53 protein-coding genes (1 of these 53 running past the window's edge) are annotated in these 57,671 nt (G+C 61.3%); 5 read left to right on the plus strand and 48 right to left on the minus strand.

From position 1 onward, the window contains the following. The 8 genes from CH262_RS26330 to CH262_RS26360 all read right to left on the minus strand — a co-directional run. Nucleotides 1-4,708: non-ribosomal peptide synthetase (locus CH262_RS26330; RefSeq protein ID WP_141215485.1), on the minus strand; the 4,708-nt coding region annotated here is incomplete at its 3' end. Between the two features lie 99 nt (nt 4,709-4,807). Then, nucleotides 4,808-5,992, minus strand: a complete 1,185-nt coding sequence (locus CH262_RS26335) for an NAD(P)/FAD-dependent oxidoreductase (RefSeq protein ID WP_015586168.1) — start codon at nt 5,990-5,992, stop codon at nt 4,808-4,810. Between the two features lie 346 nt (nt 5,993-6,338). Beyond that, nucleotides 6,339-7,001: an FMN-binding negative transcriptional regulator gene (locus CH262_RS26340; RefSeq protein WP_202902192.1), complete on the minus strand. Its 663-nt coding sequence runs from the start codon at nt 6,999-7,001 to the stop codon at nt 6,339-6,341. Continuing rightward, the gene (locus CH262_RS27405; protein ID WP_143547182.1) at nt 6,998-7,195 is read right to left on the minus strand and encodes a hypothetical protein; all 198 of its coding nucleotides are present in this window, start codon (nt 7,193-7,195) and stop codon (nt 6,998-7,000) included. Before CH262_RS27405 ends, CH262_RS26340 begins: the two co-directional genes overlap by 4 nt. A 72-nt stretch (nt 7,196-7,267) precedes the next feature. Beyond that, a complete protein-coding gene (istB, locus tag CH262_RS26345; protein ID WP_032385531.1) occupies nt 7,268-8,041 on the minus strand; it encodes an IS21-like element helper ATPase IstB in 774 nt (257 codons plus the stop codon). Nucleotides 8,042-8,087: 46 nt separating this feature from the next. Then, on the minus strand, nt 8,088-9,422 hold the full coding sequence (gene istA, locus CH262_RS26350; protein ID WP_008720775.1) for an IS21 family transposase: 1,335 nt from the start codon (nt 9,420-9,422) through the stop codon (nt 8,088-8,090). Between the two features lie 146 nt (nt 9,423-9,568). Next, nucleotides 9,569-10,663: a SidA/IucD/PvdA family monooxygenase gene (locus CH262_RS26355; RefSeq protein WP_094683353.1), complete on the minus strand. Its 1,095-nt coding sequence runs from the start codon at nt 10,661-10,663 to the stop codon at nt 9,569-9,571. Between the two features lie 4 nt (nt 10,664-10,667). Beyond that, entirely contained in the window at nt 10,668-10,979 is a 312-nt protein-coding gene (locus tag CH262_RS26360; RefSeq protein WP_015586165.1) for an MbtH family protein, read from the minus strand. 308 nt (nt 10,980-11,287) lie between these two features. On the opposite strand from CH262_RS26360, the gene CH262_RS26365 reads away from it, so the two are divergent. Then, the gene (locus CH262_RS26365; protein WP_015586164.1) at nt 11,288-12,136 is read left to right on the plus strand and encodes a UbiA family prenyltransferase; all 849 of its coding nucleotides are present in this window, start codon (nt 11,288-11,290) and stop codon (nt 12,134-12,136) included. A gap of 12 nt (nt 12,137-12,148) precedes the next feature. Here CH262_RS26365 and CH262_RS28370 read toward each other — a convergent pair whose 3' ends face one another. The 20 genes from CH262_RS28370 to CH262_RS26465 form a co-directional block, all read right to left on the minus strand. Next, nucleotides 12,149-12,829: a helix-turn-helix transcriptional regulator gene (locus tag CH262_RS28370; protein WP_015586163.1), complete on the minus strand. Its 681-nt coding sequence runs from the start codon at nt 12,827-12,829 to the stop codon at nt 12,149-12,151. Between the two features lie 191 nt (nt 12,830-13,020). Beyond that, entirely contained in the window at nt 13,021-13,587 is a 567-nt protein-coding gene (gene def / locus CH262_RS26375) for a peptide deformylase (protein WP_015586162.1), read from the minus strand. Between the two features lie 145 nt (nt 13,588-13,732). Then, complete coding sequence (locus tag CH262_RS27900) at nt 13,733-13,900, minus strand: hypothetical protein (RefSeq protein WP_155289036.1); 168 nt, start codon at nt 13,898-13,900, stop codon at nt 13,733-13,735. A gap of 25 nt (nt 13,901-13,925) precedes the next feature. After that, on the minus strand, nt 13,926-14,816 hold the full coding sequence (locus tag CH262_RS26380; RefSeq protein ID WP_015586160.1) for a hypothetical protein: 891 nt from the start codon (nt 14,814-14,816) through the stop codon (nt 13,926-13,928). 168 nt (nt 14,817-14,984) lie between these two features. Next, complete coding sequence (locus CH262_RS26385; RefSeq protein ID WP_015586159.1) at nt 14,985-15,293, minus strand: hypothetical protein; 309 nt, start codon at nt 15,291-15,293, stop codon at nt 14,985-14,987. A gap of 36 nt (nt 15,294-15,329) precedes the next feature. After that, nucleotides 15,330-15,761: a hypothetical protein gene (locus tag CH262_RS26390; protein WP_015586158.1), complete on the minus strand. Its 432-nt coding sequence runs from the start codon at nt 15,759-15,761 to the stop codon at nt 15,330-15,332. A 78-nt stretch (nt 15,762-15,839) separates the two neighbouring features. Continuing rightward, complete coding sequence (locus CH262_RS26395; protein WP_015586157.1) at nt 15,840-16,589, minus strand: hypothetical protein; 750 nt, start codon at nt 16,587-16,589, stop codon at nt 15,840-15,842. Between the two features lie 76 nt (nt 16,590-16,665). Then, entirely contained in the window at nt 16,666-17,445 is a 780-nt protein-coding gene (locus CH262_RS26400; protein ID WP_015586156.1) for a hypothetical protein, read from the minus strand. After that, the gene (locus CH262_RS26405) at nt 17,435-18,127 is read right to left on the minus strand and encodes a hypothetical protein (protein WP_052047787.1); all 693 of its coding nucleotides are present in this window, start codon (nt 18,125-18,127) and stop codon (nt 17,435-17,437) included. The genes CH262_RS26400 and CH262_RS26405 overlap by 11 nt, the downstream gene beginning before the upstream one ends. Before the next feature lie 715 nt (nt 18,128-18,842). Then, nucleotides 18,843-19,175, minus strand: coding sequence for a hypothetical protein (locus tag CH262_RS26415; RefSeq protein WP_015586153.1), 333 nt, complete (start codon nt 19,173-19,175; stop codon nt 18,843-18,845). A gap of 40 nt (nt 19,176-19,215) precedes the next feature. Beyond that, nucleotides 19,216-21,465, minus strand: a complete 2,250-nt coding sequence (locus CH262_RS26420) for an FtsK/SpoIIIE domain-containing protein (protein WP_052049378.1) — start codon at nt 21,463-21,465, stop codon at nt 19,216-19,218. Continuing rightward, nucleotides 21,465-21,893: a hypothetical protein gene (locus tag CH262_RS26425; RefSeq protein WP_015586151.1), complete on the minus strand. Its 429-nt coding sequence runs from the start codon at nt 21,891-21,893 to the stop codon at nt 21,465-21,467. Before CH262_RS26425 ends, CH262_RS26420 begins: the two co-directional genes overlap by 1 nt. A gap of 666 nt (nt 21,894-22,559) precedes the next feature. Further along, nucleotides 22,560-23,159: a hypothetical protein gene (locus CH262_RS28295; protein WP_015586149.1), complete on the minus strand. Its 600-nt coding sequence runs from the start codon at nt 23,157-23,159 to the stop codon at nt 22,560-22,562. Beyond that, complete coding sequence (locus tag CH262_RS26435; protein WP_072692242.1) at nt 23,159-24,625, minus strand: peptidoglycan DD-metalloendopeptidase family protein; 1,467 nt, start codon at nt 24,623-24,625, stop codon at nt 23,159-23,161. The genes CH262_RS28295 and CH262_RS26435 overlap by 1 nt, the downstream gene beginning before the upstream one ends. Before the next feature lie 119 nt (nt 24,626-24,744). Then, on the minus strand, nt 24,745-26,919 hold the full coding sequence (locus CH262_RS26440) for a hypothetical protein (RefSeq protein ID WP_052049377.1): 2,175 nt from the start codon (nt 26,917-26,919) through the stop codon (nt 24,745-24,747). Then, entirely contained in the window at nt 26,913-29,438 is a 2,526-nt protein-coding gene (locus tag CH262_RS26445) for an ATP-binding protein (RefSeq protein WP_015586146.1), read from the minus strand. Before CH262_RS26445 ends, CH262_RS26440 begins: the two co-directional genes overlap by 7 nt. Further along, nucleotides 29,438-30,169, minus strand: a complete 732-nt coding sequence (locus CH262_RS26450; protein WP_015586145.1) for a hypothetical protein — start codon at nt 30,167-30,169, stop codon at nt 29,438-29,440. Before CH262_RS26450 ends, CH262_RS26445 begins: the two co-directional genes overlap by 1 nt. Before the next feature lie 61 nt (nt 30,170-30,230). After that, nucleotides 30,231-30,563, minus strand: coding sequence for a hypothetical protein (locus tag CH262_RS26455; RefSeq protein ID WP_015586144.1), 333 nt, complete (start codon nt 30,561-30,563; stop codon nt 30,231-30,233). 33 nt (nt 30,564-30,596) lie between these two features. Next, complete coding sequence (locus CH262_RS26460) at nt 30,597-31,706, minus strand: conjugal transfer protein (protein WP_015586143.1); 1,110 nt, start codon at nt 31,704-31,706, stop codon at nt 30,597-30,599. After that, nucleotides 31,703-31,984 (minus strand): hypothetical protein, encoded by a 282-nt coding sequence (locus CH262_RS26465; RefSeq protein ID WP_015586142.1) that lies wholly within the window; start codon nt 31,982-31,984, stop codon nt 31,703-31,705. Before CH262_RS26465 ends, CH262_RS26460 begins: the two co-directional genes overlap by 4 nt. Before the next feature lie 334 nt (nt 31,985-32,318). Between CH262_RS26465 and CH262_RS26470 the strand changes: the two genes are divergently transcribed. Genes CH262_RS26470 through CH262_RS26480 form a run of 3 tightly spaced genes read left to right on the plus strand, consistent with a single transcriptional unit; the run spans nt 32,319 to nt 35,241 of the window. Further along, nucleotides 32,319-33,164, plus strand: a complete 846-nt coding sequence (locus CH262_RS26470) for a hypothetical protein (RefSeq protein ID WP_015586141.1) — start codon at nt 32,319-32,321, stop codon at nt 33,162-33,164. Nucleotides 33,165-33,210: 46 nt separating this feature from the next. Further along, complete coding sequence (locus CH262_RS26475; protein ID WP_015586140.1) at nt 33,211-34,641, plus strand: cutinase family protein; 1,431 nt, start codon at nt 33,211-33,213, stop codon at nt 34,639-34,641. Between the two features lie 39 nt (nt 34,642-34,680). Beyond that, complete coding sequence (locus CH262_RS26480; protein ID WP_015586139.1) at nt 34,681-35,241, plus strand: hypothetical protein; 561 nt, start codon at nt 34,681-34,683, stop codon at nt 35,239-35,241. Between the two features lie 48 nt (nt 35,242-35,289). On the opposite strand, the gene CH262_RS26485 is transcribed toward CH262_RS26480, so the two are convergent. The 20 genes from CH262_RS26485 to CH262_RS26580 all read right to left on the minus strand — a co-directional run bounded on the left by CH262_RS26485 (nt 35,290) and on the right by CH262_RS26580 (nt 56,916). Beyond that, on the minus strand, nt 35,290-36,492 hold the full coding sequence (locus CH262_RS26485) for a phthiocerol/phthiodiolone dimycocerosyl transferase family protein (RefSeq protein ID WP_032365006.1): 1,203 nt from the start codon (nt 36,490-36,492) through the stop codon (nt 35,290-35,292). A 129-nt stretch (nt 36,493-36,621) separates the two neighbouring features. Continuing rightward, on the minus strand, nt 36,622-37,926 hold the full coding sequence (locus CH262_RS26490; RefSeq protein ID WP_015586137.1) for an NtaA/DmoA family FMN-dependent monooxygenase: 1,305 nt from the start codon (nt 37,924-37,926) through the stop codon (nt 36,622-36,624). A gap of 106 nt (nt 37,927-38,032) precedes the next feature. After that, nucleotides 38,033-38,629 (minus strand): TIGR00730 family Rossman fold protein, encoded by a 597-nt coding sequence (locus CH262_RS26495; protein WP_015586136.1) that lies wholly within the window; start codon nt 38,627-38,629, stop codon nt 38,033-38,035. After that, a complete protein-coding gene (locus CH262_RS26500) occupies nt 38,629-39,945 on the minus strand; it encodes an FAD-binding protein (protein WP_032365005.1) in 1,317 nt (438 codons plus the stop codon). The genes CH262_RS26495 and CH262_RS26500 overlap by 1 nt, the downstream gene beginning before the upstream one ends. After that, a complete protein-coding gene (gene fas4, locus CH262_RS26505; RefSeq protein WP_015586134.1) occupies nt 39,942-40,709 on the minus strand; it encodes an adenylate dimethylallyltransferase Fas4 in 768 nt (255 codons plus the stop codon). Before fas4 ends, CH262_RS26500 begins: the two co-directional genes overlap by 4 nt. 28 nt (nt 40,710-40,737) lie before the next feature. Then, on the minus strand, nt 40,738-41,676 hold the full coding sequence (locus tag CH262_RS26510; RefSeq protein ID WP_015586133.1) for a transketolase family protein: 939 nt from the start codon (nt 41,674-41,676) through the stop codon (nt 40,738-40,740). Between the two features lie 6 nt (nt 41,677-41,682). Continuing rightward, a complete protein-coding gene (locus CH262_RS26515) occupies nt 41,683-42,597 on the minus strand; it encodes a 4Fe-4S domain-containing protein (RefSeq protein ID WP_080730063.1) in 915 nt (304 codons plus the stop codon). Nucleotides 42,598-42,610: 13 nt separating this feature from the next. Continuing rightward, nucleotides 42,611-43,810: a cytochrome P450 gene (locus tag CH262_RS26520; protein WP_015586131.1), complete on the minus strand. Its 1,200-nt coding sequence runs from the start codon at nt 43,808-43,810 to the stop codon at nt 42,611-42,613. Nucleotides 43,811-43,905: 95 nt separating this feature from the next. After that, on the minus strand, nt 43,906-44,757 hold the full coding sequence (locus CH262_RS26525; protein ID WP_032365004.1) for an SAM-dependent methyltransferase: 852 nt from the start codon (nt 44,755-44,757) through the stop codon (nt 43,906-43,908). Between the two features lie 39 nt (nt 44,758-44,796). Next, nucleotides 44,797-45,648 carry an SAM-dependent methyltransferase gene (locus CH262_RS26530; RefSeq protein WP_015586129.1) on the minus strand — a complete coding sequence of 284 codons (852 nt, stop codon included), beginning with the start codon at nt 45,646-45,648 and terminating at the stop codon, nt 44,797-44,799. Between the two features lie 610 nt (nt 45,649-46,258). Beyond that, nucleotides 46,259-47,305 (minus strand): helix-turn-helix domain-containing protein, encoded by a 1,047-nt coding sequence (locus CH262_RS28490; RefSeq protein ID WP_080730062.1) that lies wholly within the window; start codon nt 47,303-47,305, stop codon nt 46,259-46,261. Between the two features lie 136 nt (nt 47,306-47,441). Next, nucleotides 47,442-48,653, minus strand: coding sequence for a bifunctional glutamate N-acetyltransferase/amino-acid acetyltransferase ArgJ (argJ, locus tag CH262_RS26540; protein ID WP_306430905.1), 1,212 nt, complete (start codon nt 48,651-48,653; stop codon nt 47,442-47,444). After that, nucleotides 48,635-50,101: a class I adenylate-forming enzyme family protein gene (locus CH262_RS26545; RefSeq protein WP_032365002.1), complete on the minus strand. Its 1,467-nt coding sequence runs from the start codon at nt 50,099-50,101 to the stop codon at nt 48,635-48,637. The genes argJ and CH262_RS26545 overlap by 19 nt, the downstream gene beginning before the upstream one ends. Further along, nucleotides 50,094-50,837, minus strand: a complete 744-nt coding sequence (locus CH262_RS26550) for a TauD/TfdA family dioxygenase (RefSeq protein ID WP_015586125.1) — start codon at nt 50,835-50,837, stop codon at nt 50,094-50,096. The genes CH262_RS26545 and CH262_RS26550 overlap by 8 nt, the downstream gene beginning before the upstream one ends. After that, the gene (locus CH262_RS26555; RefSeq protein ID WP_033188359.1) at nt 50,834-51,889 is read right to left on the minus strand and encodes an asparagine synthase C-terminal domain-containing protein; all 1,056 of its coding nucleotides are present in this window, start codon (nt 51,887-51,889) and stop codon (nt 50,834-50,836) included. Before CH262_RS26555 ends, CH262_RS26550 begins: the two co-directional genes overlap by 4 nt. A 101-nt stretch (nt 51,890-51,990) precedes the next feature. Then, nucleotides 51,991-52,815 (minus strand): enoyl-CoA hydratase/isomerase family protein, encoded by an 825-nt coding sequence (locus tag CH262_RS26560; RefSeq protein WP_052047791.1) that lies wholly within the window; start codon nt 52,813-52,815, stop codon nt 51,991-51,993. Then, complete coding sequence (locus CH262_RS26565; RefSeq protein ID WP_032364999.1) at nt 52,812-53,390, minus strand: formyltransferase family protein; 579 nt, start codon at nt 53,388-53,390, stop codon at nt 52,812-52,814. Before CH262_RS26565 ends, CH262_RS26560 begins: the two co-directional genes overlap by 4 nt. Further along, entirely contained in the window at nt 53,387-54,574 is a 1,188-nt protein-coding gene (locus tag CH262_RS26570) for an argininosuccinate synthase (protein WP_015586121.1), read from the minus strand. The genes CH262_RS26565 and CH262_RS26570 overlap by 4 nt, the downstream gene beginning before the upstream one ends. Further along, nucleotides 54,571-56,088, minus strand: a complete 1,518-nt coding sequence (gene argH / locus CH262_RS26575) for an argininosuccinate lyase (protein ID WP_052047792.1) — start codon at nt 56,086-56,088, stop codon at nt 54,571-54,573. Before argH ends, CH262_RS26570 begins: the two co-directional genes overlap by 4 nt. A gap of 204 nt (nt 56,089-56,292) precedes the next feature. Beyond that, the gene (locus tag CH262_RS26580) at nt 56,293-56,916 is read right to left on the minus strand and encodes a LysE family translocator (protein WP_032364998.1); all 624 of its coding nucleotides are present in this window, start codon (nt 56,914-56,916) and stop codon (nt 56,293-56,295) included. Between the two features lie 75 nt (nt 56,917-56,991). Here CH262_RS26580 and CH262_RS26585 point away from each other — a divergent pair, with 75 nt between their 5' ends. Continuing rightward, nucleotides 56,992-57,671, plus strand: partial view of a LysR family transcriptional regulator ArgP gene (locus tag CH262_RS26585; protein WP_015586118.1) — the 5' portion only. 283 nt of this gene lie beyond the right edge of the window; the window shows 680 of its 963 coding nt (coding positions 1-680); its start codon is at nt 56,992-56,994; its stop codon lies off the right edge, out of view.

Consider the following 57,671-nt stretch of genomic DNA (forward strand, 5'->3'; position numbering starts at 1 on the left):
TGTCGTCCAACTCCTGATACGTCCACGACCGACCCTCGAACACCACCGCTATGACGTCCGGCCGCACCCTCACCTGCTCGGCGAACAACTCCGGAATCGACACGCCAGCAACGGACTCCGTCACAGCCGACCTGTTACCCAGTACGTCCAGCTGCGTCAGCTCATCCTCACCCAGGATGTCGAACGAAGCCAAAGGACGATCCGGGCCCGCCGCCATCGCAATCAATAGCTGCTGCCACCGAGCCGCCATGCGCTTTACGGTCTCGGCGTTGAAGATGTCGGTGCGGTACTCGACGATTCCGCTGATCCCATCGGGCTGACCGTCCGCAGTGAACCGCTCGCGCAGGCTGAATGCCAGGTCCATTCGAGCGGCTCCGATGTCGACTGACGCCGTCTCCACGTCGAGACCCGGCACCGAGATGTCGGGGACCGGGTCGTTCTGCCAGGCGAACAGGATTTGGATCAACGGATGGTGAGCCTGCGTACGGACCGGATTGAGGCGCTCGACAAGCGCATCGAACGGCACATCTTGGTTCGCGAACGCGTCCAGGCTCCGCTCCCGTACCTCCTCCAACAAATCACCGAAGTTCATCTCGGCTGAAACCCGCGTACGCAACACCAGCGTGTTGACGAAAAACCCGACCATGCCGTCAAACTCGGTTCGCCCCCGCCCCGCCGTCGGCACCCCGAACGCCACATCCGCGCTCCCGCTCAAACGCGCCAACAGCACCGAAAGCGCCGCCGACATCACCATGAACGTCGTCGCATTGCGTTCCCGCGCGATCCGCTGCGCCAATTCATGGAAATCCGCGGGCAGGTCGACGACGACTCGACCCCCATTCGTGTCGGTCTCCGCCGGGTACGACCGGTCCGTGGGAAGCTCCAACCTGCTGGGTAGATCTTTCAGGGCGTGTTCCCAGAATTTCAACTGCCCGGCGAGCACGCTTTGCGAATCCGCTTCGTCACCCAGCAGAGCGTGTTGCCAAAGCGTGTAGTCGGCGTACTGGACGGGAAGTGGCGACCAGGAAGGCGACTCGCCCGCAGCGCGGACTCCGTAGGCGCTCCATAGGTCACGCAGGAGCGGAGGAAGTGACCCCCCGTCGACTGCAATGTGGTGCATGACCACGACCAGACGATGGTCAGTGGCAGACACGACAAACAGCGCCGCGCGGAAAGGAAGGTCTTCGGCTAGGTCGAAAGCATGCTGACCCCGAACACGCGCTGCGTCGGATATTTGAAGTTCCGTCCAGGTGGTGGCGTCAATGATGTCCCAGTCGAAGTCAGTCTCAGCTGCAAGGACACGCTGCTCCGGCACACCAGCCACCGCTGGAAACACTGTCCGCAGACTCTCGTGCCGCTCCACAACATCAGCGATCGCCGCGCGCAGCGCACAGACATCCAAAGAACCGGTAATCTGAATCAGTAGCGGTATGTTGTACGTCGCCGACTGCCCTTCCATCTGGTGGATGAACCACAGCCGACGCTGAGCGAACGACAACGGCAATCGCTTGGGACGAGCTACTGGGACCCATGCCACGCCGCCACCCGGCGATCCACCCACCAACCGTGCGAACCCCGATACCGTTGAGGCTTCCCAGAGCGCCTTCACGCCGATCGATGAATCAAACGACTCCTGCACGGCCGCGATCACTCGCATCGCCGATAGCGAATTTCCGCCGAGGTCGAAGAACGAGTCGTCCACCCCTACCCGCGGTAGGTCCAGCACACGCGCAAAGATTTCAGCCAAAATTCCCTCAACCAAGGTCGACGGATTTCGGTAGGATCCGCCTGCGAACTCTGGATTCGGCAATGCCTGCTTGTCTAACTTGCCGTTGACCGTAAGCGGTAGGTCATCGACGATCATCACCACTGTGGGGACCATGTACTCCGGTAGGTGCGCGGCCACATCACCACGCACCACAGCACCATTTACTTTTGGACCGGTCTCCGCAGGTACGACGTAGCCGATCAGCTGCTTGCCCGAACTCGAAGACCTCACCACGACCGCGGCGCGCTCCACCCCCGCGACACGGGAAAGAGCAGCCTCGACCTCACCCGGTTCAACACGAAAACCACGGATCTTCACCTGGTCGTCCGAGCGGCCCACATACTCCAGCTCGCCCTCGCGGTTCCACCGCACTACGTCACCCGTCCGGTACATCCGCGAGCCCGGCGGGCCGAGCGGAGAAGCAACAAACCGCGACGCCGTCAGCCCCATGCGTTTCAAGTAGCCCAGGCCGACACCATGACCTGCCACATACAACTCTCCGACTACTCCTACCGGCACGCGGCGGAGACCGGTATTCAATACGAAGAAGGCAAGGTCAGCAAGCGGACCGCCCACGGGACTGACATGGCTGTCGAGGTCAGAAGAAACGATCCTCCGGAACGATGCGTGGACGGTGGTCTCTGTGGTGCCGTACATGTTGATCAGGTGCGGCCAGGAATCCAGCTGATCTAGCCAAGGTCGCAACTTCGACGGTTCGAGAGCTTCGCCTGCGAAGACAATCGCTTCTAGACCGCTCAGCCGAGACTCGCCCGGCCGGCGCATGTCGACTGCCTGCAGAGCATAAAATGCTGACGGTGTCTGACTCAGAACGGATACGTTCTGGTCTCGCAGTAGTTGATGAAAGTCGTTGGCGGACTGGGCAATTTCTCCAGGTACGACAACCAGTCGGCCACCGTGTAGCAGCGCGCCCCACATCTCCCATACCGACACATCGAACGCGTAGGAGTGGAAGAGTGACCACACCTGGTTTGAGGACGGCACGAACCCCGGAGCCGTCGAGCTGAACAATCGCGTGACGCTCGCCTGGGTAACGGCAACCCCTTTGGGGACACCGGTGGTACCGGAGGTGTAGATGATGTACGCGACTTGGCCGGCCTCTGGCGCAGGCAGAGCCGTAACCGGCTGCACGGCAATCGCGTCGTCGTCGACATCCACAACTTCGATACCAAAACAGTCTACCCGGCAAGTCAGTTCGGCAGTGGTCACGAGGGCAGCTGGAGCGGCATCGCCCAAGATGAACGCCACCCGCTCATCGGGGTGCTTGATGTCAATGGGTACATAGGTTGCGCCCAGTTTCAACACTGCCAGGATCGCGATTACTGTCTTGTTGGAACGCGGGAGCATGAGAGCAACAACTTCTCCTCCGCGTACCCCACGAACGGCTAGTAGATGTGCCAGTTGCGTGGAGGCCTCGTCAACTTCCCTGTAAGTCCATACCTGATCCTCGAAAACCATGGCGTGCGCTTCCGGCGCTCGATTCGCCTGTGCTGCAAACAGTTCGGCTATGGATATACTGGCGGCAGTCTGAGAGTGCGCAGAACGATTGCCCAGGCGGTCAAGATGAGTGTGTTCGTTTCTGTCTAGTACGTCGATCGAGATGACTGGCTGGTCGATCACGGCGATCATCTCGGCGATGATTCGCCCAAGCCTGACGATCATGGTCTCGACCGATGCAGCGTCGTAGACATCAGAGCGGTACTCGACCACTCCGTCGATTCCCTGCGGCTCGCCGAACTCGGAGTACCGCTCCCGGAGACTGAAGGTCAAGTCCATCCGGGCCTGTCGAGAAATGGTGGGTACCGCCTCTGCCAGCACCCCCGGCAAGTCCAACTCCGTGGAGATCTGGTTCTGCCATCCGAGCATGACCTGGACCAGTGGGTGATGCGATTGTGACCGAGCAGGTTTGACGAGATCCACCAGCGCGTCGAACGGGACATCCTGGTGGGCCAATGCGTCCAAAACCGCGTCCCGTACTTTTTGCAAGAGGCGACGGAACGTCGAACTGGCAGACACATCAACGCGGAGCACTACTGTGTTGGCGAAGAAACCGACCATCTCCGCAAGATCAGCGTCACGTCGGCCCGTAGTTGGAACACCGAAAGCGACATCGGAGGTGCCGCTTAGTTCGGACAACAGCACCGCCAGCGCCGTCGAAATCACCATGAAGCCGGTAGAACGATGCTCCCGGGCCAACTGTCGCACCTGCTCTTGCATCGACACGGGCCATTCGATGGGGATTCGATTGCCTCGATAGTCGGCCACGACCGGATAAGGGCGGTCGGTTGGGAGCTCAAGCCGCCCCTCGTATCCGGCTAGCGTGTTCTTCCAGTAAAGGAGGTGCCGGCTCAGCGCACTGTCGGGGTCGGACTCGTCGCCGAGCGACTCACGCTGACGGAGCGTGTAATCCCGATATCGCAATGGCAACGGCACCCAGGCAGGCACCTCTACGCCCACATGGGCCCTGTACGCCAGCCCGACGTCGCGTACGAGGGGCGTGAGGGACTGGCCGTCTGACGCGATGTGATGCATCAGGAGCACCAATACATGCTGATCGGCCGATAGTCTGAAGAGCTGCGCTCGGAACGGAATCTCAAAGCTGAGGTCGAATTTGTATCCCACTGCCTGTGCGACTGCATCGTTCAACGCGTCTGTCGACCACCCTGACGCTTCGACTACGTCCCAGCCGAAGTCTGCGTCGGCCGAGCCAAGAACACGCTGCTCCGGCACACCCTCATGGGAGGGGAAAACAGTCCGCAAACTTTCGTGTCGACTCACGACATCGCCGATTGCCCTGCCCAGCGAATGAACACTGAGCTCACCAGTCAGGCGTAAGACCAGAGGAATATTGTAAGTTGACGACAATCCCTCCAACTGGTGGATAAACCACAGCCTACGCTGCGCAAAAGACAACGGGATCAATGCTCAACCCTTTCAGCGCCCAGCAAAACACTTCCTTGCGAACCACTCGGGTGACCACCCTCAGCGTTAGATTCAGACCCGAAATATTTCATCAGCAAGCTACAACAAGTCGACGAGCTCGGCCGACATAAATTCGCGCATCCCGATGGCCCCCGAAACCAAACCGAAGTACCGAGATGTAAGTTCGGGCGAATTGGCAATGGCATGCAGCATGCGCAACCGGGACTTCGTCGGTTGAAGCTTCGCCAGGGCGAGAGTACTCATGTACGGCTCCTCTAGAACAGCTCCTGTCGACAGTGCAAAGTGCACCATCGCCTCATCTACTGCGACCGAGTTCCCGACATCCACCCCGGAAATAGAATCGGTGAGCAGGTCGGCTTGAATCAGCGCATTGGTGATGCCGCGGGCGCTGATCGAGTCAAGGTGGTGAGCCGCATCCCCCGTCAATGCCCAGCCCGGACCGTGCGATTTACGGAAATAGTTGCGTTGGTCCCCCGTACCCCACCACCGATCCACTCGGTCGAGTGCCATAATTTGTTCGTATAAATCCGGCGCTGTCGATTCGATCGCGGACAAGTACGCCCTCTGCGGGTCCCGCCGAACGACCGAGAATTCGCTCTGCGGCAGGTAAGCTGCCACAATTGTCAGGTCGTCATGTGTTGGAATACGGGCTATCCAGCGGCCGACTCGCTCATGGAATCCGAATCCTGTTCGCAAGCCTTGCCAGAAGGTGTAGTACACGCAGCTTGCTATGGGTGCCGATCGGAGGATCGGTGCCTGAACAAGTTCCGCGACCTTTGATCGCATACCGTCGGCCCCAATAACCAATCGAGCAGACACCGATGTGGTCGAATTTCCACTCCGGAGGCGAACTCCGGCGACGCGTTCGTCGTGCCAAATCAATTCTAGGACCGACGTCCGATCCGAGAACTCCGCGCCCGCTGACACGGCAGCTCGAATGAGTAGATCGTCGAGTATGTACCGCCGTGGTGCGTAAGCGGCATTAACACCGTCCTTCGCCGGGGTAGCAGCGATCAGACTCAGTCCATCCACATCGTGACTAATAGTGCCCAAAGGCGGACAACCGGAGGCCACAACATCATCGAGCATCCCCCACTGTGCGAGTCTCACGACCCCAGGGTGCTGGATATACAACGTGGACATGGTGTCCGCCGGAAAGGAGGCCCTATCGACCAGCAGAACACTTCGCCCCTGTCTGGCTAACAGCAGTGCCACCGAAGCGCCGGCACATCGCGCCCCAACAACAACAACGTCGTAATCCATTACCAACCTTCTGGCTTTCTCTGGCGATGACACCGACTTGGTCACGTTCGCCGGTCGGCTCTTTTGCCGGATTTTGGTCCGGAAGCAATCCCCCGGAATCCCAACTTCATTCCGAAGGTAGAACGATTGACCTGCTCGACGAGTCGGAATGGCGGCGGACAAGGTGCGTGAGAGCAGTAGCACAATTTATAAACTCCGCTTGCATCCGTAAACCGATGAACAGACCAGGCCGAAATGGCTGAGCCGGTGCGAAATTGAAGGTTTACAAATGGCGGGCACGGAATGCTCTTTTGGCGCAAAAGGCTCCCGGGCCGTGGGTTCCGTCGGTGCGTCCGACATGTCCCCATCAGAAGTTGTTGTAGTCACCATGGCTGTACTCCCGCATGAACGAAGCTAGTTCTTTGCCTCGCCCGGCGTGGTTCGCGCTGAAGTGGTCCGCCACCCGTCGCCTGGTCTCGAGGTTCTGCTCCTGGCTGAGCTTGAACATGCCATCCGCCGATTCCACCTCAAAACTGAATGCACCCACAGCCGGACCGATCCTTCGGTAGTGGTCCAGCGAACTGTCCATCTCCCACCCGCTGCCGAATTTCTGCTCGTACGTACTGACTGTCAATTGAACGACCTTGAGCGTCTCCTCGAAATCGGCAACAGGTTGCAGCTTTCCTCGGAGATGTACCGAGACGTAGTTCCAGGTCGGTGCTACAGAATCGCGTTGGTAGACACTTGGGGTGACATACCCATGAGGCCCGGTGAAAATAAGTTGGGCATCCGCACCGTCGACGAGCGAGTCCCAGTGGGGATTGGCCCGGTTCATGTGCCCAAACAGTGTCGATCCTTCTAAGTCCTCGCTCTCTGAAGGGGCGCAGGGAGCACAGATGACTGGCAAATGGGTGGCGTACGGGGCCTTGGGGCCGTTTGAGATCAGAGCCGCAAAAGGGTACTGCGCAACCACGCGGCGCAGCCATGTCCGATCACTTGCCTTGTAGATCCGGGGGACGTACATGGTCATCTCCTGAGAATGGATTGGGCGATTTCACCGGATCTGACTGCAGTGTTGGACAGGAGACCAGCAGAAAGTCCATGGCTGTGTTCGGTACTGGCACCGTGCACATAGATACCGGCGCGCACCGCATCCGACGTCGTCACTCGGTAGTCGCGTCCCACGCTGAGCCGTCCCTGCTCGTCGTGCTTACATTCGCGCATCAGGCCCTGGTATCGGTGGACGACCTCACGTGTCGGTCTGTGTACGACCTGACGTGTCGGTGTCCGGCAGGTTCATGATGCCGGTGCCTCCACTGGTGTGACAAGCCCTTGCCGGTCTTTGAGCCGGTAGCTGGGGCCGTTGATGGCCAGGACGTCGCAGTGATGAAGGAGTCGGTCGAGGATCGCGGTGGCGAGGACGTCGTCGCCGAGGACGGTTCCCCATTCGGTGAAATGCTTGTTGCTTGTGATGATCGTGGAGCCCTTCTCGTATCTGCGGCTGATCAGCTGGAAGAACATGTTGGCTTCGTCGCGGTCGAGGGCGAGGTATCCGACCTCGTCTATGACCAGCAGAGATGGGCGCATGAGGTTCGCGAGTTGCCGGGGGAGCCGGTTTGCTGCGTCGGCGGCTTTGAGCTTTCGAACGAGGTCGTCGAGGGTGGTGAAGTAGATCGACTTTCCGGCTTGGCAGGCAGCGACCGCCAGCCCGATCGCGATATGCGTTTTCCCTACTCCCGGTGGTCCAAGTATCGCGATGTTCCCTGCGCCGGTGAGGAATTCGAGGGTGGCAAGGTCTCGGATGCGGCGCGGTTCGAGTCCGGGTTGGAAGGTGTAGTCGAAGTCGTCGAGGGTTTTGTGATGGGGAAGCCCGGAGAGTTTGAGGGCGTTGCGGAACCGCCGGGATTCTCGGACTGCGACTTCTTCGGCGAGGAGGTGGTCGACGAAGTCGAGGTATCCCATCTGCGCGGAATCTGCGCGGGCGGCGGATTCGGTGACCGATTCGGCGGTGTGACCGAGGCCGAGCCGGAGGGCGTTGTCGATGATCCGTTGGGTGGTCAGTGAACTCATGAACGGTGTCCTGTCGTGGAAGATGCTGTGGGATAGTGGTTCACGGTCAGACGGCGTAGGCGGACAGTGGTCGATGTTCGACGTGGACGTGTCCGACGAGTGAGATGACTTTGGCGGTCAACGGGTCGCCTGCGTCGACCGAAGGTGACGGTGTGCCCTCCGCGGGGTTTGTATCGACGCGTCCGTCGGTGGTGGCACGGGTGTGACCGTCGGGCAGTGACGCCCAGTGCGCCTGGTCGACGACCCAGGCGCCGCGGACCTGCGAGCGAGCGTGGACGGCCAGGACGGTACCGCCGGCACTGTCGAGGGTGGCGATGGCGATGTTGTCGGCACCGGCGCGTACCTGTACTCGTTGACCTGCCCGGACGCGGTCGGCGGGTACGGAGTAGAGCGATGCCTCGAACGAGATCAGCGCGTCGTTTCCGATGCGCCGTAGGTGGGCTTCGGCGACAAGATACGGCTCGGCCGGGGCAGGACGTAGCGCCGCGTGATCGACGACGGCGCGGGTCCCGATGACCTCACGGTGAGTACGGTGCACCTGAGTCCGGCGGATCGGAACCCAGTCCATGAAGGTGCGGTCGGTGCTAGCGAGATCGGTGAACGTGCGACCGGCCAGGACGTGATCCCGAACGATCTTCACTTGCCGTTCTACACGGCCTTTGCCGGTGGGCCGGTACGCGGCGAGGACGTCGATGTCGAAGCCGTAGTGCCCGGAGAATGCGACGGCTGCTGGATGCAACGGGACAGCATGTCCGGGACGGACATGTTTGCGGACAATGGTTTTGGTGCGGTCGTAGACGATCGAACCCGGGACGCCACCGAAGTGCGCGAAGGCTCGGATGTGGCTGCCCCAGAACGCGGCGGCGTCCATCGAGTGGGTGTAGCAGCAGAATGGGTCACGGGAGAACGAGAGGACCATGTGGAAGGAGTAGACCTTGCGTCCGGTGCCGAAGAGATCGCCTTCATCGCCCCAGTCGACTTGTGCTTGGGCGCCGGGGATGGTTTCGAATCGGCGGTGTAGATTGCCGAGCCCGGATTCTTCTGCGCCGAGTTCGTCTCGGATGATGGGTCTGGCTGTGCTGCAATAGATTTTGACTCGTTGGTAGTTCACGGTCACGGACTTTTCGTTGGTGAGGCGTTCGTGGATGACCGAGGCTGCGATGGTGATGTCGGCGCGGAGCATCTCTTCGATCAGTGCGGCGATGTCGTCGGTGATCGCTCGGGGTTGTGTTCCTGCTCTCGAGGTTCCCTGCGGTGGATGCGTGGGTGCATCGTCGGCGAGGTATCGGCGGACAGTGCGCCAATCGCAGCCGCATTCGCGGGCGATGTCGGCATAGGTCGCGCCGGCCTCGTGCAGGGCTTTGAAACGTCGGATGTTCATCCAAGACTCTCCATCTAGGATCATGGCAAGGGCCACCCTTCGGGTTCGTCAACTTTGGCGGTAGACGATTCGAAGGGTGGCCCTTGTCGTGGGCGAGTTACGACAGGACTCGCCGAGCACCTACATATGAGGTTGTACGGGGACCATCACGTGAGGGTGTACACCGATACCTGGAGTAGCGGTGCCGGGTCACTTGGCCGGTAGCCGGTGGCGTAGACGATCACGTCTGCTTCGATGGTATGGGTCAGACCGGTGGCCGAGGATGTGACCTCGACCCGTACGCCGTCTGTGTCCTCGTCGACGGATGTGACGCGCGAGGTGTTGATCATCCGTAACCGCTGTTTGCCCAGGACCTTCTCCTGGTAGCTCTTGAGATACAGCGACTGTGAAATATCGAGATCGACCACTGAGTAATTGGTGTTGGCGTGGTATTCGAGGAGCCTCTGCTTCTCGTCGGTCGGAGCGGAGAAGAACCGGTCAACTCCCTCCGGATCGAAAATTCCATTCGCATACGGGCTGTCATCGGCGACGCTGTAGCCGTAGCGGGACAGGACGGTGTGCACATTGGCGCGAGGGAAAGTCCGATGAAGGTAGTCAGCAACTTCGGCGGCACTTTGGCCAGAGCCCACGACGACAAAATTTTGAGGGACGTATGTAACTGCGGCTGCTCTGCCCAGCAGTTGGGAGCTGTGCCAGATCCGCTCAGATCTGTTGACACCATCGGGAAGTCGAGGCGTCAAACCCATTCCGATCACGATGTTCCGCGCCCGCTGAACAACGTCATCTGGGCCGACTACATCGACGTACTCCACCACGCCATTCTCGACTACTGGTCGGATGTCTTTGATCTCGGACCCGTACGAGACGTTTGACTGAAATTGGCTAGCTGCCCACTCCAGGTAGTCATGAAACTCCACCCGCAGTGGGTAGAGAGTTTTGCTGTTGATGAACTCAGCAATTCTCTCTTTCTCTCGGAGGTAGGACACAAACGTATACCGACTCATCGGATTGCGCATGGTGGCAAGGTCTTTGAGAAAAGAGACCTGCATGGTCGCATCCTCCATGAGCATCCCACGGTGCCAGCCGAAACGAGGCTGGAGCTCGTAGAACTTCATGCTGAACTTTGCCGGCACCGGTCCGGGCTGGATGGACTCTTGAAGAGCTATCGCGAGAGCGAGGTTGGAGGGTCCAAAACCGACCCCAACAACGTCCGCGACGGACGAGCCTGACTGTGCTCCCATCGAGCTACGACCTAATTTCGTTGTGGTAGGCATCGGCTGGGATGCCCTCAACCGAATTGGTCGTTCCCGGCCGCATAGTTGGTCCGACATTAGTTGTCTGGCTGCGGTTTTCGGCCTGAGCAATGGCGAGTGACTTGGGGCGCAAATCGGTCCAGTGGGTGTCGACGTACTCCAGACAAGCAGTCCGCTTGGCCTCGCCGAACACTCTTGACCAACCGGCCGGGACGTCGATAAAGACCGGCCAGAGAGAGTGCTGCCCCTCCTCGTTGGTGAGAACGAAATAGCTGCCGTCTTCATCGTCGAACGGATTGCTCATGGTCCTCGCTTACTCGGAGAGTTGCAGTACGCCTGCTGTGCATTTCGGTACCAGTCGAGTCTGCCTAGCAGCGAATACGTTGGTCCCCTTTGTGGCACGAAGGGAGTAGGTAATACCTCAGAAAACTACAACTTTGGATGTAGTTTTAGCGAAGACAAGTCCGGGCAGAAACCTTCGTGCACTGCGACAGCTAGGCTCCGGCTGTGTCAGATGGGTGGTCGTATCGGTGTGAGTCGGTCAAGCACGGCACACAGGTAGGTCGTCCTGGGGGCGCGTCGAGTCCCGCAAGAAATGCATGGTTGTGCTTCGTGGAGGCCAGACCGCAGGTCCAAGGTGTCTATCTGCTTCGATTCGCGGTTGGAATTGCCGGCGTATCAGCGACTGCAGGGCCTGTCGGTGTCGGACAATTAGCGGCCGGCGCGTTGACCTGGTGGGCCGTCGTGATATCGACGTACTTGTTCAATGGTGTGACTGACGTCCTTGAGGATGTGGCAAACGCGTCGCAGCGACCGATTGCGCGGGGGGAACTGGCAGTCCGTACAGCCCGGTGGGTCAGCGTGGCTACGGCGATCACAGCCCTGCTGATGGCTGCAGTTGCGGGGCGCGAGATGTGGTGCTGGACCTTCGCCTTCCTGACGCTTGGGTGGGTGTACTCGGCACCGCCACTGGCTGCCAAGCGTTGGAGTTTGTCTTCTTCTGTAGTGATATTCGGCCTCGGCTGGGCAAGTTATGCTGCCGGAGCGGCCGCCGGCGGCGGAGGATTTGGGCGTACGGAACAAGTCTTCTGCGCATCGATGGCAACATGGATGGCGTTGGTGGGAGCGGTCGTGAAGGACCTATCCGATGCCCACGGGGACGCCATTGGTGGGAGGCGCACTCTGGCAGCGCAACGTGGACTCAGCTCTGCACGGCGGCTGGCCATATTCGGAACGACTGTCGTTGGAGTATGCGCACCGATCGCCTCACTGCTATGGGCACCGCTCGCACTGTTCGGAACATTGCCGTTGACTGCTGGAGCTCTCTGGGTGATGGCGCTATGCGCGCGGGCGAACGACTATGACCTGAAGGCACGGCGCTGCGGGTACCGCGCTTTCATGGCCACCCAGTACGCAGCAAACCTCGCGATGCTCGGCACCCTCCTGGTGCGCGCGGTATGAAATTGCGGGCCGCTAGATGCGGCTGCCGAATAGCCTGTGCAACGCGTCCATACGGGACGACGCCCCAAGTTTCAGATAGGCGTTGGACAGATGCCGCTTGACTGTGAGCTCTGAAATATTCAGAGTGCGAGCGATCTGCCGGTTGGTCATCGCGAACGCCACAGCCTCCAAGACTTCAAGCTCCCGGTTGGTCAAAGATGCGTCTGACGCGGCCTCAAGCACTCGAAGTTGCCTGTCCCTCAAATGGCCTCGGGTCTCCTCGTAGCTGAGCATGCCCGTGTGAAGGCGGCCACCGGCAGCAAGGCGAAAAGCGGCGTTGATGCGTCTCCAGACCCCAGGTCGGTGTGTCAAGGGTGCCTCTTTGGCGGCCAGCTCTATTGCAGGCTCAAGGGATGACCACAGAATCTCCACAGCTCGCACGGACTCCGAAGCCGGTATTGCCTGTAGGGCTCGATGCGAGCCGAGCAACCGGGTGTACTCGTCTGGAATCGCCGACCGAGTAGTCGAAGACGTGGGAAGGCCTAATGCATCTACGCACTCGTTGAGGATTGCCAGTGCTTGGCGGCGGCACTGTGACCACACCCCCGGATTGATCCCGAGGGGACTATTCTCGCGTAGCAAAGTGGTTCTGTACGCCGTCACTACCTCTGGAATCGCGGCCCGTAGCGACGCCGCAGCCATTGCGTAAGGCATATGTTCCCCGAACTCCTGTTCCCTAGCCCAGGATACAAGACCATATGGTCCGTTGCCGTGCAATAGCGAGCCATGGATGCGTTGAGGGTTCGACCTACTGTTTCGTGTAGATGAATGTCAGGCTTCGTGAAGGTCTTGACGTCACCGGGTGGGTAGGCGGAGCAGAGCGGTCACTGCTTCCGGAGCAGAATCTATCGTGTTGGCCAATCGTTGCTGTACTGCTCAGAGACCGTCTCGTGGTCACGATAGAGCTGTTTACGTTTGCGCTTCGAGAGGCGGTCGCCGAAAACGATACCGTTGATGTGATCGGTTTCGTGTTGGAAACAACGCCCGAGCGTGCCGCCTGCGTTGAGTTCGATCTGGTTACCGTACTGGTCCTGTCCTCGACAGATAGAGAACTCTGGCCGTGCGAGGTCGGTGTATGCGCCGGGGAGGGACAAGCATCCTTCACCGAAATCGATGAGGTGTCGATCGTTTCCTTCGGCGAGTTCGACTACCGGATTGCAGACGACACCAGTTCGCCGTGTCCCGGTCTCGTCACTGCAATCGTAGATGAACACCGCAAGGTCGATGCCTACCTGCTGAGCGGCGAGGCCGGCACCGTCCGCAGCAGTATTGGTCGCGAACATATCGGCAAGCAGACTTTGCAGATCAGGACCGAAGTCGGTCACCGGTCGAGCCGATGTGTGCAGGACAGGGTCGCCCCATCGGACGATTGGTCGAGCATTGCCGAGGCGCAGAAGTTCAGAGACAGGCATGACTCGTATGCTCCACCCTGGCTACGTTAGAAGCAACCGATGAGGTTTGTTTTGGGCGCGTATCACGTTTTGTGGCCGTCATCATGGTGCGGAGTGGCTCGACGAGAGCATCCGATCGCGCAGGGCCCATGACAAGTGACCGTCTCTATTCCGATTCTTCGCCGGTGTCGATGGCTCCGTCGATGGGTCCGGTCTGGGGGTCTTCGGCTTGGACGGCGCGAAAGTCGGCGCGCGGCATGATGTCTGGATGAAATTGCCATGGTGCGCGGCGTTCTCGTCGGTGTGGTGGCGGTGAGGCCTTTTCGGTGGGCATGTCTGTTTGTTCCTTTCGCTGATGGTCAGTCCGTGTCGATGTCTTCGAGTTGCACGACGAGCCTTTCCCTGACCCTCTGACCTGGTCGCTCGTAGGGGACGAAGTGCGAGTTGACGACTCGGTAGCGGGTGCCCCGTGGGAGGAGGTGGCTCGTGTCGTCGCCCTTGTCCGATGCTCCGAGGTACAGCCCTCGTGTTGTTTGGATCTCGAATACGGCGTCCGTCGGATGGCTGTGTGCGTCGAGTTCGTGGATCGAGTGGCGGGCGCCGGTGAAGCGGTCGAAAGCTATGACCGAGCCGGGTGAGAGGGTCTCGGGTAGCTCGGATGGATGGATGACGGCGTGGGGCAAGCTCACAACGGTGTAGACCAGGTGTCCACGTCCGGACTCACGCTCGTATCGCTGGATTGCGCGGTCGACTCTCTGGATGTGGCGGCGCTGGTCGTCGTCGAGCCGAACTGCATCACCGTTGACATCGGACAATGCGTCGTTGGTGCGTTTCCAATTTTCTGGATCTCCGATCAGTGTGCTCATCGCACGGTGCTGGGCTCGGGGAACGCTCTGCTCGACAGTCCTTTTGGTGGCTGATCGCGCATTGCGCTGGCGGGCGCTGAGGCTTCGACGGAGTTCGATCGCGGCCGGCAGCGAACGTCTTTTTCGTTCGTTCGTGATCGGCGCGGCGGTGTTGCGGGGGAAGGCGCGTTCGAGGTCGCGGCGCGCGCGTGTCAGACCGGGCAGTCCTTCGATGTCGGTATCGAGGCCGCGGGCATGCTCGCGATTCGCGGCTCGGTCGGCGAAGGATGCGTGCGGGAGCACCACCCCTTGCTTCTTCTCCAGCTCTCCGCTGGATCCTCGATCGGGGTCGAACGCGCCCCCGTCTGGGGTGACGCGGTTACGACTACGGCGCGCGGAGGACATCGGACCTCACCCGGAGGGGGTCTTGCGGTCCCGGATACAGAGTCGGTACTGCGGCCCCGCGGGGGGCGGCGGTACCGACTCGACCTGCAGCGCCGCCGAAGTATTCGACAGCGCTGCAGCAAGTGCACGCTCGGCGGACGCCTCCACCGAGCAGTGCGACAGCTTGGGTCATCGTCCCGGCCGGCCGGGCAGGTCGGTTCCGGTTCCTATCGTCCATGCGACATCGACGACGTCGGACAGGGTCCGGCTCAGGTGGCCACAACTCGTGCATACGCCGGGCAGCTTCTGTGAAATCAGATCGAAGAAGTGCTCGTCGCACGCGAGGTGGGCCATGAGCTGTCCGCCGGCGCAGCAATCTTTCATGGCCACCGCCCACCATGCGCCCCGCGGTCCCGCTCCCCCGTCCCTGGGTTCCAGCGCGCAGACGTCGCAGGCCAGCTCGATATGGGTGATCGCGTCGGTTCGGTCGGTGCTCATCGCACAGCCCCCTCTGGTTGTCGACGGGATGTCATGTCAGCTCGCCATGGCGTCGTGCTCGCCGTGCTCGTTGTGGTGATCACTCCGGTGTTCCTCCGACGCCGGTGCGGCATGGTTCTGCTGCCCACTGTCGTGCCCGTGGGGTTCGCCGCCGGTGGCGGCGGTTTCTGCCGGCGGGGTCTGCGTGGGTTCTTTCTTGCTGGTGGCCGGTTTTGCGACTCCCTTCAGTGATGGCCGGACGTAGCCGCCCTTCTTCAGTTGGGCGGTGGTGAAGCCTGCAGCTTTGGCGGCGTCGTAGGCCACGATGAATTCGGCGGTCGAGTCGACATGTTCGGCCTGCGCTTTGGCGACTGCTTCGGCCTTCTGCCGGCTGTTCTCGGCTGCTTCGACAAGGTTGCGCATTGCGGTGAACTGCGGGCCGAGGATCTCGCGGGTGGTTGCATCGGCCTGGTCGGCGGTCTTGGGCATGAGATTCCTTCTTTCATGTTGTGTGCGAGGGACTTTCATTTCCTCTTGGGGAGGAGATTTGTGTGGCCGATCGTGTGGTCAGTTCGCCGGTTCGGTCTCGCCCGCAGTTGTCACCGCGGTGTTGCCGAGACCGCAGAGTTGCGTGGCCGCGACAGCATCACCGCGGGTGATGGGCAAGGCGTATGTCTGCGCCACACGAAGATATTTCGCCGCAAATGCACATGCGAGGTCGTCGTTGCTCGGATGCCACTGAGAAAGCCCACGTTGGGCTCGATGTTCAACTGCCTGCGCGCTGGCGACGATGATGTTGGTCTGTACGTCGCTGACAAAGCGTTGCTGCTGTTCGGGTGCCCATGCAGCAGCACCCAACGCCCACGCCGCGTCCAGCGGGTAGACGTAATCGCTTGCTGCAGCATCTTTCTCAGATGCTGCATCGAATTCGACGGTGACACCGGTGTATGGATCATTCAACACGCCCTGTGCCACAACGCAATTGTCCGTTCCGGCAGCGAATGTGACGGCCTCGAGCTCCGCTGCCAATGCGATGTTCCTGGTGTCGCATCCGTGATCGCTGCCTGGCGGCCGCACGAGAAGTTCCGCCAAGCGCTGACCGTCGGGCCACCTGGCCGTGCTGTCGATATCGTCGACGACGGGCAGGGCGTCGAGAAGGCTCGCAACGGTGATGACGTCGTGGAAGACCTGGGGTGGTGGTGGCGCAGTGTCGGCCTCGTGGTGATCCGTCGTGATCACCACGGCAGCCGCGGCCGCCACAGCGACCATCACGGCTGCGGCAATGGCTGTCCATGCGGTCTGATGTGTCTTCGCCATGATGGCAATCACCTCTTCGGGAGCTGTCGAGTTCGGGGAGGGAAGAAAAAGCAGGACGCAACTGCGCGCAGGCGGATCAGGATGCGACGAGAGTGAGCGCGGTGCCGAGTGCGAGGTACGGGCCCAGCGCGATATGCGACCGTGCAGGCTCGGATCTGATCGCTCGAAGGACCCGCACGACTATCACTCCGACGAAAGCCGTCAGGATCGAGAACACCAGCGCCGCACCGAGGGATGTCCAGCCGACGTAGCCTAGGACCATCGCGAGCGAGACCACCAGTCGCGCATCGCCGATACCGATTCCGCCGCGCAGAAGCACTGCAAGCGCGAAGAACAATATGCCGGCGGCCAGGCCGGCCAGAAGGGCGCGACCGACCGCGCCCCAGGTGCCGTGAACGACACCGGTGAGCAAGATCATTGCTGCAGTTCCGCTGGCGGCCAGATACGCAAGAGCAGTCGGAATCCGTTGCACGCGTTGGTCGATCCACGCAATCCAGGGCACTACCAGAGCCAAGAACAGCATTGCCGCCGGCGGCGCACTCGTCGGAGTACTGACGAAAGCGGAGATGACGCCCCACACGACACCGGAGACGATGACGGGAATTTTCGTCCCCAGCGCCGCCTCGTCGACGGAGATCTCGACCCGTGCACACACCGCGATGACGGTGGTCCGCAGCGCGGCCGACAGAGCTACCCCGACGATCACTGCTATCGCGACAATCGAGACGCGGCCGACAGTCGCAGCAGTTGATGCCTGAGTGCTGGCCCAGGATGCCGACGACGCCTCGATCAAGGCCCATAGGACGCCTGCCGCCAGAGCGACCACGACACTTCTGACGTAGTCGCTACGCAACATCGGCTTCTCGTTCACCATCGGAGCGAGCGGCGTGCACGGCCATCCGGGCACGGTAGCGGACCTTCTTTTTCACCGCTGAGTCGAGATCGATTCCGAGTACGTCGGCCAGGTGCTCGGTTGACCACCGCCGACGGAGCGAAATTCCTACGATCTCGGCTTGCTCTGCAAGAGTGAGCGGCAGTCTCCATTCGCCGCACAGGCGACGGTAGACGGCCGCCTCGTCCACGCCGCGGATGCCTCGGGGCGAATGTGGACGTGCTCGGGGGTCGTCGATTTCGTCATCGTCCCAAGCAAGAGGCGTCGCCCATCCCTGCTCACGGGCTGCATTCCGGACCTGCTCGTCGGGGCCGGGTGTCATGGAGATCTGGTCGTAGACGTCGTTGATGACGGACCAGAGTTCACTGGGGACAACTTGATCCGATGGCAACGTCGAAAGCTTGGGCACCGACAGCCCGGTCAGTTCGGACAGCGCTTGCACCGAGTAGCCCATCGCGACGAGGGCCCGGATCCGTCGCTGAGCTCCGACACCTAAGGTCATCGCCCGTCCCCGGGTGGGGTGGAAGGTGACGTCGAGAATAGCTTTCGAGATGCTTGCGGTGGTCTCGAAGCATTTGTGGTTGGCGACTGTCTCCACATCACTGAGGCTGAGCTTCGTGAGATCGAGGATCATTTGGTCGGGCATACCGCCGAGCCGCAACGACAGCAGGTGGCGGCGGGCGGGTCCGGAGGGTACCGACGAGGCACTCCCGCGGCGGGATGTTCTGTTAGATCCCGCCGCGGGAGTGGAGCGACGTCGCGCACGCGCAGCGTCACTGCCGTCGCTCGTCGGGCCGAAGGAACCACCCCTCGACGTCGTCGAGCGACTCCATGAACCGGTATTCCGGTCAGGATTCATTGTATTGCTATCGGGCACTGCATCACACAGTGCGGGGGAAAGATTGTTTTGCGTACGCGAAACCACGTCGACGTCAGTCATGGTGCATCCCTTTTCAGTTGATGCGGTTGGTCAGACCGCACATCAGATGTTGGGGACACTACCTCGCGGGAGTGCATCGCGTCCAGACCGTCGGGTCGTTTTTCTTCGGTGATGAGAGTTCCTCGGTCGTACAGTCCGCCTGCCGCGACGCCGGTATAGCTATCTGCCTCGGCTCTTGTGCGGCATGCGACGAAGGCCGCGAGCGGGCAGGTCTCGCACGATTCGAGGAGATGCGCTGCAGCGACGGTTGCTTTCCGGCGCCGTTCGAGACGTGGGATCCGTGACTGCAGCAGCTCTGCGACCGCCGTTTCGCGGGCGGCCCAGTTGCTGTCTCGGACACACTGACCGAGCGGCATCGTGAACGATTCTCTGCTCGCGATCGCGCGTAGTTCTGCGCGGCGACCACTGGTGGCTTTCGTTCTCATCCCCGGTCTCCTCGGTGCAGTCGAGCCTGTCGGGCTGAGTAGGCCGAGCGGCCGGCGCTGATCGCGACGGCACCGAGGGCGACGACGACGGCGAGAGCGATGATCAGTCGTCGACCGTCGAGCCCGGCACCGTCCGATGCTGGGATCTGCACCATCGGGGATGCCTCGCTGGCGATCAGAATGGAGTGCTCGACCAGCCAGGCGATTGCCGTCGACCACCACAGGCCTGCGGATCCGAGAGCCATGGTGGCTGCGAGTGGGGCGATCCAGATCAGCGCCATCTGATCGTCGTCGGAGAGGGCTTTGCTGTTGTTGCCGTGTTGGGACATGTGGTTGTTCCTCTTCTGATCGTGTGTGTCGCAGAGTGATTCAGGTGGCGAGGGCAAGGGGGCGACGAACTTGAACAGTCGCGTCGAGAGGAATGTCGAGCACCCCCTCGTCGTCGCCGTCGCCACGCCAGGTCAGCCCGACCATGTCGTCACCCGACTCGTCTCCGTAGATGTCGGGTTCGTTGTCGACGACGACCCAGATCCCGGCGTCCTCGTCGAGGAGAACTAGGTCGCCGGCAACGAGGTCGACCGGAGCAGTGTCTTCGGATTCGCCGTAGCCCTCCCAGTCGTCGACGTCGGTACCGGCGTCGGGGACCACCTGCAGGTGCGGGCGGTCCTTGTGCATCGGAGAGCCCGGGACGCCGGACACGGCTTTTTCTTTCGGCGTCTGCGCGTCGGGCTTGGGCTGGCGAACGGTGGGGGTGTCGAGATTGAGCATTGCCATCGGCGACGATGCGCGACGAGCTGAATCACTGTCCGCGCGCGTCTTTCGCCTGGCGACGGGATCGAGATTGGGATGGTCCGACGCGCGCGCCCAGGGCGCGCCGGAGACGTGATGGAAACGGATCTCTTCGTCGCCGTCCACGGTGCCGCCGGGATCCGGGTCGAGGATCACCAACCGCTCGTGCCGCACTTCGAGAGGACGCAGGCGGTCCAGCACCGCTGCGTCGTCGGCCCCGGGCTCAGTCTTGCGGGGGTCGGGAGTGAAGTAGGTCTGAATTTCGACCGCTTGGTTGTGGTCGTTGACACTGGTCGCCCGCCCACGACATCCGCGCGGGATACCGACTCCAGTGGTTGCCGATTCCCACATCATCAACGCGCCCTGCGGACTCAGACGGCCCATCGATACGCGCTGGCGAAAGTTGTCTCGCATGTCGCCGCCGAAGTACTCGGCATCGGGTCGCTGCGTTCCCAGCACCATGTGGCACTTCGCTGTGCGGCCTTTTCGTCCGATCGACGCCACTTCCTGGAGGGTCTTCGGCTTGGTGGGATCACCCTTACCTTTGATGCTCGAGTACCAGTTGAGCAGGTTGCCTCGGAAGTCGGCGTACTCGTCGATGAACAGAACGACGGGCTCAAAGTCGGCCTCGGTAGCTTCTCCGTTGACGATCAGCGAGTACCGGGTTTCCATGAGATTCCAGAACCGATAGATGACCGCGACCTGGTGCTCCATGTGGCTGGCGACGATCTGTACATTCGGCCAGTCCTGGAAGCCCAAGAACTCGACCCCTTTTCCGTCGACGACCCATACCGGCCAACCGTGCGCGGTGAGCTGTGTCAGCAGGGTGTGTGCGGTGACGGTCTTTCCGGTTCCGGATGCACCGACGAGCATGAAGTGTGGGTCGATCGCCGGCCGCCACACCATGGGGTTGCCGTCCTCGTCCTCGCCGTACGAAATCGCGACCGAGTCGTAGTCGGAGTGCGCGAGGTCGCCGAGATCGGTCGTGGATTCCGCGTCGCCGAGGCCGGCCGGGTTGTAGAGCTTCTTCGGAAAGGTCGGGCGCACCTCGAAACGCACCCAGTCCGTTTCGAGGTTCCAGCGAGCACGCCACCGACCGGGCAGATTGACGCTCACTACTCGTTGTACTCGGGCCCGATAGCCCTCGGACTCGAGTCGATGTCCGACCTCATGGGTGGCTTCGACAGCTACAAGATCCCCGGTGCTCGGGTCCGTCTCGTGTCTGGTGATCTTTCCGGTCGGCCCTAGCAGCGCGAGAATCGTGCGCGTGGCTTTGACGAGTTCGGGCGAGACATGCGTCTCGGAGACGGACCGTGTGTCCGGGACGAGAACGAGACGGCGTTTGCGTGTGTTGTGCTTCTGGATCCGGTACCGGCCCCAGCTCTGCTGGGAGAGCAATTCGACGACGCGGGGCTCCCACTGTTCGTCGAGAAGGAGCGCGGCCGACTGGTAGCGGACGGTGATTCTGCCCGGACGGCCGGGCCACTGGCCGCTCCACCGAGTCGCCGTCAGGACATCACGGGTCGGCGGTGACGCGGTCAGCCGGCAGAGCTGCTCGATCGCACGATCGGTCTCTTCGGCTCGGATCGTGGCGCGATAGCCGTTGTAGCTGACGGCCGCGCCCGCGCCGACGCCGAGTGCTGCTCCACCCCATGCGATCGCTGTGTCGAGGTTCAGGATCGGGCCCAGTGCTGCCGACACGACTCCACCGGCAACGTAGAGCACACAGTTGCGGATCCACGGATTGTTCTGGGGGTCGAGCGAGGGTGCATCACGTAGCGACCGGTATCCGTCGAGGGGTGCCTGAGTCGGGTTGGGTAGCGCGCACATCATGCATCCCGGGTGATCGTGATCAGGATCCCGTCACCGGAAGTTGGGCGCATCGTTGCGGTCAAGGCCACGCTGCGTCGGCCGACTTCGTTGTTGAGATGGGTCGGGTTGTAGTCGAGGGTGAAACGGCACGCGGCGTGAGGCTGGCAGTGCGCAGCGCGGAGAGCCGCATCGACAAGTCTGATCAATCGTTCGTCTTCGGTGTCGACGAGCAGGTTGCTCGAATTCCACTCGACGACGAGCGACCAGACCTCGTCGGTGGTTGCGAGGGTCACGATCCGGTTGGTGGGATCGTCGAGCCTGAGGGTCTCGATCCGAGCGAAGTTCGGCAGCGCTCCTCGATCGATGACAGGACTCAGGGGGCCGGCCGTAGATCGACTGCTCCTCGAACGTGCCCTCGCTACGTGTAGTCGTGTCGGTGCGCTCATGGGGACTCCCTGTCTCGTCGTGCCTTCTCGAGAACAGGTAGATCCAGGTGCGTCGACTTCTGTGACAGCCGCGGTGAATCTTTTTCCGACAACCTTTCATCTCGCGCTGCAGCGCATGCGTTCATGGCCCCATCAGTGGCGCACCGATCGGTCACCAGTGCTCTATCGGTGAGGGTGCGATTGGGGACGGGCAAGTCGCGTTCCGTGTTGCGACTGACCGTCGCGGGAACAGCTATGTGCGCTCGACACCCCTTGACATGGGGGGTACGCTGCAAACGGCGATGCGAAGCGAGTAAGGCTTGCAGCGACCTTCCCACATCCGGGGCATATAACCACCAATTCGCGGCAGCATCGGCGCCTCATCAACTGCTCATCGGATGCGGTTCGATTCCTCTCTTACGCACCCTCGGGCAACGTCCATCCGCCAACCCCAGCGTCGGCGTGACTGCCACGAGATTCGGTATACGCAAGCCACCCCGACCGGCCTGGGGTGGGGCTCCTCCTCGCGGATCCGCGAGCTAAGGGCCGACGGAAGCCGGTTGTCACGTAGCGCGACAGGGCTATGAACGGCGGCACCGATCACGGGAAATAGTGCGTTCCATGTTGCCTGTACAGGGCGATCGGTTCAGTGGCCGGCGACCCTCTCCGGGTCATGTGCGGCGAGGGTCAGAAATCGAGAGTGTCCACACTCCACCCGGCTGCGGTCGGCACTGCCGATACCCACACGGTCGTGGTGGAGTCGACGGGGACCGTGGCATCCGAGGTGACGGCCGATTGCGTTATCTCCGCGACTCGATAGATGCGCTCGGCGGTATCTGCCGGGCATCCGGAGCAGCCGATCGAGACGGTTGCGGTGATTTCGGCGTCTTCTTTCTTCCACTGTTCCCACTGGGCACCGGGGCCTCGCTCGGTCGTTGCAGGGGTGGAGAGTTTTGCAGCGAGGTTGTCGGTGAACCATCGGCGGGCGCGTAGAAACGCGTCGGTCGAGCTCGTGTCGGTGCTGGGGTACCAGGTGAAGGCGGTCGTCAGTGCTTGACGGATTGCGGTCTCCGCGTCTGTGGCGGCGCTGCTGATCGGAGCGGGTACAGCGGTTGTCTCGGTTGGCTGTGTGTTGATTTCGGGTAGCGACGGCGCGGTTGGCGCGCTCGTTGTCTCCGGTGCCGATTCCGGCTCATCGGTGGCGGGTGAGCTGCAGGACCAGGCGATGGTCACCACGGCTACAACGACGAGGAGGACGGCTATAAGACGTCGGCCGGCAAGGGACATCAGATCCTCCGGGCTTTCATTCCAGCCATGAGTGGAGCTTGTTTGACGACGTCTCCGGTGGTGGGGGCGTGGATCATCTGACCGCCGCCGATGTAGATACCGACGTGCCCAGGGCCGTTCGCCTCGAATGATCCGAAGACGAGATCACCGGGCATCGCTTGATCGATCGGGATCTCCGAACCCACTCCCCATTGGGCCTCGGATGTGCGGGGCAGGGTGATGTGCTTGCCCGCGAAGTAGGCGAAACTGGTCAGTCCTGAGCAGTCGAATCCTCCTCGGGAGGGGCCGTTGATATCTCCGCCGCCCCAGACGTAGGGGGTTCCGAGGTACTGGCGTGCAGCCTCGACGACATTGTCTCCGTCAGCTCCGGTCGGCACGAACCGGCCTGTGGAACCTTCGGATGTGTACTGCGCTTGGCCGGCCAGAATCTTCGCCACATAGGGCTGTGTTTGTGTGGTGTAGTCACCGCCGGATGGCATTCCACCGGCTGCGAGCACCGCGGCGGGGCCCGCGTTGTAGGCGGCAATCGTCAGTGCAGTTGGGTCGCCCTTCACTTTTCTCGCGGCGATGGCTGCGGTGATATCTCCGTTGATGGCGCACATGAAGTGGGCTTGTGAGATCACTGCATCTCCGATGGAGTTCGGGTCGGCTCGCCCGTCTCCGTCGTAATCCTTGCCCCACGTTGCCCAGGTTCCCGGCATGAATTGTGCGGGCCCCAACGCTCCGGTGCTCGATACCGGAGCGGACGGGCCGTAGCGGAAACCGTTCTCGGCGGAGAGTTGGGATGCGATCAGGGGAGCACCCACGCCTGGGCACACGGCTCCTGCTTTGCGGATCCACGGCTCGAACTCCGGCGGCACGGATCCGGTTCGGAGATCTCCGCCGGCCGTGCCGAAGCCACAATCGACAGCGGTACCGGCGCCGGTCGGTGAATCAGCGCCGGACGATTGGGGGCTTCCCGCCTGACCGAGTTTGCTCATCGGGTCGATAGCGGTTCCGCCCTGTAAACGGCCGCCTTCCCAGTACTCGAAGTGCAGATGTGGTCCGGTGGAGCCGCCGGCGTTGCCGATGTCGGCGATGTGGTCGCCGACCTTGACCTGTTGTCCCTCCTTGACGAGGACGCCGTTGGGATACATGTGCCCGTACACGGTGGAGACCGGTTTTCCGTCGACGATCGAGTCGAGGACGATCCACATTCCGAAGCCTTGAGCGGGTCCGGCTTTGACCACAGTGCCGTCGAGGGCTGCGTAGATCGGGGTGCCGATCGGGCCCGCGAAGTCGACGCCTTGGTGCATCGTGCCCCACCGCTGCCCGAAGGGGGACGTCATCGTGGTCGTGCCATCGCGGGTCGGCTTGCCGATGGGACCGGACGGGGTCAACGGCGATGCATCATCACCACCGGTACCGGACGAGACCGTGGGGGCACAACCGCTGGAACCTGACGATGTGACGAGTACGACGACCATCAATGGAATGACGACGAGTACACCGAGAGCGGCGATACCGACCGCCAGGGCGAGTTTCCACCATCGACGTGGCGCTTTCGAGTTCGGCGACACCGCTGTCTCAGGCGGGGCCACCAAGGTCATCGCCGTGCGCCTGACGCAGCTCGATGGAGGATTTCCGTCGGATTCGTGGTGGCACCTGGTTGGACGGTCGGTCGGGCACGACGCGGAGCACTCGACGGCCGCGTGGACCGGTCGGGAAGCAGAAGCGGCGAGCCCTCATCGGTGGAGTACTCACGGAATCGTCCGCCTCCAGGGCCGGTCACCGTGGCGCGGCTGGCCCGAACTTCTCGGTTTCCTGGAGTCGACAGTGCGGGAGCGGTGGCCACCGGCCGCTTGATACCGGGTGCGTTCGTTGTCTTGTCGCCGTGAGAGCGGACCGCCGATCGGTCTCCGACGGGGCTGGAGACCGGAGTGTGGGAGTGACCGGAGCCGACGACCGACTGCGTCGGGGGAAGGTCGATGTTGATCGGTTTGCGAAGGCTGGGGTGGGTTTCGGAAGCATTGGTGGTGTCGGTGGCCGCCTGGGTAGCTTTGGCGTCGCTCCGTCGACCGACGACCTTCTTGACGCCCGCGGTTGCAATCTTCCCGGCCGAGTAGACCACGGCAGCAGTTCCAAGTGTGGCTGCGCTGCTGGCGGCTGCCGTCCCGTCGACGAGAGCTTTACTCGCCTTGGCGGTTCGGGCCGTTGCATGGCTGGCTGTCTTGGCCAGTCCCTTTCCACCTTGATAGGCCTGGCGGGCCACTTGTCCGGCGTAGGCAGCTTGGGCGAGGGGGCTGGTCGGTGTCTTGGTCGATATCGCGGTGGGCGCGGCTCCTGGTCTGCTTCCGAGCTTGCGTGCGAGGGCGTCGGAAGCTTTGCGTAGTCCTTTCACTGCGCGGCGGTAGAGAATGATGCCCGCGATCAGAACGATGTCGGTCAGGATGAATTTCATCATCAGCGGAGAGTCGCCGTCTCCTCTGAACAACTGTCCGATCACGATCATGTATCCGACGAGGAACACCACCGCGAAGATAACGATGACCATCGACATCAGCACCGCGGCGAGGGTTTTCCACAATGCTCCGCGGCCGGATCCGGGCAGAATTCCAACGACGGTCACCACAATTCCCTTGACGGCCGATGCGAGGGCGGTGAGTACCGCGAGGATGAGGGTGAACGCCAGAATTGTGGCGAATCCGAGCAGGATGACACCGGCCAGTAGCATCGCGACCCCGGACCCGACCTGTCCCGGTCCGGGGTGATCGGCGAAGTCCTTCATCTGTTTTGCGCCTTCGCCGCCGCAGCCTTTGATGTTGTCTTTGAGGGTGTCTCGTGTGTTGCCGTCTGCTTTTTCGTGGCCGGCGTCCCAGGCTTGAGTGCAACGTTCTCCGTCGGGCGAGCCGTCGATGACTCGGCCGAAGTTCAGCAGTTGGGTGGGTTGCCTGATGAACGTGTCGGCCATCTGTTCCGAGATCTGGTCGATGAGTTCGTCGGAACTCGACGTCGTGTCTCCCTTGTTGGCCAGGCCTGCCGCAAGCTGCACGCCGGCGTCGCGCGCCTGCATGATCAGGCCGTCTTGTCCTGCGACCCGTTCGACTGGATTGGACAGGATCCCCACTGCCGCAGCGGCGATCGCTGCTGCCATCAGGAGTTCGTACACTCCCGTCGTCCACCGTCCGCGAATGACCCACCACGCTCCGATGCCTGCAGCAGCGGTGAGAAGAAGGCCCGTGAGCTGGAACTGATCGGTGACCGTTTGCATGGCATCGCCGATCGAACGGAACGGCGCAGTCAACAATTCGAGCCACTCGAACCGCAAGGCGTAGGTGACGAACCAAATCGCGAAGCCGGTCACCCCGCGGTACACCTCGTACTCGAGCATGATGAAGGTGGAGAACACGGTGTACATCGGGTGCCCGACCGAGCCTTCGTCGATGGACATGAAGTAGTCCCAGACCAGAATTCCGTGAGAGTCACGGACTTCCATCCAGCTGAATGTGCTGTTGGTGGGCAGGGTTTCACCCGGGTCGGCATGAGCCGGTGACGCCAGGGCGATCGCCAGCAGACCGATCATGTGCCAGACAGCGACACCTGTGACGATCGCGCGGCGGATTCGAGATGCCACTACCCACTTGAAGACAGGGCCGAGGAAGCGAGCGAGAACACTGCACCACGACCGCGGGATCCACGACCACAGCACGAGCTCGAGAACCATCTTGACGCCGCCGCCAATCGAACCTGGCCGGCGCACAACTCGTTTCGACATCACCATGTCGCCAACTCCGCAGCGCGCTCGGTAGTCGATTCTTTCGGAGTCGTACTCGCCGCTTGGTATCTCGCTTCCGATGCCGGAAGTAAGACCTTGATGCGGCCGACGTTGCCGGCGGGATCGCGCATGTAGCCCTCTCCGCGGCGATGCGGTGCGACGTATCCGTCTTTGCCTTCGACGGGCGATGTGTTCTCCATCAGCTCTTTGAGCAGTCCGAGATCGTCTTCCCCGACGCCGAGCCACTTCAACGATTTTTGCGCTAGTCGTCGATCCGTCTGCCGGAACACGAGCCGGGTGGGGATGAGCCCTCGCAGCGTCTCGGAGCCGAAGTCTGCTTCGGGGTCGTGCGATCCGAGCATCACCGCGGCGTCGTGTTTGCGGCCGTCTCGAATGAAGTCGATGATGATCTCGACACCTTCGCTCGAGCGCGTCAGGTGATGGCATTCGTCGAGCAGGAAGACCGCGAGGGTGTTGGGGTCCGCGAAGCAAATGCCGCGGGCGATCTGCGCGATGAGGGTGTACATCATTCGCCCTACCCGCTTCTGGAGCGACATCTGCTTGAACAGATGCTCGTTCTCCACTTCTCGCTCCGAGGGCAATTCCAGTGTGTGAGTGCGGAAGACGATGGCTCCTGCGCGTGGATTGAACGGCTCTAGGTCCGGCCGAAACAGCGCTGCTGCATAGGATTTGGTCGCGTAGACCTTCAACTTTCCGGCAAGCTCGGCAGCTCCGTCGAGGGTGCAGTCCTTCTCGAGGTGCGAAACCAGGCCTGGGGTAGTGAAATTGCCGAAGCGAGCGCGGTATTCCGGCTCGAGCACTTGAGACAGCAGTACCCCCAAACGGTCGTCGGGCTGAAGTTGCAACAGCGGCAACAGAATAGACACCGCAACTTCCCCTCCTCGTGCGGGCGAGAACAGCCGAAGAGGGTCCATCGTGACGTCCGGTGCTGCGGTATCGACGACCACCGCGTCGGTGATCGCTTCGGCCCACAGTGCGTATTCGCCCAGAGGGGTCCGGTCGACCACGATGACTTGGCCGCCGCGGTCGACGACCTGGTTACCGGTTGTTTTCAAGTAGCCGGACTTGCCTGATCCCAAGTTGCCACACACTCCCACCGAACCCGAAACGTCACGTGACGCTTTCTTGGCGATGTCGTGGTGCACGACGCCAGTGCGGGCCGAGGAAATGTTGAGTGCGATCAGCGGGCCGTCTCCGTCGCCGAGATCGTTGCGGGTGACCGGTACGTACGCGGCGAAATGTTCGGATGTGGTGATCTGCGCGAACTCGTTGCAGATCGCCGGCGTCGGCACGCCGGGTGTCATTGCCCAGAACAGCTCCTCCTGGAATCCGATCGGTGACTGCAACCTGTAGGTCGAACCCTCGAACTCCTTCGCCAGCTCGCGCTGATATGCGATGGCCGTCTCTTCGTCCGCGGCGGCGACACAGAAGACGGTGGTGGATTGCACTTCCATCTCCATTGCGTCCGCCTCCAGAAGCGCGTTGTATTCCGCGAGGGCGACGGCAGCGTCGTCGAGGACGCTGCCGGTGCTCAATTCGTCTTCTCGCTGGGTGTATTGATCGTTCATCTGCACCAAGGCGCGGCGGTTCTTCTTCAGAACCTCCGATGCAGCGGAGTTCTTGAACCGAATTGCCCAGTCGACATCGACGCCGCCCAGGTTGTCCGCGAGGGTCAGGTACTCCGAGCCTGGAAACAGCGTGCCGCCCGAAGGAGTGGCGGCGAGCACCAGGAAGCACTGATAGCTGGCCGGCGGTGGCGTTACCTCCCACGGCTGGTCGACTTTGAGCACACGCGACAAGGTCGGCGCCTTGGCCCGCCAGCCCGATTCGGGGCGATCGCTTTGAGCCCCTTCGTCGAGCCGCGCGGCAGTGAAGGATCCTCGAGCAGTGCCTGCCGGATGATCTAGAGCGGTGGGCATGTCGGTATCGAGGCCGAGGCCGCGCTGCAGAGCATGTTGGTGCAGCCACACCATCTGGGAGGGGGTTGCGGGGGTCGCATCGTAGAAGGCAGGGATGGCCGCGGCGATCTGCGCGGCCTGAGCTGCGCGGCGTTCTCTCTCCTCGACGGGAATCGACGAGGGCGGCATCCCCAGCAGATCGGCCACCGAGGACCATGCGGCGGACGTTGCGGCCTTGACGGTGTCACCGAAGCCGTGGTTGGCCAGGGGGATGGACAGCCAGTAGATTCGCTGGCCGGGTCGGATCTCCTCCAGGCGGTCGATCGTGGCGTCGCATTCGTCTGCCCACGCGGGATGGAGATCGAGATCGACACCCCGTTCCATGCGCTCGACGATGGTCATTGGGTCCAGACTGACCGCGACACTGAGCAGGAGAGATTCGCCAGGAAGAGCGCGCAGCAACATCTTGTGCATCGCCCGCGCGGTCTGTCGGTCTTCGATCGGCCGGTACCCGTACGGGATTCCGGTCAGGACGTAGTCCGCCCAGACGACTCCGGAGCGGGTCCAGCGCAAGTTCGAGGTGACGAGCCGGTTCGGTTGTTGCATTACGCCTTCTCTCGGGTCGGGGTGGGGGCCGCTGCAGCCATGGCAAGCAGCTGCTGAACGCTGCTCGCCGGTGCCAGGTTGGCGACGCCGAACGCTTCGGCCAGGGCTGGACTCTGCGAGCGCTGGCGTTCGCCGTCCGATCGCGGCCGGGCTGGCGCTGGTGCGATCTTTCGCTCCGGCCGCGGTTGGGTCAGAGGTCTGAATGCTGGTGCGGCCGGCGCTGCGTTGTCGTCGAGCTCCACCGGTGCCGCGGCGTTCTCTACTCGATCGCTGGATGCTCTGATGACTGCTGGTTCACTGATAGCAGCGTCGTGGCTTGGCGGGGTGTCGAGGATGATCACCGACCCCAGTACCGCGTGAGGGCGTTTGATCCGGATCGGCTCGCCATTGATCCTCGACGGTGACATCGCCCCGGTAGCCGCGCGCCCGACACCCCGGACTACTGAGATCGGATTCCGTGCTCCCTGCGGCAGCCTCCCCAACGCCCACAGGGTGCCGCCGGTGACACCGAGGAAGATGACACCGTTGGTGATGACACTGCCCTGCGCCCACAGCGACTGGGTCAGCCACAGCAGTCCGCCTGCAATACCCGCGCCGACGAACTGGGTCAGGGTGTAGGGGCCACCGGGGATCTTTCGGCCGTCTGGCGCTTTGCCGATCAGCTGCGGAAAATTGCGCGCTTTGGTGAACATCTTGACCACGCTCCGCGAGGAGGCCTGCTGTTCGGTCATGGTCGGTCACACTCCTGCGGGGGTCGTTGAATCGAGGTGTTCGTGAGTTGGCCGAGCAGTGTCAGATGAACGCCGCGATCGGATCGGGCACCACGACGACCTCGCTGCTTTGTGGCGAGGCGGAGCCGGGAAGCTCGTCGCCGACACTGTCTTTGACGGCGGTGATGTTCCACATCACCCAGATCAGTGCCCCGCCGACCACGATCGCCACCAGTGTTTTGGCAATGGCGAAGTGACTTTTGAAAGCAATCGCGGCGATGAACCCGGCGACGCCGACGCCCACGAGAGTGCGGATGAGGCCCTGCACCTCCGCACCTTTGTTGTTGGCCCATTCGATGATTCCTTCGGCGACGACGGTCGACGACGGATCGGCCAGGATCGAGGTAATGGTCATTGTTCGTACCTTTCGGATAGGGGGAGCAGAGCGTCAGTTCGGTTGAACGGGCGCTGCGGGAACGGAGGAGGTAGTGCTGGCACCAGTCGAGGTCGGCACCGCAATGGTTGGGGTTGCTGCGCTGAGTCCGGTCGAGTTCGCGAGCAACGGCATCGGGTCGAGCGCGGATACTTCCCACCGGCCACCCCGGGCGATCGCTGTCAGCGGGTATTGCACGGTCGAGGTCTGCGCTCGGTCCGTGGCTGTGACGGTCGCGGTGGCGAGCACCCGTACCGTCGCACCATCTGCCGGGGATCCGGACGCACCCGCCGAGAAGTCGGTGTCCGAGACGAGGTCGGTGATCTGGACACTGGTGTACGGCGCGGGGGTGACGGCACGGATCGGTGTGCCGGGTGAGGTGTAGCGAGAAATTTCTCCGGCACCGGCAACCATTGCCGAGAGGAACTGGCTGATCGACTGGGTGAGCGAGTGATCGAGGCCGACTCGGAATCGGTAGCCGAGTGTGAGGTCACCGCCGGTTGCCGGGGCCGCCACAGCAGCAGGGACTGCTGCAGCCCGCGCGTCGTCTCCCACGAACACGACAGGGACCGAGAAGTATCGACGTTCCGGCTTCGTCGCCGGGTCTGCCCCGATCGGAACCACCGAGACCGACACAACGATCGCGTAGTTCTGGCCGGCCGCCTGTAGCGGTCCTCCTTGCGATGTCGATCCTGTGGGACCCTGATTTCGCGCCGGCGGGTCGATTGCTTTCACGCTCGCGATTCGAGGTTCGGACGCGGTATAGCTCGCCTGAGCCGGAAGCGACATGCCGTCGGTGCGGACGAAGCGCGCGAGGGCTTTCTCGTCTCCTCGCTTGGATTGCAACCACGTCAACACGAAGTCCTGCGCGAGGTCGGTCGCTGCTGCTTCGCGGGCTGTGTCGATGACCGTCTGAGGGTTTGCCTTGCTCTGGATCGGCGTCGTGGACCCGACGCCGGCCAAGACGAGAACCAGTGCCACCACTCCGGAGCCGATCGCCGCGAACAGACCCCACTTCATCGCCTTGGTCGCGACCGCTTGCTTGCCGGCCCACTGATGAAGCTCGGTGGCCGGCGCAGCTTCTGTCGGCTTGTTCGAGCCCTTCTTACGGAGATGGATCTTCATGAGATCTCCTCGTGCCGAGACGGCTCGACCGTGGCGGGTACGAAGCCCTCGTCGACCAATCGCAGAGCGCCTCGACCCCGGGTCGCCATCATCCGTTCGAGCGCTGCCCGCGCCTGCTCGGCCGGCTCACCGAGCACGACCTCGCGGACGCGGCTGGCGATCTCTGCGCTGAGCGGATTGTCGCCGAGTTGCGCCGCGAGGCCGCGGATCTCTTCGGACACCGAGTGCACGCGAGCGGTGTCCGAGAGCAATGCGGCCGACGGATCGTGGTCGTCCATCCGGGGTCCTCCTGTCGGTAGCCCGCCGTGTACGGGCTTCTGAGAACAGGTAGATCCCTTCGCGGGCGGGTCTGTGACAGAGGCGACCGGAAATTTCTCGAACTTTTTTTCACCGCCCCGCTGCGATTCGTCGGGCTGTTATCACCGTCGCCGTGTAACCGCAGGTCACAGCGGTCTATGTCGAACGCGGGGCGCTGCCGTTTTCTGGTTCCGCCGGACCCGGCGGGTATAACAGCTCCGCCTTTTCGAGTAAGAATCCGCAGCTCAGCGGATATAAGGCGCTGTTTGTGTCAGAGGCGATCGAACTTCAGTTGCCTCTATCAGGAGCGCCCCAGTGACCTCGCCGCAGCCTTCCTCGCATTCCTCCACCCCACTCGGATACAGCACATCGCTGTTTACGACGATCAACGCCGAGTGGACCAATCTCTGTGTCGACGCTCTCGCAGGCCGCGAAGTCCGCACGTGGGCCGATCGACACCCCGCATGGTCGTCCGCTCGCTCCGTGGCCGACATCGCTGAGCTTGCCGCTCAGGACAGTGACGCCACCCTGTCCCTTCTGCTCACCGAGCACAGTGCAGGCAGCGCCCTCGCCGGCACAGTTTTGGTCCGGTTGATGCTCCCCAAGCTGGTCCGAATCCATCGCTACGCGCGGCTGGACGGAACCGATCACAGCCGCGAAGAACGTGCCTCGCGTACCATCGCCGCGTTCTACGAGGTGATCGCTTCGCACCGTCCCGGCGGCACTGGGATTGCCGGGGCACTCTCGCTTCGGACGCTGGGTCTGATCACCAAGACCTGCGAATCTGCGGTGGAAACGCCGGCCGAACCCGACCAGCTCCACCGGGTTGCCGACGGATCCGATGACCGCACGACCAGCAATCCGGGGGAGGTATCGGCACGGGAATTGCATTCGGTTCTTGCATGGGCAGTGCAGTCCAAGACCATCACTGCCGACGAGCACTCACTTCTGATCCGTGCATATCTCGTCACCGAAGGTGCCGATCTCGCATCGCTCGCCGTCGAGGAGAACTGCTCACCGGCAGCCCTTCGACAGCGCTTGAGCCGCGCTGTCGCGCGAGTCCGCGACGGAGTAGCAGCACGCACCGGCAACACTCCCTCGCCGGGAAAGCGGACGTTCTTCTACACCCGATCACACCATGAGTCCGCCTTGGCGAGCTGAAGTCCACCTGCACCAACCCCGCTCTCACCTACAAAGGACGCACATCATGACCGCATCTCGTACACGCAAGAGGATCGTTGTCAGCGCAGTCGGGCTCGCCGTCGCTGCCAGCATCGTCGTCATTCCCTCCGCCATTGCCGATCCGCAAGCCGGTGCTCCGGCATGCCCGGACAACATCTTGGTGGCCATACCCGGCACCACGGAAACCAACGAGCAGGCCGATCCGAATGTGCCGGTCGGAATGCTCCGCAACGTCGTGGACCCACTCGACTCCGAGTTCTCATCCCAGGAACTGCAGACATACACAGTTCCCTACGTCGCGACGATCGTGAACGACAAGGCCCAGACCTACGGAACCAGTAAGAAGGAAGCGATCGATCGCGCATCGCAACACATCTCCGAGAAGGCAGCCGAATGCCCGAGCACCAAGTTCGGGCTGACCGGCTTCTCCCAAGGGGCCGACGCCGCGGGAGATCTAGCCAGCAAGATCGGAAACGGCGAGGGCCCGGTGAGCGCCGATCGCATCTTTGCCGTGGGCCTGATGGCCGACCCCGGCCAGAGCCCGACCGCCGGCGTTCAACTCGGAACCAAGACCACCGGCAACGGCTTCGTCGGTGCGCGACCCAAGGGATTCGGAGCTCTCAACAACGTCACCGCCAGCGTGTGCGATCCCGACGACACGTACTGCAACACCCCCGACGACGCCATCGCCACACAGTTCATCGGGCAACTCGGATCGAAGATCGACGCCACCGATCCCGCGTCTTCGGTCGCCGGAGTCGTCACCACGCTTCTCGGTCTCGACGGCCAACCCCTGACCGACACGCTCGGCAAACTGAACACCGCAGTGACCACAGGCAACATGCTCACCGTGCCGCAGCTCGCACTCGACCTCGCCGGCAACGTCTCAACACTGAGCGCAAAGGTCGCAGAAATGACCATCCCCGGGGCAGACATCGCCCCGATGGCCACCACCGTCTCGCAGCTCACCGATGCAATCCACCGCGGTGACATGTTCGCCGTTCCGGCACTGCTGGCGACCCTCACACCCCAAGTCATCAGCTTCGCGAGCCAATTCAGTTCGATGATCGGGACCGTGGTGTCCAAGCTGCCTATCAACGAGTACATCGCGATCGGCACCACCGCAGCGCGGATCTCCACCAACGCCGCGGCCCAGAACTATGTGGCTCTACCGGCCGATCTCGGCAAACTCGTGGGCCAGGTCAACAACGCGGTCCGCAAGACCCTCCGCGCACTCCCCCTCGACGAGTTCCCCCTTTTGAACCGGCTGGCCGATAATCTCACCCCAGGCCGCGTGCTCGACGAGGTGCTCAACTACGCCACCTCGCTCGCCACCGATTCGCACAACTCCTACGCGAACGAACCGATGGCCGACAACGGTCGAACCGGAGCGGACGAGCTCACCAACCTCTTCCGCACCCGCATCACCAACCCCACGGCACAGATTGCTTCGTAGCCGACCCACCTCCCTACTCGAACACAAGGAACCGTCACGATGCTGACAGAGCTGGACGACCCCGACACCGACATCGCTGTCCGCATCGACGTGCACGACGCTGGGGGTACCAAAACGTGGCACCCCCAGCGCGACGGTCATCTCCTCCTGAACGCCGATCCCGCGGCGTCGACGCACCTCGCACACACCCTCGCCGACACCCTCAGCGGCCACTCTCCGCACGTATGGATGATCACTGGCCCGTCCAGAACCCCCACGTTCTCGACCACCGCGGACACCGACCCGGACCCTGTCGACATCATGGATTCCGTTTGGCGATTCACAACCCAACGCAAAACTCTGATCGACAACGGTCAAGCCACAACCCACGACTTCACCCCCGCATACCTCGTCATCGACTCCCTCGAAGGCGTCGTAGACACCCTCCGCCTCACCTGCAACCGCAGTCTCCAACTCCTGTCCGTCCTCGCTCACCGCGGACACCGCGCCAACGTCTACCTCGCCACGATCACCGATCTCAACGCCCCACGCATCTCCGAAGCGTTGCGGAATTTCGCTGAGCCTCGTCTGCGAGACCGGGACTGTCTGAATAACGGTTGATCCGCTGACCTTGCGTGGCGCGGCCTCACGGAACCGGTGCCTGGTCAATCACGCCACGGAACGAAGGTGGGATTCGAGCGTTCTGATCCGTTCCCGGCCTCGGCCGATGTCGTAGCGGGAAGCTCCGTGCGGCAAAGCAAACTCGATGTTCAGTCGACCGCCATACCCATGGACGATGTAAACAGGAAAGGAAAACCCAGCTGGCGCGGGCCGGCAGTCCTCGAGTTTGAGTCCTGCGGGCGATCGCAATGGTGGAACCGTGCCTCCATTGGTGCAACGAACCTCGTTGGGTTCAGGCAACAGCACTGCCATCTTCGCGGCTGTCAGGGCTTCACTTTGGAGGTGGCCGGCGGCGAGATCGATGTGCAATTCCTCATTTAAACTGCGAGCCAGATCCACGATTTCTACGGACTCGGCCGTAGCCCGATAGACGGGGAAGCCGACAATATTTGTTCCCGCGGTGGAATCCACTGCAGGTGTGACGTGAGGCCTGAGGTCCACAATAAAATGGTAGGCGATGTCGGCGAGCCGAACACTTCTCAGATCTGACTCGGTCCGCATGATAGCGGCAGATACTAGGCCGTTTACCGTAACTCCATGGTGACGTCCGAAGTCGATGAGCCCGGTCGTGACTCGCCTGCTCAAACGACAACGCAGTTGGGTCATCGCACGATGTGGCTCGGTATAGCCAGCCGTCGGCGGCCTGTTTAATGCCGACTCTAATGGTTCGTCATTGCCGACATCGGGTGTGTCGATTCCTCTCTCGGAGAACAGCTTTTCCAGCGACTCGGGATAGCCATGAACAACCGCGTCAGGGGTCTTTCCTTCCACAATGTCGGTGTAGAAAGACCACAGATCGCTGAGCAAATCTACAGAATGGCGACCGTCGGCTATGCAGTGGTGGGTTAGTAAAGTCACACTCGCGCAGGCGGAATCGCCGACGACGTGTAGCCCGGAAAGGGCGCGGCCCGCACTGAGGTTCACCCCGCTCAGCGGCTGACCGGGATCCCCTGTGTGCACGCTGAGGCCGGGCAGCGGACCGGATGGTTTGACGATCATATGGTCTCCATCGATCGTCTCCACGTGCGCAGCCAACACAGGATACGAGCGTCGCAATGTCGCAAATGCCGCCGAGAGCCCCGATATGTTCAAATCGCCGCGAGCCCGCACCGAATACCCGATGAAAACTCCCAAGTCGACGTAGAGCGCCTCACTGGGAGCGAGCCCCCGAATAGAGTAATCCACAGTCACCACAAATTCCTGTCACTTAAATTGCTGTTCGATAGGGGACGTGCAGCTCGATGATCACGAGCCCGGCACCACCAGGAGCGTTTCTGATCATGGGATGGCCTCGGGAGATGGCGCGAACGAGCACCAAAACTAGAACTCACGAAGGTTGTCACGTAGATACACCGACGAATATCCCACCCGCGTTCGCCCAATTCGTTGTAAAGCTGGCACGAGGCCGTCGGTAATCTCAGCGATGAATCGGCGGGTGAGCGAGTTCGACCCGGTATAAATCAAGAATCCGTCACCGCCTACCTCGTCGACGATCTCCCCCATGCGCTCCGCTACGTGATCAGGCGTCCCCACCAGTTCGATAGACGGAGCGAGGTAATCAATGGTCAGCTCGCGCAGAGTTTTACCGCTACCGTGCTGCAGGAAGCTCTCCAGTGATGACTGCTCGCCATTGGTTGTCAAGTCTTGCGGAGGTACTTCGTCGAGCGGAAACTGAGAGAAGTCGATGTCGGTGACGAAAGACAGTTGCAAAAGAATGTTTTCGATGGCCCGGTCGCTGGTCATTCTCCGTTTATTCGCGGCCTGAGCCTCATCCATAGTGGCACCGAGTACTGGCATCGCGATGAAGAGAACCTTGATGTCGTCAGGGTCTCGACCGTGTGCCTGCGCCCGGTTACGGACATCGTCACGAAACTCCCGCATCGTCTCCACGGTGTTGACGTTGGCAACAATCGAGTCGGCGTACTTCGCGGCGAAGTCGCGGCCCTTGGGGGATCCGCCAGCTTGGACGAAAACTGGTTGCCCATTGGGTGGGTGCACCGTGTTGAGCGGACCCGCCGAACGGAAATGCTCCCCAGTGTGGTTCACTGCCCGAACAGTGCCGGGCGCAACATAAGTCCCTGACTCGCGGTCACGGACGATGTTGTCTCGATCCCAGGAATTCCATAGATCTCGGACAAGGTCGACGTACTCATGTGCTACCTCGTAGCGCTTGTCGTGCGGCAGCAGACGATCCATGCCGAAGTTGCGCGCGGCCTGATCTTGACCGGTGGTGACGATGTTCCATCCAAAGCGCCCACCAGCGATGTGGTCGACCGTAGAGACAGTGCGTGCCAGCATGTATGGGGGATAGAAGGCCGTCGACATCGTAGCGATTACGCCTATGCGGTCGGTCGCGGCCGCGATCACCGACGCCAACGGCACTGGGTCGTGTTTCGGCACCCACAGGGCGTGTTTCAGGTACGCATCGAAGGATCGCCCGTATGCATCGGGTACCGACACCGTGTCCTCGAACATCATGTAGTCGAATCCTGCGCGCTCTAGCGACTTCGCCATCTCGACATAGAATCGGCCATCCCATGGCTCTTCAGGCGGCGAGAAGTCGCCGGTGAAATCGTTAGCAAAGAAACCGACAAACCAGCCTAGGTGAAATTTTCGTACAGACATCGACGTGCCTCCAAATTTCGTATACGGACGAACTGGGTGGAACGTGAGCGATATAGAATGCACCGAGGACGGAGCAGATCTACCGGCCAGGCAGAAGTCCCACTAATTAGGGTGAGCGAATGGCCGCGATAGCCCCCTCGATGTCTTTGCAGACGATTACGCGAGACCGGGTTGCGGGGGTGATAAATCCTTCGACGGCAGCGTGCTCGATGTAGGAGAGCAAGGGGCGGTAATACTCGTTGTCGTTCAGCAGTACACAGGGTTTATTGTGAAGCCCCAGGTGTGACCACGTAAGGACCTCGAAGAACTCTTCTGCGGTTCCGACACCGCCGGGGAGGGCAATGAATGCGTCACCGAGTTCGGCCATGAGAGCTTTGCGTTGGTGCATGTCATGGACGACGTGTAGTTCTGTCAGTCCATGATGCGCAGCCTCGGGTATCGCAGTGAAGCTCTCAGGGATCACGCCAACGACGGTTCCGCCGGAGTCCAAGGCCGCGTTCGCGAGGGTGCCCATGAGGCCGACTCGGGCGCCACCATAAACGAGGCGCAGCTTCGATCTAGCAATCGCACGCCCCATCCCCTCTGCGAGCTGTCCATATTTGGTCCCGCGCCCTGGCATAGCTCCGCAGAAGACCGTGACGCTCTTGGGGGTCGGGCGGGCCTGTGCCGAGACCGTAGTCGCGGGCATTGGTCGAAGGTTCATCAGTCGAATGACATTCTGTATCCAGGGGCGAGGATCCTGTATGGGTCGAAGCGACGCTTAGCCCGTGCGATGGCCTGCCATCGCGAACCGAAGTGCGTACACCAATCTCCCGGTGACATGGGGACAGCATTGACTGCGTAGGCCACCCCGCCTACATCCCGAGCCTGTTCATAGAGCAGGCGGTTGCTGGCAATCATTCGGGCTTCGGCCCCTGGGGATGCTGTTCGAAGTACGGCCAACATGAAGAATGTGTCGCAGTGAGGAATCGGAATGAACGGTGCGGTGATCGGTGTTGTTGGAATCGGGTAAACCATGATCAGCCCGGAGTTTCCTAGGTCATCCGTCAATGAGGAGCTGGTAGTTTCGATGAACTGCTCGATCTTGTCTGCCGGGATCAGCAGGCTGGCCCATGGATGTGGATAGAACCACTCACCTGTGTGCCGAAGATCAAGCTCCTGATCCGCCATACGGTTGATAAAGTCACCATAATCTACGTCCGAGTTGTATTCGGCGCACGAATCGTATTGGAGCGATGACAACAGCGCATCGTCGTCTGGCCTTCGTGGTGGGGTGAAGTACTTGGCTAGGTCCAGTCGATAACGTAAGTGGCCGTCGGCATCGACACGAATTCGTCCTTGTACATGGTCGAATAGTCTGTTGGACATGGCGCGGAGTTGGTCGCCAAGGAATACGCCGAGGTTGGAATACTGCAATTTGTACTGTCGAACCGACTCGTGAGCAGCGGTCAGACGGATTGTCGCGTTGACGATTACGCCGAATTGACCGAGGCCGCCGCGCACGGCGTCGAAAAGTTCACTGTTCGATACGGCGGAGCATTCCCGAAAATCTCCCGATCCGGTAACTACAGCAAGAGAGTCCACGTTGTCGGTTTGCAAGCCAAAGCCGTGACTCGATCCCCCGAAGCCGCCGACCGAAAGCGTTCCGCCGACGGTGGTCCCGAGATAGTCGGTGAGTACCGGAGGGGTTTGCTGGCGGCTGAGCGTGGCAGCGACCACGTCGCTCCATCGCACACCCGCATCGATCGTGGCCTGCCCCGATCGAACGTCGTGGACGGTGTTGAACCTTTTCATGTCCAGCACGACTCCGCCATCTGCCTGGCATTGCCCGTAAGTCGAGTGTCCGGATCCGCGCACCGCGAGCGATAGGTTCCGCGCCGCGGTGTAGCGCAGGGCTTCCTGCACGTCGGCCACGGTCCGTGGCACGACAACGACGGACGGTTTCGCATGGATGCAGTTTCCGAAATCAGCCCCGGCGGATGTCAGGTGCACGTCGTCGGTGTGCCAGATCCCGCTCATCTGGCGGTCACACCTGGGGCACCGAAGGTTCTTAAAAATATTTCCTGCTGAAGGACGCCGTGCTCGACATACCGGCCACCCATTGATGCCGCCAGTTCGTCGAGCACCTCCGTGGTGAGGTCTCGGTTGGCCAACTCCTCTGGTGTTACGGAATGCGTGGCGCACCAGTCGAGTACACAGTCCAGACCCGCAACCGAGGCTATGAAGTTGTGCTGATCGCCTAGAACCCACGCTTCCGCCAGTTCGGTGAGTAAATTCCTGCCCGTTGAATCTCCCCGTAACATTTGTCGTGCCCTTGCGCACTGCTGGGCAAAGTAGTGTTGCCTATCAGGAATAGGCATAACATTCACGACAGCTGGGAACGGTAGGTTGGATATCGTTTGCGCGAATCGAAGAATGAGCGATATCGAACCGCCCTCCATTACCACCGCTTCGCCGCGATCAACGTACGAGGTCAGTACTTTTATCAGCCGGTCAAAGGCCTCGTCCGGATCGAAGTTGCCCTGATGTATGGTCCGGTTGTCGAGCCAAACGCGGTTGAGCCCTTCCACTTTCGCGTCGAACGCTCGACCACTGGTGACCAGGAGATCGGAGTAACACTGGATACGGTCGGCAACAACAATCGGAGCCGAGTGACTCAATGCCAACTTGCTCGCTTCGGCGCTCTTTCCAATTCCGGTGGCACCGACGATTGCGTATACGCCGGGTTCCCATCGCACCCGATCAAACCTTGCTTGCGTCTGTGCCATGGTTGATTCCTTCATCCCGATTCCTTTCTCTCGCGGGTCGTGCTCAGCCGAGGAAGGAATTGATCGAATTACTCAGGGAACGGGCGTCAAGTCCGTGAATGTGGTCGTGGTCGTCGGGGGTTCCGTAGTGGCGATCTTCCATCTCACGTCGAACGCCCAGGGAGAGCAGCCGATGGGGATGGCTGACGAGACTGGACGAGACTTGGTGCGCCGAGGTGCCTGCCAGATAGGGCTCGACCAACACGACGTTCGGACGGTTCACGGCTTGCACCGCGGCACACAGGCCCGTGGCGTCGAAGGGGCGAATCGTCGCCGCGTAGAGGATGGTTACGTCGAGCATGGAGGTTGCCGACAGCACCGCATCTAAACAGGGCCCGACTGCGAGGACGACTCCGCGGGTGCCGTACTTGATAGGTGTGAACGATGTCCCTCGGACCGCATGGGGGTAACGGTTGACCTGACTCGACAGCCGTAGGTAGACCCGTCCATCGCCTGGTAGCGATTCGAGGAGAAGATCGGCGGCCTCCTGTGGATGGCCTGGCACGTGAACTGTCCAGTTGGGCATCGAATCGATGACGGTGATATCGCCCGGGGTGAAATGGGAGAAGGCGAACTCCGACAAGTCGTAGGAGGCTCCCCAACTGACCAGGACTGCGCCGACATCTTGCTGGGCGAAGTTCAGCTTTATTTGTTCAAGAGGCCGCTCGACGAGAAAGGCGGCGACTGTGTGTACCACGGGTCGCATGCCACACATGGCGAGCCCGCCGGCTACCCCCATCATCAGCTGTTCCCTGATCCCTACGTTGATCACGCGGTTGGGATCTGCGATCGCGGCCGCTTTGAAGAGGTGGGCTCCGATGTCGGCCAGCACAACTACGGCGCGGGGGTCTGTTTCCAATGCACCAGACATGGTCGTTCCGAATGCGGTCCACATGTCAGTGTGGTTGAAGGACTTTGGTTCTTGCGTGTCTGCGGAATTCATGGCGATTCATCTCTGCTGAATGGACGAACGGGCCGATTGCCGAGTCACGGTGGCGACCACCGCGAGCGGTCTGTCGTTGTGATCTCGATTCAGTGCCGCAGCGATCTCCTCATGGTCAGCACCGTTGATGTTGATTGTGTCCCAACCCTCACCGTCGAACCGTTTATCGATTCCATGCGGCCAACCCATACTTGCCGTGCCGTTGTCCAGGACGATGACCGTCAGTTGGTTCAAGCGCGCGCGTCCTGCAAAAGCCATCGCCTCGTGGTTGCTGCCCTCATCGAACTCTCCATCGCCGATGAGCACGAAGACTCTCGGTGCGTGACGATTTTGTATACGGAGTCCCATCGCGACGCCCACTGCGAGCGGCAAGCCATGGCCGAGCGAGCCACCCGACATTTCTACACCCGAGATTTTGGTTCGATCCGGCGCGAAGCCGAGTGGTGAGTTCTTTGTCGCCCAGGTATCGAGGAGCTCTGGTCGGAGGAACCCTTTGGCCGCAAGTACCGCGTAGTAGGCCATCGGGCCGTGACCTTTGGACAGCAAGAAGCGGTCCCTGTCGTCGTCGTCGGGGCTCTCGGGGGATACGTTGAGGATTTCGTCGTAGAGTACCCACAGCACGTCCATCGTCGATGAGGATGAGAACGAGTGCCTTTCGTCTCCCCGCATACGGGAGATCAGAGCAGGCAGATCGTCATAGCTGAATTCGGTTGGCTCTTGTCGCATCGCATTCTCTTCGAAGCGGATAGCAGTAGCTGGGCAGGAACGTGCAGCCGCGCGTACCAGCGAATGGTTGTCTGGGGAAGGTTTGTCCACGAGCAATGTGACTGTGCCGTCGTTACTCTGCTCGAAGACCTCGGGCGCGACGAGCACGCACTGACCGGAGCCGAAACACCTCCGCTCGTTCACGACGACTTTCATGACCGCTCGCTTCTCACCACGTCAGCTGTAGTTCTTCGAGGCCGAGAACAATGCTGGCGGAGCGGAGCCGAACGTCGTGCGAGGGTGAGAGGGCTAGGTCGGGAAAGCGCCTCAGTACCGCCGGCACGGCCGTGCGCAGGGTCATCCGAGCGAGTGAATGCCCAAGACAGAAATGGACGCCATGCCCGAAGGCGAGGTGACCGGCTACTCCCCTGGTGATATCGAGGTCGTCGGGTCTGTCCGTCAGATTGCTGTCGCGATTAGCGGCCAATAGGGACGGGATGACGAAAGATCCTGCCGGAATGGTCACCCCGGCGATTTGCACCTCGGTTACTGCCATGCGCGGTGGCTGCGAATGGGCGACCGACAACCACCGCAATAATTCCTCAATTCCGGAATTGACGCAGTTCGGGTCCTCGATCATCATGGCGGCTTGTTCCGGGTGATGCAAAAGGGCCAGTACACTGAGGCCGATCATGCTTGCTGTGGTCTCGTGTCCACCGAGCATGATCAGACTGATGATGCTGATAAGTTCGTCGGTGCTGAGGTTGTCGCCAATCTTGCGCGCCAGAATTCCCAACAAGTCGTCACCGGGTTGTTCCTGCGCACGGGTAACCAGGGTGGCCATGTATCGACGGTCTTCTCGCTGGGCAACCGCTCGTTGTTCTGCAGATGCCGACAGATCCAGGAGGCGTGCTGTTCGATCTCGCAATTCGTCGCGATCGGCATAGGGCACTCCCAACAGCTCACACAGTACGAGCAAAGAGACTGGTAGCGCGTAACGGTCCATAAGGTCGGCGGGTTGCCCGGCTTGCTCGAGACCATCCAATGCACTGTCCACTATCTCTGCGATGCGCGGCTGCAGGCGACTGAGCCGGTGCACTGAGAACTCCGCAGCAAGGATATGACGCAAGCGGGTGTGGTCGGGGGGATCGAGTCCGATGAGGTTACCGGCGCGCATGGCGGCTAGTTCATCTTCAATCACATCGCCGCCGCTGGGTATTGCGAACATTGGCGTGTGGGCGTTGCTGAACCGGTTTGAGTCTGCGAAGATTCGCCGGACGTCTTCGTAACGGCAGACGAGAAAAGCCGGGGCCCCGTAGAGTTCTCCTACTGGGATAACACCGTCGCGGTCACGGACCTGGGCGAGCTCTTCGGTCGGGTTCAGGCCGTTGCGTCGCATTTCTAAAGGTAAATCAGCCGTTCCGGCCATACCGGAATCCCTTCGATTGTTTGTAGAAGGACGAAGTGGCGCGCCGATGCCGAGGATCGCTGGCGCGTGGATAACTCGGATATCTCAGGCCACCGCTACAGACGCTCGCACGCGATAACCAAGTAGTCGATGCTGCGTTCGCGGAAGCCCTGGAGGAATGGTTCCTCGACACCTGTGCGCAACGCTGCCTGGTTGCGCAGGTCCCAGTACGGGATGGCTTCGTCGGTGTATCGCTGAACGTGATACGGCACCAGACCATTTGCTGCCAGAGTTTGGAAATAAGTACTGCGGGTGTGCATAGCGCACTGATATTCTTCGTCGATCAACCGTGATGCCTCGGAACGCTCAGCAACTACGTCGTTGCGGCACCAGGTGACTGCGACATAGCGGCCGCCGGGGCGCAGCAACCGGGCGAACTCGGTGAACGCCTCCCCTAGGTCGACACACATCGTGGTTTCGTTGGAGACGATGTAATCGAAGGTGTTGTCCTCGAAGGGGGCCTGAACCATGTTTGCGAAGTGGAATTGCACACGGTCCGAGCTCCCGCGTTCACGGGCCAACTTCTCTGCGAACTCGACATGGTGAGCGCAGTAGTTCACCCCGTCTACCCGGCAGCCGAATCGATCAGCGATTGTGAAGGTCGTTCCGCCTCGCCCCGATCCCGCGTCCATGACACGAGAGCTCGGTGAGACCTCCCCTAATGCATCGACGATAAGGTTGATTTCCAGCGACTCCATCCGGTGAAGTTCGCGCAGGATCAGTGACTCCCGCAGCTCCGCAGGTGCAGCGAGTACAGAGTGATCGTAGTCACCGATTCCGTAGTGGTGGTGGTACAAGCCGTCTTCAGTGCCCAGCAGCAGGTTGATATCGTCGGATTTTTTGGCATCCCAGTAGCGGCGCTGCTGTACGTCATGCTGGCCGAGGACTGCCACGTCGAGGTTCGGCATTTCAGGCTCCTTCAAGTTTGTGGTTTCCGGGTGGATGTCTCAGATGCGTTCGGCCGCAATCACTAGGTAGTTCAGTGAACCGTCGCTGTAGCCGCTGAGGAACGCATCCTCAACGCCGGTGCGGAGTTTGCTGTTGTTGCGTAGCTCCCAGTACGGCATAGCTTCGTGTGTGTACTGAGCCACGCGGTACGGAATCAGGCCGTTTGCCGCGAAGGCCTTGAAGTAAGTGCTTCGGCGGTGCATTCGGCATACGTAATGTTCATCGATCTGCCTTGTCGCGTCCGAGCGTGGGTCGACTGCGTCGTTGCGGCACCAGGTGGTCATTACGTAGCGACCGCCCCGTCGCAGTAGGCGGGAGAACTCGGCCATTGCTTCGTACGCGTCGGCGTACATCGTCGTCTCGTTTGAGACCACGAAATCGAAAGTGTGATCAGGAAATGGTGCCTGCAGCATGTTCCCGAGGTGGAATTGAACGCGGCTATCCCAACCGCGTTTGCGTGCGATCTGCTCGGCGAACGCGACGTGATGTTCGCAAAAATTGACGCCGTCGATTCGGCTCTCCGTCGCTCCAGCGAGACGAAAAGATGTTCCCCCGCGACCTGACCCGGCATCCATGCCGCGAGAGTTGGGCGGCAAAGGACCGAGGGCGTCGAGGATCAGTCCGACTTGATCATTCTCCATTCGATGCAACTCTCGCAAAATCGCGTTCTCTCGCTCCTCACCTACGGAATCCAGAATAGAGCGGTCGAAATCGCCAATCGCGTAGTGATGGTGGTAAAGATCATCATCAGCGCCCAGTAGGAGATTGATGTCATCGGTTGTTTTAGCGTCCCAGTGAGCTTTCAACTCACGTTCATAGCTATCGCGCGCATATTGATCTGCCGAGATCATCACAGTCTCCTTCTTCGGTTCTCCCCATCATTTCTGTATCTCAAGTCGACATGTCGAATGAACCATTGCGACCTGCAAGGTCGGCGACTTGATGATGTCTTCGACGCTACTTATCGAAATTAATTGCGGAAATACCTCCACAGCTCTTCGTCGCGAAGCGACAAAACTTTGGCACCGTGCGACAAGTGGGGTCGAAGTCCCCTACGGGGTCCAGTGCAGGTAGGCACCCATCTGCGCCGGCCGTGAGGAGACCATGGAAGCCGCAACCGGCCAACGATCAAGTCCTCGGAGTCGGGCCCTCCAAAGTCGACAACGACTACAGCCACGTCTACCGCGAGAACCCGCAGATCAATCGTCTTATGCCGTGAAGGCGATGCCCCGATCGGCGCGAGTGCGCGCGGACGTGACGGAGTTGCGTGGTAGCTACCGTGGACGGATAGCCGGACCGTCACTACCTCGAGCAAGGTCAAGAATTTTGTCTTGATGAATCCGTCACCCGGTCGTGTACTTGTTGCCCAGCGAGTTCGATCACGTCGACGCGGCGCGCCGGTACGAGAACCTTCGTTCCGGTCTTGACCACTCGGAATTGATCGGTGGATGTGTTCTCGAATTAGCTGGGTTCCGCGTAAAACCTTCTGAATTCCGAAGGCGAGCAACCCTTCAACTCGCGAAATAGCCGAGAAAGTCTCGACTGGTCACTAAGCCCCCACCGCGCACTGATGTCGCCTATCGGTATCTGTTGTAAGCTTGGGTCGATCAAATCGGCAGCGCACCTTTCAATGCGCTCATATGCTATATAAGCGGACAGAGTTCGCTCCTCTCGCTCGAAAGCGCGATGCAGCTGACGAACCGATACATGTAGTTTGCGCGCGAGTAGGTCGGGATTGAGCGTGGGATCAGAAAGATTCTTCTCGATCATCAAGCGCGCCGTCGCTACGAGGCCGGATTGCTGGTCAGGCGGTGCGTGGCCATGGGGCGGGTGCATTCCTTCCCACGCCAGTAATCGAACGGCTGAGATGACATTATGAGCCGTGAACGTGTTCAGCATTCCAATTTCTCTCGAAGTAGAATGTAAAGTATCTGAGAGTATTTTCCCCGTACCTTCAGCGTTTGGCACAACGCGAAGACCTCGACCCGAGGCGGCGTCGAAGTCTTCTCTTGAGCCCACCCTCTGCCGTAACGTGACTACCGCTAAACAGCTGGCACGGGTTACAGTCATTGTATAACTGTAATCGCTATAGTATAGGCCAATGCCTCCACTCTTCAGCGATATTTGGACGCCGTTCTGCGACAGAATTACTTCGCCCGATAAGACGTATTGAATCCTCACGGAGAATCGTGGATCGGCTTCGAGATCAACCTGTCGACGAGTAATTTCTCCTGGTCCGCACCGAATCGACGCTAAGCTGTCCCCATCGACTATTCGCGCAGTGAGTCGTGTCATACACTGTCGTTCAGGCGCGTGACACGCGGTTCCGTACACGGTGTACAGCTCGTGACTACGCTCTTCGCTAGATGCGTGGTCGGAAGTTTTGATCAGAGTTGTGGCATTGCGGTCGTTATGGGCATTGTCTCGGAACCTTTTTGAAGGTTCTCTATCGGTTGCAGCCATTTTCGCCCCCCGGCGCGAATCGTGTTCGGTCTTTAATTTGCTCATGTCCAGAGTCCGGCAGAACCGGCAACATCAACGGCCACAGGCGACGTGCTGTAACGGCTTCGACAGGTCGAGGCGTCGAGGCCGGATGCCCACTCCACGTTACTGCGGCCTGTTGGTGAAGTGATTGGAGTGATCTCTATGTGGTGTAGTCCGCGTTTATTCGAATGTATTCATCGGTGAGGTCGCAACCGAACACTCTCCAGGTGTCGGTGCCGATTCCGAGGTCTACGTTGATCTCGACGGTGGCAGTTGCAAGGTGTTCACGAACCACCTCGACGGTGTCGTGCTGGTCGAGTGACGAGCTCGGATACACATCGATGTCCGCGAATGCGACTCGGATTCTGTCGGGTTCTATGTCCACCTCGTTGCTACATTTTCCGATAGCCATGAGAACTCGACCCCAGTTGGGGTCTTCACCGTGGATCATCGTCTTGACCAAGGGAGAGTTGATGATCGACTTCCCGACCACGCGCGCTTGGCGCTCGCTCGATGCACCCGAGACCGTAGTGACGATCAGCTTGGTCGCACCTTCGCCGTCGCTGGCAATCATTTTCACCAGATCCGTGCACACTTCCTCGAGAGCCTGCTCGAACTCGGTATCGGGTACCGGGCCGGCGGCACCATTGGCGAAGACCGCCGCTGTGTCGCTGGTGGAGGTGTCGGTGTCGATCGAGACCGAGTTGTAGGTGCGGTCGACAACGTCACGAAAGATTCGGTTGAGCGTGTCCTGGGGGACGTCGGCGTCGGTGAAGACAAACGACAGCATGGTCGCCATGTCCGGTTCTATCATCCCGACGCCCTTCGCGATTCCAACGATGGTGCTGGTGCCGACGGCTCGTTCGGAGACCTTGGCGCGGGTGTCGGTGGTCATGATCGCTCGGGCCACCGCGTGCGCGTCGAGTGGTGTTCCCTGGCCGAGCCCGTCGAGTCCGGCGCGGATGGTGTCCATCGGATATTGCACTCCGATGACTCCGGTGGAGGCCATTATCAGGGCATCGGGTTCGATTCCTACGGTTCGTGCGACGGATGCGCGTATCTCGCTGGCGTTGCGGAGCCCTTCCGCGCCGGTCGCGACGTTGGCGTTCTTCGCCAACACGAGGACCCCGCGCGGACTGGTCTGCTCGATCGAGGTCTTGCTCAAGGTGACGCAGGGGCCCGCGAACAGTGACTTCGTGAAAACGACCGACGAGGTGCACGGCCTGTCGGAGATGACCATGGAGAAGTCGTCTTTACCTTCGTCTGCCAGTCCTAAATGGGTTGTCCAGCAGTGAAACCCTTGTGGGGACGCGGCGCTCATGTCTGCCCTTTCTGATCCGTGTGATGTCGAACTCAGGACGCTCTGCACCATGCCAGCAATGCGCGCCGGTCGGGCTTGCCGACAGACGTTTTCGGCCAGTCGGACATCAGAGTGATCTTTCCGATGAGACCGCAGCTGTTCATCACTTCGGTGACGCGAAGGTGGATTCGTCCGAGGTCTGCCCCGGTGGGTGCCAGGCGGCACAGTACTGTCGTCGGTGTGTCTGCTCCTGTGGCCGTTGGGGCGAAGACGACGACCTCGTCGACCTCGTCGAGTGCGGTGATCTCGTCGACCAGGACGCCTGCCGAACAGAGTTGACCGTGGTTGTTTGTCCATACGTCATCGATGCGGCCCAGGACGTTGATGGCACCGTTGTCGTGGACCATCACCGCGTCCCCGCTTCGATACCAGCCGTCCGTGAATGCGCTCTGTGTACGGTCCGGGTGTCCCCAGTAGCCTTCGGCTCGGTGCGCTCGGCGGAATTCGGGCTCGCCCACTCGATAGGTATCTGCGTCGATTCCGTGGATGGGGCGCACTCGCATCTCCACCCCGGGTAGGGGCCGCAGTTCGGCCGCGCTCTGCAACTGTGGCCGCAGATCTGCGCACATGATGCCGCACTCGGTGGCCCCGTAGAGCCTGCGTAGGTGGACCCCGCACCGCTGGTGGATCAGTCGCGCAGTGGTCGGCGTCAGGAGAGCCCCGCCCGTCAGTGCGGTGGTCAGGTGTTCACCCATTCGCTCCGATGCCGCCGGTGACGCTGCGATCGCGTCGTAGTGCGAGGGAAGGGCGCTCATATAGGTACCGTTCCAGTCGCAAATCGCTCTCGCGTGGGCAGAGGCCGGGAGACCGGCGTCGAGGTGCACCGTGGGTGCTCCCGAGAGCAAGCCCGCGAGAACGTGAACGTCCATCCCGTGCGCGAAATCGAGGGGGTGGATGTTGATGATCACATCGTCGGCTGTCAGACCGAGCTGCTGGCACCAGTCGGTGCGGTCGGCGAACAGCGATTCCTCGGTCCAGTACACCCATTTCGGCTCACCACTCGATCCGGATGTTTCGAGGATTCTTCCTCGCACGGTGTCGTGCTCGGTCACGTCGCATTGACGCGTTGGGTTGCAGTATCGGAGCTTTCGGGTTGCTGCATCGAACACGGAGGCCAGTTCGGGCAGGTCGGGGTCGATGTCGTGGTCGGTAATGGCGTGCCAGCGGCGGCCCAGTGCGCTCAGTCGGTCCCATGCTGGATGCCGCGTCCGGCTCGCCAGGTGCACGCCGCCGGCGGCCATCGTTCCCAGTAGTGCTGCAACGAAGTCTGCGGCCCCGGGGTGATGATCGACGACGACCACGTCGCCTTCGTCGATCACCGGTGCCAGTGCATCACGCCATGCCATCGCCGCGGCCGACAGCTCCCCGAACGTCGTATGGCGTCGTCCCTGGTGAAGTGCGTCCTGATCCTGTTGGGGCATGCTGTTCAGTGCGGCGAGGAACCCTCGCGCGTCAGACATTGATCTGTCCTCGGAACAAGTGTCTGACGCTGCCCGGTTCGATCGTTGTCCGCCCGTGCAGAACCTGTTCGTTGTCGAGGACGAGAAGATCACCCGGGGCCCAGTCGTGCGAGTAGAAGCTGGTACTGCCCCGCAGGTAGGAGTCGAGCCGTGCGAAGACGGCCCGGCTGTCTTCTTCGGTCGAGCCCGCCAGACGGACCGACCATCCTGCGGGGGTGGTCCGTTCCTCGGTGAACGGGAGTGCCACGTTCAACCGCGTTGTCCCCGTTGCTGATCGCACTGCAGGTGGAATCGACAGCCAGCGGTGCGCGACGTCGGGAAAGTGGGATTGGTCGGTGACGTAGTACTCCCAATCCACGTCGGTCACCGTGCTCAGGTCCGGTGGGAGTGTTGCATCGAGTAGATCCGATTGCAGACAGAGTTCTGTGCGTCCGGATCCTGTGGGCTGATCGACTGCATTGCAATACAGCGCAATGTATTTGGGACAGGTCCCGACAAGTGTGCCGTCGGTGTGCAGAGGCAGGGCACTGCGCCCGGTGACGACGCGGTCCGGTAGCGGGCTTGCGTCGAGATCGAGCAGACCTGCGCTTCCGGTGCCGAACCGATGTGTGGCGAGAGTCCCGAGCCCCTGCACGAAGACCTCGAAGTCGCTTCTGCCGAAGTCGACGTCGCCGACCAGAGCGAATCCATCCCGGGTGGCCACTGCCGCGAGATCTCCGGGATCGGTGGCCGTCACCGCTGCTCACCGCCGACCGCAACATCGTGGTTTCCCAGAGGGACCTCATCGAGGGTCTGTGCCCGGATTTGGGCACAGACGGCAGCCAGTTGTTCTCCGAGCGCGCCGTCCAACCCTGCTGACAAACCCGCCCCTTGGTGGATTGCGACTTTTCTCCCGAACGCAGTCTCACGGGGCAGTTGGTAGGCCGCGAGCTCGCGGAGGTAGTACTTTTCGATGCCGTCGACGGTCTTCAGCTGAGCGGGGACACTCTGTTGAAGGTGCAGTAGAGCAGGACTCCAGTACGGGTGGTACATGCGCGGCCCTGGGGTGAATTGGCCGGTCACCATCATTCCTGATGCGCTGGCGTCGTCGATACGTTCGTTCAGATCGCCGGCGACTGCGCCCATACCGAAATCGCTTCCGGCGTTGAGCAGATCGCTGCCGAGTCCGGTCACGAGGTCGGCACCACATGCTCGCGCCAACTCGAAGGCCACTGTCACCAGCAGATGCACGGTGATGACTTCTGCATCATCGGATTGAGTGTGCTGCATGCACGGGTAGATCGCCGCTGTCGATTCCTGTGCGGTGACGTCGATGACGTCGAGCGGCAGACCGACGTGGCGCGCTGTTCGAGAGGCACCGTCGATTTCGTCACCCCAGGGTGTGCGGAGGGTCAGTGCACGGACGTCGGCACCGGCCCTCCACAAGTAGGAGGCGAGGAGTCCGGAGTCGACACCACCGGAGAGCAGTAAGCGAATGGGACGACCCGACGATGCGATTTCCGTTGCTGCAGTGCGTAATCCATGGTCGAGCCACCCCATGGCCTGTTCGAGCGAACACCCTGGGACACCGCCCGACGGCGACGATCGGGGGACAGCGCGGTGCACCGACAACTCTCCGTCGGCGGAGCAGACCAGAGTCGTCCCGGGGCGAAGTGCCGTGGTGGTTCCTGCGCGGTGACCGACACTCGCGGCGGTCGCCGCGAATTGCGCTCCCACCGCCCATGTCCGTGCATCATCGGTGCGGGAGAGAAAGACTCGGCATTCGCCGTGCAGCGGCGTCGTGATCATGACTGTTCCGTCGTTGCGGTTCAGAACGGGGCCGGTATGTCCGCCAACACGGCGGATGCGGCCGCTGTGCGAAAAGACGACCCACCCATGATCGGTTGGGGTCATGGGTTGTCTCCGACAATTGTGCGCATCTTCTGTTGGGCCGCATCGCCTGCAGCGAACCCCGCTCGGTGGCCGGCTATTGCTGCAATACGGGCTCGTTCCATGTCGAGCAGCAGATCGTGGTTGACGAACGCCTTGGTGCGGGCAAACGGCACCGATTGGTACTCGGCCAGTGCCTGTGCTCGGGTGCATCCTGCAGCGAGCGGGTCACTATGGGCTGCAACGAGTTCATCGAGGAGGCCGTCGGAGAGTGCGGTGGTACCGAGCCATCGATCGCACCCGATGATCATTCGATTCGCCACGGCAGGCCCTACTCGGCGTTGCAGGAGCGGAGCTCCGAGTATGCAGGAGATACCCAACTTGAGCTCGGGCATACGGAGGTCCGACGTCGACGTTCCGATGCGCCAGTCGGCGCACAGTGCCAACTGAAGACCGATGCCGATGCAGTATTTGTCGATGACTGCCACGGTCGGTTTCGAGATCGACAGAACTGCTCGATACATGTCCACGCAGGCGTCGATCCATCGGTTGACCTCGGAGCCTCCCGTGAAGTCCTTGACTTCGTTGAAGTCACCGCCGACACCGAAGGATCGACCGTCTCCCCCGTACAGAACCAGCCCCTCGACATCCGGGGTGTCCCCTAGCTGCCAGACCAACTCGGTGATGCCGCGCATCTTGTCTGTGGAGAACGTGTTGTGTCCTTCACCGTCGAATTCGATGATCGCCAAGGGGCCGTTGCGAACTGCAGTACCGCCATGGGCTTCGGGCGACCTGGGCCGATCGTGGGGCTCGTGGGTGGCGGAGGGTGAGTGCAGTGTTCTCACGCTTCGACCAGCTCCCCACGCTTTCGGCGGTCTGCGTCGAGGGCGCGGCGTGTGTAGAGACGTTGTCCCCATTGTTCGCTGTGATCGGCGCTGATAGCGGTGCCGTTGCATATTGTGGTGACGATTCGATGGAATTGAGCCAGTGCGGCGGCGGCGGTGCGTTCGCTCAAGCTCGTCTCGGATTCGCCTGGGACGATGTCGAATCGGTCGACTGCGATGATCGGACCGCCATCTACCTTCGGGGTGATGATGTGGCAGGTGGCCCCGAATTGCGTCTGGTTGTCGTCGATCGCGTAGCGATATCCGCCGATCCCTCGGTAGTTCGGGGTCGCCGGGTGGAAGTTCACGGCCAGTTCCCGCACTCGATCGAGTGTGGCCTCGGACAGGATGAAGTCCGATTTGAAGGACAGAAGCAGGTCGCACCCGTGCCACTGATCGAACGATCGAGTTACTGGATCGCCGTAGTCCCAGGCAAACCAGTCGACGTCGGCGAATCTGCGGCGGAGAAAGTCGTGGGCGAGTTCGCCCCACCGTGATCCGTCGGAGATGAGCAGAACAGAGCGGGTGTCTTTCATCGAGTGACAACTCCTTCGGTGAGTGGGAGAGCCCAGCAGTACGCGAATCCGGCACCTGCTTCGTGTAGAAAGGTGTCTGCCTCTTCGTAATCGGCCAGAGCCGAGCTGTATCGGCCGTATTTCGGGGACGTCCGGCCGATGCATCGAGCGGAGCCCTTGTACAGCTCGACGGTCACTGTGCCCGTCACGCGGTGAGCCAGACGGGCGCAGTAAGCATCGAGTGCTGCACGCAGATCGGTGAACCAGTAGCCGTAGTAGACCAACTCTGCGTACTGGTCGGCGATGGACCGCTTGTGGTGGAGCGTCTCTCGGTCCAGTACGAGTGCTTCGAGATCGGTTCGTGCAGCGAGAAGAACTGTTGCAGCGGGTGCTTCGTAGATTCCGCGGCTCTTGAATCCGACGATGCGGCTCTCGAGAATTTCGGTACGCCCGATACCGTTCGCGGCCGCTGTGTCCCCGAGTTCGCTGACCAGGTCGATCAGGTCGAGCTTGCGGCCGTCGAGAGCGACGGGGATGCCTGCTTCGAACTCGATCGTGATCGTTGTTGGACGATCCGGTGCCTGCACCGGCGCGGTCGTGATCTGCCATGCATCGGGCGGTGGAGCGTGGTCGATGAGGTCGAGATCCCCGCACTCGATGCTGGTGCCCCAGATATTGGTGTCGATGCTGTACGGCGTCGTCTTGCTGACACCCACATCGATACCGTGACGATCGGCGTAGGCAATTTCGCTACCGCGGGAGGTCATTTCCCAATCGATGACAGGTGCGAGGATGTCGAGCTCGGGAGCCAACGCCCGCACGGAGGTGTAGAACCGGACCTGATCGTTTCCCTTGCCCGTGGCACCGTGAGCGACTGCGGATGCACCGCGTTCGCGAGCGATGCTGACCAGCCGCTCGGCGATCAACGGTCGAGACAACGGTGCAGCCAGAAGATATTTTCCCTCGTATGCAGCGCCGGCGGCGAGAGCCGGGATTGCATAGTCGTGGAGGAACAGGTCTCGGACGTCTTCGACGATAACTTCCGACGCGCCGGCCGCGGTTGCGCGCTTCGAGACGGCCTCGAGGTCCTCGATTTGGCCGAGGTTCGCGCAGTACGCGATGACCTCGGTCTGATAGCGCTCTTTGAGCCAGTGCACGGCAACGGATGTGTCCAATCCGCCGGAATATGCCAGGACGATGCTCATACCCCGACCTCCATCGCGAGTTCGGGCACGCTCACGCCGCCGACGACGGATCGCGCTGCTCGTAGGCATTCCGCCTTCGCCTCCCAGAGGCGGGTTCTGGCTTGCCGGATTTCGGCGAGTCTGTCGGTCACGTCGGCCAGGCCTTGCTCCTGCTGTTCGGAGACCCGCGTCGGTCCGGTGGATCCGGCAGAGATGTAGCTGCGCAGTGTGTGGAGCGGATCGCATATCTGCTTCATGTCGACCTCACTGATGTCGATGTCGTGTTCCTCGCGGAGGAAAGTGGTGGTGAACGCGACGTTGCGCAGGGTGTGACCGGCTGCGAGGGCGGCGTTGACGAGGTCACCGGTGATGCGGTGGGCTGTGCGGAAAGGAACGTCGAACCGAGAGACCAAGATGTTGGCGATCTCTGTCGCGGTCGAGAAGTTGTCCCAGCACAGGGCTCTGCCGCGAGCACCGTCGAACGCGGTGTGCAGGTTCTGGCGTCGGCACAGGCGAATGGTGTCGAGGTACGTATCGAGGGCGCCCCAGTAAACCGGTTTGTCCTCCTGCAGGTCGCAGCTGTACCCGAGACCGACCGACTTCTCCATCACCAGCAGTTGCACCAGCGCACCCACCGCGCGACCGGACTTCCCTCGCGCCAGTTCTGCAACCACCGGATTCTTCTTCTGCGGCATGATCGAGCTACCGGTCGCGAACGAATCGTGCACTTCGGCGAGAGCGTATTCGTTCGAGCTCCAGGTGACGATCTCTTCCTGCATGCGAGATAGATTCACAGCACCGCTGGCAGCTGCGCCCGCTACTTCGACTGTCCAGTCCCTCGTCGACGTCGCATCGAGCGCATTGACCATCGGTGCATCGAACCCGAGAAGCCGGGAGGTGTAATCGCGGTCCAGGGCGAATGTAGTTCCGGCGAGCGCACACGCGCCGAGCGGATTGATGTTGATGCGCTTCCAGGCATCCATCAGTCGGGAGGCATCACGCAGCAAGGCCTGTGCGTGCGCAGCCTTCCAAAATGCTACCGAAATCGGTTGCGCTGCCTGCGAATGCGTGTAGCCGGGTAGAACTGCTTCTCGTTCCGACTCGGGGCACCCGAGCAGATCCTGCACGAACATGAGCAGTTCTTCGCTGGCATCGAGCAGCCACTCGCGGGTGACCATGCGTGCGTCGGTCTGCACCTGATCGTTTCGGGACCGTGCGGTGTGCATGCGGCCGCCGACGGGTCCGATCCGTTCGATGAGCATGAATTCGGTGTTGAGGTGCACATCTTCTTGTCGGACGTCGAGCTGCAATCCACCGTCGGCTCGGCTGCTCTCCATGTCGAGCAGCCCAGCGAGAAGCGCTTTGGTGTCGGGTTCGGTGTTGATTCCCGCGCGACCGAGCATCAGAACATGAGCGATGTTCTGCCACAGGTCGTGTTCGAGCATTCTGCTGTCTACCGATGCTGTCTCTGTGTAGCGAAGTACATCGTCGGTGATATCGGTGGAGAATCTTCCACCCCAGAGCTTTTCGCTCATTGATCGGTACCCCTCTGTGTGCGTGATGGTTCGGTTTCGGTACAGGAAAGTTCGGGTTAGGGCACGGCAAAGCCAAGACCTGGCGGGATTGGACGGCCCGGGGCGCGGACCCGGGCCAAGGCGTCGTTACACAATCAAGTCAGGTCGGGCTCGGGTCGAGTAGTTGAAAGAGCGAAGGGAGAAGGGCTCGGACGGCGGGGGTGTTTACTCGAAGGCCAGCCGGACGCCGAATCCCACCAGAACAACACCCAGTCCACGCTCGAGCCACGCCCCCAAGCGGCCCTTCTCCAAGAACCGGCGAGCGGACGAGGCAAGAAGTGCGTACGAGGACAGACATATCAGCGCCACCACGAACTCGATCGACATGAGCAGCATGGACCAAACGAAAACGTTCCCGTCGCGCGGAATGAACTGCGGCAGCACCGCCAGGTAGAACGCACCCATTTTCGGATTCAACAGGTCCGCGACGAAACCGGTCATGAACGCTCGCGACCACTTCGGCTGGTGCGCGTTGTAAGTCGCGGCATCGACGTCGGTGAAGCTGCCCTTGCGCTGCCAGATACTCTGAATTCCTAGAAACACCAGGTAGGCGGCACCTGCGATACGTACCGCGTCGAATGCCCCGGGGACGCTGGTGAGCAAGGACGCCAACCCCACGGCCGCAGCGATGCCCCAGGCCATCGACCCCGTCGCCGCACCCAAAGCTACGGCGATGCCGTGACGCACACCGCCGGTAAGCGAGTGCTTGACCGCCAACATGACGTCAGGACCTGGGATTATTCCGAAGACGATAGCGACGGGGAGATAGGCCAGAACGGGGTTGTTCACGGCAAGAACGGTACGACCGCTCCAGCATCGATGCACGTTTCCTAAGTATCGCTGATCTAGGTTTAGTATTTGTGGATGTACAACCACGATCAGCTCGCCACACTTGCCGCGATCTGCGATTCAGGGTCGTTCGAGGGAGCTGCAACGGCGTTGCACATCTCGTCTTCTGCAGTCAGCCAACGCATTACCGCGCTCGAACGAGCGTCGGGGGCCGCGCTGCTACAGCGAACCAGGCCGGTACTACCCACCAGAAACGGGCAAGCCCTGCTCCGACTCGCGCGGCAGATCGAAGTCCTCACCGTCGACGCCGACGCTGAGCTACGCGGCGGCTCAACGACAACGAATACTGCTGCACCGCTGCGCTTTTCACTTGCTATCAATGCCGATTCGGTCTCGACGTGGTTCCAACCGGTGATGAAAGCGATAGCCGTCGACCGACGGATACTGCTGGACCTCCACATCGAAGATCAGGACCATACAGACGCTCTACTGCGTCAAGGCGCGGTCATGGCCGCCGTGACGACCTCACGCACCGCAGCACCTGGCTGTACGGTCGAACCGCTCGGAGCCATGGTCTATTGGCCCGCGTGCGCACCCTCACTCATTCGCGACGCCGACTCCGACGGTTGCGATCCCAGCCGCCTCCCGATGCTGCGATTCGACAAAAAGGACGACCTGCAACACGCCTATCTACGCAAGATCAAGGCGCACCGTGAGCCCCCGATCCACTACCTCCCATCGAACCGCGAATTCCT

The organism is Rhodococcus sp. 05-2255-1e (assembly GCF_002259025.1).
Taxonomy (GTDB): domain Bacteria; phylum Actinomycetota; class Actinomycetes; order Mycobacteriales; family Mycobacteriaceae; genus Rhodococcoides; species Rhodococcoides fascians.

Excerpts from the sequence above, each read along its gene's own strand:
- CH262_RS26420 (WP_052049378.1), bottom strand. The coding sequence starts at position 21,465 with ATGTGCGCGCTACCCAACCCGACTCAGGCACCCCTCGACGGATACCGG.
- istB (WP_032385531.1), bottom strand. The coding sequence starts at position 8,041 with ATGAGTTCACTGACCACCCAACGGATCATCGACAACGCCCTCCGGCTC.
- CH262_RS26380 (WP_015586160.1), bottom strand. The coding sequence starts at position 14,816 with ATGTCCTCCGCGCGCCGTAGTCGTAACCGCGTCACCCCAGACGGGGGC.
- def (WP_015586162.1), bottom strand. The coding sequence starts at position 13,587 with ATGCCTGTCTCTGAACTTCTGCGCCTCGGCAATGCTCGACCAATCGTC.
- CH262_RS26335 (WP_015586168.1), bottom strand. The coding sequence starts at position 5,992 with ATGGATTACGACGTTGTTGTTGTTGGGGCGCGATGTGCCGGCGCTTCG.
- CH262_RS26490 (WP_015586137.1), bottom strand. The coding sequence starts at position 37,926 with ATGTCTGTACGAAAATTTCACCTAGGCTGGTTTGTCGGTTTCTTTGCT.
- CH262_RS26460 (WP_015586143.1), bottom strand. The coding sequence starts at position 31,706 with ATGAAGATCCATCTCCGTAAGAAGGGCTCGAACAAGCCGACAGAAGCT.
- istA (WP_008720775.1), bottom strand. The coding sequence starts at position 9,422 with ATGAACATCCGACGTTTCAAAGCCCTGCACGAGGCCGGCGCGACCTAT.
- CH262_RS26480 (WP_015586139.1), top strand. The coding sequence starts at position 34,681 with ATGCTGACAGAGCTGGACGACCCCGACACCGACATCGCTGTCCGCATC.
- CH262_RS26525 (WP_032365004.1), bottom strand. The coding sequence starts at position 44,757 with ATGCCGAACCTCGACGTGGCAGTCCTCGGCCAGCATGACGTACAGCAG.
- CH262_RS26465 (WP_015586142.1), bottom strand. The coding sequence starts at position 31,984 with ATGGACGACCACGATCCGTCGGCCGCATTGCTCTCGGACACCGCTCGC.
- CH262_RS26440 (WP_052049377.1), bottom strand. The coding sequence starts at position 26,919 with ATGGTGATGTCGAAACGAGTTGTGCGCCGGCCAGGTTCGATTGGCGGC.
- CH262_RS26435 (WP_072692242.1), bottom strand. The coding sequence starts at position 24,625 with ATGGTCGTCGTACTCGTCACATCGTCAGGTTCCAGCGGTTGTGCCCCC.
- fas4 (WP_015586134.1), bottom strand. The coding sequence starts at position 40,709 with ATGAAGGAATCAACCATGGCACAGACGCAAGCAAGGTTTGATCGGGTG.
- CH262_RS26555 (WP_033188359.1), bottom strand. The coding sequence starts at position 51,889 with ATGATCACGACGCCGCTGCACGGCGAATGCCGAGTCTTTCTCTCCCGC.
- CH262_RS26405 (WP_052047787.1), bottom strand. The coding sequence starts at position 18,127 with ATGCCCGACCAAATGATCCTCGATCTCACGAAGCTCAGCCTCAGTGAT.
- CH262_RS26445 (WP_015586146.1), bottom strand. The coding sequence starts at position 29,438 with ATGCAACAACCGAACCGGCTCGTCACCTCGAACTTGCGCTGGACCCGC.
- CH262_RS26355 (WP_094683353.1), bottom strand. The coding sequence starts at position 10,663 with ATGGGAGCACAGTCAGGCTCGTCCGTCGCGGACGTTGTTGGGGTCGGT.
- argH (WP_052047792.1), bottom strand. The coding sequence starts at position 56,088 with ATGAGCGAAAAGCTCTGGGGTGGAAGATTCTCCACCGATATCACCGAC.
- CH262_RS26385 (WP_015586159.1), bottom strand. The coding sequence starts at position 15,293 with ATGAGCACCGACCGAACCGACGCGATCACCCATATCGAGCTGGCCTGC.
- CH262_RS26495 (WP_015586136.1), bottom strand. The coding sequence starts at position 38,629 with ATGAACCTTCGACCAATGCCCGCGACTACGGTCTCGGCACAGGCCCGC.
- CH262_RS26425 (WP_015586151.1), bottom strand. The coding sequence starts at position 21,893 with ATGAGCGCACCGACACGACTACACGTAGCGAGGGCACGTTCGAGGAGC.
- CH262_RS28370 (WP_015586163.1), bottom strand. The coding sequence starts at position 12,829 with ATGCCTTACGCAATGGCTGCGGCGTCGCTACGGGCCGCGATTCCAGAG.
- CH262_RS26530 (WP_015586129.1), bottom strand. The coding sequence starts at position 45,648 with ATGATCTCGGCAGATCAATATGCGCGCGATAGCTATGAACGTGAGTTG.
- CH262_RS26450 (WP_015586145.1), bottom strand. The coding sequence starts at position 30,169 with ATGACCGAACAGCAGGCCTCCTCGCGGAGCGTGGTCAAGATGTTCACC.
- CH262_RS28490 (WP_080730062.1), bottom strand. The coding sequence starts at position 47,305 with ATGAGCAAATTAAAGACCGAACACGATTCGCGCCGGGGGGCGAAAATG.
- CH262_RS26475 (WP_015586140.1), top strand. The coding sequence starts at position 33,211 with ATGACCGCATCTCGTACACGCAAGAGGATCGTTGTCAGCGCAGTCGGG.
- argJ (WP_306430905.1), bottom strand. The coding sequence starts at position 48,653 with ATGGTGCAGAGCGTCCTGAGTTCGACATCACACGGATCAGAAAGGGCA.
- CH262_RS26340 (WP_202902192.1), bottom strand. The coding sequence starts at position 7,001 with ATGACCATGTACGTCCCCCGGATCTACAAGGCAAGTGATCGGACATGG.
- CH262_RS26510 (WP_015586133.1), bottom strand. The coding sequence starts at position 41,676 with ATGAATTCCGCAGACACGCAAGAACCAAAGTCCTTCAACCACACTGAC.
- CH262_RS28295 (WP_015586149.1), bottom strand. The coding sequence starts at position 23,159 with ATGTCCCTTGCCGGCCGACGTCTTATAGCCGTCCTCCTCGTCGTTGTA.
- CH262_RS27405 (WP_143547182.1), bottom strand. The coding sequence starts at position 7,195 with ATGCGCGAATGTAAGCACGACGAGCAGGGACGGCTCAGCGTGGGACGC.
- CH262_RS26390 (WP_015586158.1), bottom strand. The coding sequence starts at position 15,761 with ATGCCCAAGACCGCCGACCAGGCCGATGCAACCACCCGCGAGATCCTC.
- CH262_RS26565 (WP_032364999.1), bottom strand. The coding sequence starts at position 53,390 with ATGAAAGACACCCGCTCTGTTCTGCTCATCTCCGACGGATCACGGTGG.
- CH262_RS26455 (WP_015586144.1), bottom strand. The coding sequence starts at position 30,563 with ATGACCATTACCTCGATCCTGGCCGATCCGTCGTCGACCGTCGTCGCC.
- CH262_RS26400 (WP_015586156.1), bottom strand. The coding sequence starts at position 17,445 with ATGTTGCGTAGCGACTACGTCAGAAGTGTCGTGGTCGCTCTGGCGGCA.
- CH262_RS26545 (WP_032365002.1), bottom strand. The coding sequence starts at position 50,101 with ATGTCTGACGCGCGAGGGTTCCTCGCCGCACTGAACAGCATGCCCCAA.
- CH262_RS26360 (WP_015586165.1), bottom strand. The coding sequence starts at position 10,979 with ATGAGCAATCCGTTCGACGATGAAGACGGCAGCTATTTCGTTCTCACC.
- CH262_RS26520 (WP_015586131.1), bottom strand. The coding sequence starts at position 43,810 with ATGGCCGGAACGGCTGATTTACCTTTAGAAATGCGACGCAACGGCCTG.
- CH262_RS26500 (WP_032365005.1), bottom strand. The coding sequence starts at position 39,945 with ATGAGCGGGATCTGGCACACCGACGACGTGCACCTGACATCCGCCGGG.
- CH262_RS26415 (WP_015586153.1), bottom strand. The coding sequence starts at position 19,175 with ATGTCCCAACACGGCAACAACAGCAAAGCCCTCTCCGACGACGATCAG.
- CH262_RS27900 (WP_155289036.1), bottom strand. The coding sequence starts at position 13,900 with ATGCCCACCGAAAAGGCCTCACCGCCACCACACCGACGAGAACGCCGC.
- CH262_RS26395 (WP_015586157.1), bottom strand. The coding sequence starts at position 16,589 with ATGGCGAAGACACATCAGACCGCATGGACAGCCATTGCCGCAGCCGTG.
- CH262_RS26570 (WP_015586121.1), bottom strand. The coding sequence starts at position 54,574 with ATGAGCATCGTCCTGGCATATTCCGGCGGATTGGACACATCCGTTGCC.
- CH262_RS26515 (WP_080730063.1), bottom strand. The coding sequence starts at position 42,597 with ATGAAAGTCGTCGTGAACGAGCGGAGGTGTTTCGGCTCCGGTCAGTGC.